Origin of the sequence: Sphaerobacter sp., from assembly GCF_019683595.1 — a bacterium.
Lineage (GTDB): Bacteria > Chloroflexota > Chloroflexia > Thermomicrobiales > Thermomicrobiaceae > Sphaerobacter.
The window spans coordinates 1-46,781 of the sequence record NZ_JADGHZ010000007.1 but is presented as its reverse complement, the minus strand read 5'-3'; the positions used below and the strand labels follow the sequence as shown (position 1 = coordinate 46,781).

The following is a 46,781-nucleotide window of genomic DNA, read 5'->3' as shown; positions in this document are numbered from 1 at the left end:
CCCCTGCCCCGGGGCACTCCCCCTGCCCCCAGCGCATGGTGAAGGTCCCGGCCCGCACGGCGCCTCGCGCCGGACCGCGTCGGGCTGGGCTATCTTAACGGTCCACCGACCCCAACACGATGTCGATTGTGCCGATCAGCGCCACCACGTCGGCCAGCATGGCCCCTTCGGCCAGGTACGGCAGCGACTGGAGATTCACGAAATCCGGCGTCCGGATCCGCAGCCGGTACGGAACCGGCGACCCATCACTCACGATGTAATAGCCGAGCTCTCCCTTGGAGTGCTCGATCGACATGTAGACCTCGCCCTTCGGCGGCGAGAAGCCCTTGATCACCCAGATGAAGTGCCGCTGCATGTCCTCGGCGGTCGTCAGCACGTTCTCATGCGGCGGGATGACGTAGTTCGACTCCGCCAGCTTCAGCGGACCATCCGTCGGCACTTGATCCAGGCACTGCTCGATGATCTTCAGCGACTGCCGCATCTCCTCCATGCGCACCAGGTAGCGATCGTAGACGTCGCCCTGGGTGCCGAGCGGCACTTCGAAGTCGATCCGGTCGTAGAGGAGATACGGCTGCGCCTTGCGCACGTCGTAGTTCACGCCTGAGCCGCGCAGGCAGGCCCCGGTCAGTCCGTAGTTGATCGCCACATCCGGCTCGATGACGCCGACTCCCCGGGTGCGCGCCAGCCAGATCGGGTTGGCCGAGAGGAGGTCTTCATACTCTCGCTGTCGCGACGGGAAGACTTTCAGGAAGTCGCGGATCATCTCCGGCAGGCCGGCCGGGATGGGGCGGGAGAACCCGCCGATCTCCATCATGTTGGTCGTCAGCCGGGCGCCGCAGAACTTCTCGAAGATGTCGAGGATCAGCTCCCGCTCCCGGAAGCAGTAGAGCGACATCGACAGCGCCCCGATGTCGAGCGCGTGGGTGCCCAGCCAGACCAGGTGCGAGGCGATGCGCGCCAGCTCGCCCATGATCATGCGCCAGTACTGCGCGCGCTCCGGCGCCTCGATTCCCAGGAGCTTCTCGACCGCCAGCACGTAGCCCAGGTTGTTGGAGGGCGCCGCGACGTAGTCGGTGCGGTCGGTCCAGGGGGTGAACTGCGCGTAGCGCTTGGATTCCCCGATCTTCTCGACGCCGCGGTGTAGGTAGCCGATGACCGGGTCGCAGGCGGTGATCGTCTCGCCCTCGAGCGTCAGGCGCACCCGGAGCACGCCGTGGGTGCTCGGGTGCTGCGGTCCCATGTTCAGGACCATCTCCCGCCGCGTGTCGCTGATCTGGCGCTCTTCGCTGATGATGACCGGTGTCGGCTCGGTGATTTCCAGCGACATGGTGCTACGGCCTCCGAAGTCTCGAGCGGACACGCGGAGCGGGTGCCTCGAACCCGGGCTGCACATACTCACGGTAGCCGCGCAGCGGGTAGTCCTTCCGCAGCGGGTGCCCCTCGTCCCAGTCCTCGGGGAGCAGGATGCGGCGCAGGTCCGGATGCCCCTCGAAGACGATGCCGAACATGTCGTAGACCTCGCGTTCCAGCCAGCCCGCCGCAGCGAAGACCGGCACCAGCGAGGGGACGACCTCCCCGTCGTTGACCCCGCACTTGACCCGCAGCCGCCAGCGACGGCGAATCGAGTAGAGCTGCGCCAGCACGTCGAAGCGCGGGTCGGGTCGCAGCCGCAGCATGTCCACGGCCGTCTCGTCGGACAGCATCGTGTACTGCAAGTCGGGGTGATCGCGCAGGAACTGGATCACATCCCGGAAGCGCGAGCGCTCGACGCGGATCGTCATCTCGTCGCGGAACGCATAGGCGGAGATGTAAGCGTCGGGGAACTGTTCGCGTACGGCGCGGACCGCTGGGTGTTCATCGGGGTTGGTCGGACCCCAGTACCCTGTGTCGCTCCAGGGTGCTGACCGGGGTACCGCGGCAATCTGCCGTTCTTCAGACACGTCGTCACCTCTCCCGCCGCGCGTCGCGGAGCCTAGCGCCGAACTCCCAGCGCGGCCTGGGCTTCTTCGCGCGCGCGGATGCGGTCCGCCTCGGCCGCCTCGACGCCCTGCTTCTTGGCGATCGTGTCGTACTTGATCACACGGTTCTGCAGCTCGAGCACGCCGTAGTACAGCGCCTCAGGCAGGGGCGGGCAGCCCGGCACATAGACGTCGACCGGGATCACCTGATCCACCCCCTGAACCACGGCGTAGGTGTCAAACGGGCCTCCGACGTTCGCGCAGCTCCCCATGCTGATGACCCACTTCGGATCGGCCATCTGGTCGTAGAGCTGCCGGACGACGGGCGCCATCTTCTTCGTCACCGTGCCCGCGACGATCATCAGGTCGGCCTGACGCGGCGAGGCACGGTAGAGCATGCCGAACCGCTCGGCCATATCAAAGCGCGGCATCGCCGCGCTGATCATCTCGATGGCGCAGCAGGCCAGCCCGAACTGAAGCCACCAGAGGCTGGAGCGCCGCGCCCAGTTGAAGACGGTATCGACGGTAGTCGTCAGGATGTTTCGCTCGAACCGGTCCTCAATTACACCCATTCGAGCGCCCCCTTCTTCCATTCGTAGAGCAGGCCGGCAAGCAGGATGGTGAGGAAGACGACCGCCGTGACGTAGCCGTAGACGCCCAGCGGTACGAACGAGACCGCCCACGGGTAGAGGAAGATCGCCTCGATGTCGAAGATGACGAAGAGCATGGCGACGATGTAGAAGCGGGGAGTGTAGCGGGTCTTGGGCGGGTCCACGTCGGGGATGCCGCTCTCGTATGGCTGGAGCTTTGTCGGGGTGGGCCGGTACGGTCGGACCAACCGGCCGAGCAATAGGAGGACCGAGCCCATCAGGATTGCTGTGATGAGCATCAGCCCGATGACCGCGTACCCTTGCAGCATCCTCGCTCCCTCTCAGGGCGTTCGGGGCTCGTCCCCGCGCTTGTGTACTATATCACACGCCCCCGGCCATAACACGGGCAGCGAGCGTGTCTTTGTTTAGTCGCCGCCCGCCTCCCCGGAGTCGGGCGGCTGCTCGGAGTCGGGCTGCTGCTGGTCGGGCTCGGGGTTGTCCGTCGGCTCCGTCGGATTCGGCGCGGGCGTCGGCTCGGTAACCGGCGTCTCGATCGGCTCCGGCGTCGGGCTCGGGGTCGGCGACGGCACGTCCACACCAACCGCGGCCGCATAGGCGTGGAGGGTCTGGATCCCCCGGCTGGTGAACCGGCTGTTGCGCGCGGCGTCCTGCAGTGCCGCCGTCAATTCGCGGCGCTCGGCGTCGGTGATCTGGTTGCAGCGCAGTGTCGGGCCCTCGCCCTGGACCAGCACCTCCGTCACCGTCCGGAAACCGGGGATGGGCAGCTTCCCGGTCGCCGCGCAAATCGGCCCCTCGTAGATGCCGGGCGGCCGCGGGAACTCCTCCGGGATCGGCTGGCCGTCCGGCCCGAGGAGAGTCTGGGCGAACTGCGGATCGGTGTGCGCCACCACCATGAAGTCGTGCCAGATGGGGGCAGCCCCCTGGATACCATCCAACTGCCGGGTGGGGTGGCTATCCGTGTTCCCCGTCCAGACGCCGACGACCAGATCCGTGGTGTACCCCATCGTCCAGCCGTCTTTCCAGTCGTTGGTCGTGCCGGTCTTGGCCGCCACCGGCCGGTTGCCCAACTCCGGCAGCGTGAGCGGCGTCGACGTGCCGAAGATCATCGCCCGCGCGTTGTTGTCCGAAAGGATGTCGGTGATCTGATAGACGTGCTCGGCTTTGACGACCTGCTCGGCCTGGGCCAGCGTCTGCGATCGGTCGAGTGAGAAGAGCGTCTTCCCGGTGATGTCACGCACCTCAAGGATCGGGGTGTAGGGCACGTAGCGCCCGTTGTTCGCCAAGGTGGCGAAGGCGTTGGTGTGCTCCAGCAGCGTCACCTCGCCACCGCCGAGTGCGATCGACAACCCGTAGTGCCCTGGGCCGCGTCTGAGCCCGGTCCGGATGCCCATGCGGTGAGCCAGGTCGATCATGTTGTCGATGCCGGCGAAGTCGAGCGCTTTCACCGCCGGGATGTTGAGCGAGTTGCCGAGCGCCTCGCGGACGCTCACCGCCCCGTAGTACAGCCCGGTGTAGTTCTGCGGGCGGTAGAACGGCTCCGGTGCGCCGGGCGTAGGCCAGCGGGTGTCGTAGTCAAGAATGATCGTGCCCGGGTTCCAACCCTTCTCGAAGGCCGCCAGGTAGGCGATCGGCTTGATCGAGGAGCCGGGTTGGCGCTCGCGCACCGCCACGTTGACCTGGCCGTCGATGGCGTCGTTGTAGTAGTCGGCGCTGCCGACCATGGCCACGATCTCCCCGCTCCAGGGGAGCATGGCCACCAGCGCCCCGTTGTTGACGTCCCAGGGCGCCAGGCGCTCGATGTGCTCGGCCACGATCTGCTGGGCGCGCTCTTGCAGGCCGAAGTCGAGGGTCGTCCGCACGGTCAACCCGCCCTGGTAGAGCATGGCGGCACCGAACCGCTGCTCCAGGTAGTACTTGACGAAGTTGACGAAGTGCGGCGCCAGGTTGTAGCGGCCCTCACGCGTCTCGGGATGGAGCGGCTGGGCGTACGCCTCCTCCGCCTCCTCCTCGGTGATCATCCCCTCTTTGACCATTTGGTCCAGCACGTAGCGCTGGCGGGCCTTGGCCAGCTCGTAGTTCTGCACCGGGTCGTAGAGGCTGGGTGCCTGCGGCAGCCCGGCGAGCATGGCCGCCTCGGCCAGCGTCAGATCCCAGGGATGCTTGTTGAAATAGGCCTGCGCTGCGGCGTCGATGCCGTAGGCACGATTGCCGTAGTAGACGTTGTTGAGATACATCTCCAGGATCTGCTCTTTGGTGTAGTGCTTGGTGAACCGGTAGGCGGTGATCGCCTCGCGGATCTTGCGCATGTAGCTGCGTTCCATACCGATCGTCTCCGGGTAGAGGAGGCGAACGGTCTGCTGCGTGATGGTTGAGGCGCCGGAGGAACCAATCCCACTGATGTTGATCAGGAACCCGCGCGCGATCGCGATCGGGTCCACGCCCTGGTTGCTCCAGAAGGTGGCGTCCTCGGCGGCCACGGTAGCGTCGAAGATCCAGGCCCGGTGCGGCTTGTCCGGGTCGCTCTGCTGCTGGGTGATGTGGTCCAGGATCTCCTGGTAGCCGACTGGGGTGCGCCAGCCGGTCTCCGGGTCGGAGACTTCATGGAGGAGCTTCCAGTTGCGGTCGTAGATCTTGGTTGTGGCGAACTGCCGGGCCTCGACGTGCTCGATATCGGGAAGCCCCTGGTTCACATAGCTCCAGAAGGCGATGCCGCCCGCCGCAGCCGCCCCAGCCGCGCCGAGGACCAGGACGAGCACGACGAGCATCGTCGCGGCCGCGAAGCGCCCCACGCCCCACGGCGACACCTGTCGCCGCCGGCGCCGGCGCAGCATCAGCGGCGGCATACGGTGCGGGCGCGGTCCCCCTGGCCCGTACTGGCGCAAGCGGCGGCGCCCGCGCGGGCGATTCATGCTCGAACGAGAAAAGCTAGCTCGACTCACAACCCAATCCCAGCCCCGCCGCACCGGCAACAACTCTTGGCTGCGCGCGGAACCACGCTGGGATAATACCACGCCGGGGCGGGTAGCCCGCCGCGATCATCATGCTACACTGTTCGCGCACCATGCGTGGAGCGTGACGTCTGGCGCGGCATGGCGCCGCGCGGTGTGGGAGGGGCAGCATGGATCTCGGACTCACCGGCCGGGTGGCCCTCGTCGCCGCGGCCAGCAAGGGATTGGGCAAGGCCGTCGCGCGCGAGTTCGCCCGGGAGGGCGCTCGCGTCGCCATCTTCTCCCGCGACCAGCAGCGAATCGAACAGGCCGCGCGCGAGATCCGCGAGGAGACGGGCGCCGAGGTGCTGGCACTGACCGCCGACGCGCGCCGAGCCGAGGACATCACCCGCGTCTTCGACGAGACGGTCCGGCACTTCGGCCAGCTCGACGCGGTCGTGACCAACGCAGGCGGCCCGCCGGCCGGCACGTTCGAGACCCTGAGCGAGCAGGACTTCATCGACGCGATCGAGTTGAACCTGCTCAGCACCCTGCGGATGTGCCGCGCCGCGGTCCCGCACCTGAAAGACCGCGGCGGCAGCATCGTCACCATCACCTCGATCTCGGTCAAACAGCCGCTCGACGGTCTCATCCTCTCGAACACGGCCCGCTCGGGAGTGGTCGGACTGGTCAAGTCGATGGCCAACGAGCTGGGCCGCTACAACATCCGCGTCAACAACGTCGGCCCCGGCCCGACGCGCACCGATCGCATCCTCGACCTGGCGCGCTCCCGGGCCGAGCGCGAGGGGATCGCCCTCGAGGACGCCCTGCGTGACAACGCCCAGGGCATCCCGCTGGGGCGCCTGGGCGAGCCGGACGAATTCGCCCGGGTCGTCGTCTTCCTGTCGTCGCCCGCCGCGAGCTACGTCACCGGCCAGACGATCCTGGTCGACGGCGGGCTCTACCGTGGCACGCTCTAGACCGGCCCGGCGTCACACCTCCCGCTGGTTCGGCACCCGATTGGCTCCGCCGATGCAGGCGACCGGCCGGGCGGCGACCACCGGCCCGGCCATGCCACATTCCAGGCGCTGAGGCATCCGCACCTCGTGGTGGACGCCTCAGCGCTTGCGGATCGGGACGTCCCGGATCAGCAACCACGTTGCCGCCCCCGCGACCAGAATGCAGGCAACCGACACGACCGTCGCGAACGGCAGCGATCCAGCCTCCGCACCCGTCAGATCCCGATAGAAGCGAGTGATGGGGCCCAGCGATTCGCCGAGGGCAGAGCCGGTGATCCCGACCATCACCAGCGCAGGGGGCAGCGCGAGCCACCCACCACGGCTGGACCGGTAGAACGCTGCCCCGGCGAAGGCCCCGGCCGCCGACCAGACCAGGAACGCCAGCCCGTACTCAGCGACGATCAGCGGCAGGTTCCCGTAAGAGGTGAAGAGGTGCCCATCGGGCACGCCGCGCGTCCACCCCATCACCCGGTACCACCCCGCTTCGATCACAAAGCCGAGGGTTATCAGCACCGTGGCGAGGGCGGCATGCACCACCAGGGCGATGAGTCCCTCGATGGCGAAGCCACGCCGCGTCTGGCCATGACTGACGTACAGCGGCAGGAAGCTGTACACCACGAACGCGGAGATAACCGCCATATACACCCGCGCCGGAGGGGTGATGAGCTCCCACGCCGAGGCTGGGATGAGGCCGAAGAACGTGGCAGACACCAGGCTCCCGGCGAAGGTCACCACGAGCACGCCGGCCCACGCCGCAGTGAGGAAGCCCCCGTAATCGGTCACCAGCGGGGTGGGGAAGCGCCAACTCCGCTGCATCCGCTGCGCGATCGCTGCCTGGCTCACGACTGGTCTCCTCTCGGTTCGGTCAGGTGGACGAATAGGTCCTGGAGCGCCAAGGGCTCGAGGTCGAGCCCAGCCGCACGGGCCTCGGCGCGCTTCTCGGGATCGAGCTGCCCGTAGACCATCGCCGACTTCGTCCGGCCAAGTTGCCGGGTGCCGATCACGGTGAACCCGTACCCGTTGACGAACTGATCTACGACGTCGGCCGGCCCCGTAACCGCGTTGCCGCGACTCAGCAACGTCTCGACGTCGTCCTGCACGACCAGCCGGCCGCGATCGATGATGACGACGTTCTCGAAGAGCCGGCTCACCTCTTCGATCAGGTGGGTCGAGATAATGAACGTGCGCGGGTGCTCCATGAAGTCGTTCAGGAGCTCGTCGTAGAAGGCGTACCGCGACGGCGCGTCCATTCCGAGGTACGTCTCGTCGAAGATCGTCAGCGGCGCGCGTGCGGCCAAGCCCAGTACGATGCCGAGCGCGGACCGCTTGCCCCGGGAGAGGCTGCCGATCCTGGCCTTCGTTGACACCTCAAAGCGTTCCAGGAGCCGGGCGGCGTACTCGGCGTCCCAGTTCGGCCGCAGGTACGCGGCGTACCGCATCGCCGACTCGACCTTCTCAGTGTCCTCCACCGTGTCGCCGCTCTCACGGATGAAGGCGATCTGACTGGTGATGGCCTGATTCTCGAACACCGGCTGTCCATTGATTCGGACATCCCCCGATGTCGGCTTGCGGAAGGAGGCGAGGACCGACAGCAGGCTCGTCTTGCCGGAGCCATTGCGCCCCAGCAGGCCGTAGATCTTGCCGCCCACCATCGACAGACTCAGCTCGTCGAGGGCGGTCACATCCCCGTACCGCAGCGTCAGGTGGTCGATATCGATGCGTTCGATCATCGCTCCTCCTCGCCTTCCCGTTGCTCCAGCCACTGGATGACCTCGCGCAGGGGGATGCCGATCGCCCGGGCCTCGGCCACCATCGGCTCGACCACGTCCGCGAAGAAGCGCTCGCGGCGCTGGGAACGCAGCCGTTCGCGTGCGCCGGGGCTGACGAACATCCCGATGCCGCGCCGCTTGTAGAGGAGCCCTTCGTCCACCAGCTCCTGGAAGGCCTTGGCCGCCGTCGCCGGGTTGATCCGGTAAAAGGCGGCGTACTGGTTGGTCGACATGACCTGTTCCTCCTCCTGGAGGTCTCCGGTCAGGATCGCTTGCTTGATCTGTTCCGCGATCTGTCGGTAGATCGGGCTTCGGTCGTCAAACACGGTCCTGCCACCTGCCTCTACGGTTCATTACTCTACTAATGAACCCTATCACCCAAGAACCGGATTGTCAAGAGGCGGTCGTCGCATGCCGCAGGAGCACGCTCAGGCATCCCCGCGCCCCAGTGGCACATCCTTTGCTTCCGCAGGGGCACCGGGACGCACGGCGATTTGCGAGGGCCGCCGGGCCACGGAGGGAGGCTGCGCGATGGATGCGAAGCGACTCAAAGGGATGCCGGTGGTGTCGATCGAGGGCGGCGAGCAGTTGGGGACGGTGCACGACCTGCTCTTCTCGATCGACGACCGCGCGATCCAGGCGTTTTCCGTCCGCAGCGGCGGCCTCATCGGCGGCACCACGAATGTGGTGGAGCGAGGCGACGTGCGCTCGATCGGACCGGACGCCGTCATGGTGCAGAGTCGTGCGGTGCTCCAGGGAGAAGACACCGAGCACCGCTACCGGCAGTACCCGTCACTGGGCGAGATTAGCTCGCTAAAGGTCGTGAGCGAGGAAGGCAGCCGCATCGGCTCGGTGGCAAGCGTGCTCATCGACGAGCAGACCGGGGCCATCACCGGCCTGGAGATCGTCCGTGCCGGGTTGACCGGGCCGTTCCGGTCGAACATCTCCGTGCCGATCGACGCGGTAATCAGCATCGGGCGCGACGCCGTCGTTATCCCGGAGCGAGTCGCCAATCCCCCGGCCGAGGGCGCGCAGCCGGAGACCGCTCCCGGGCAGGAGGAGTCGCAGGGCTAGCCGGTCAGGCGAGCCGGGCCACCAGCCAGCCGAGCAGCAGCGCGGGTGCGAGATCCCGAACGACGCGTCCCGCGAGGCGGGTGGTTGAGACTGGGTAGAGTGCGGGCTGTAGCGCGGCCCAGACGGCGCTGAGCAACACCCAGAATCCGGCTGCAACAAGACCGGCGGGCCAGTTCATCGGCGCGTCTCCTCTCCCGTGGGGCATGGACAGCCCAGCGCGACACCGCTATACTGCCGCGCGCTGCCGCGGCGGCAATCCAGCCCGGCTGGTCGCCGGCGCTGGATGGATAGCATCGTCGCTCGCCCGTCCGCCGGCCGATGATGCGCCCGATGGCGTGTACAATGGCGGTAGCGACAACGCCTCACGTCCGCAGCAGGCGGCCGCGCGAAAGGGTTCCATGAAGATCCTCCTCGTGTCGCCATTCGATTTTGGGTACCCCGGCGGGGTTAACGAGCACATCATGCACCTCGACCGGGAGTTCCGCGCGCTGGGACACCAGACACGCATCCTCGCGCCGCGCTCCGACGAGGAGGGCGAGGAGGACGACGGCCATATCTACCGGCTCGGCCTGGCGGTCCCGGTCCCGTCGAACGGGTCGACCGCGCGCATCACGCTCTCGCCCCTCATCTCGGGCAAGGTCAAGGAGTTCCTGCACGACGAGGACTTCGACATCATCCACCTACACGAACCGCTCGCGCCGACGCTCCCGCTCATGGTGCTGCTTCATTCGAAGACGGTCAACATCGGCACCTTCCACGCGGCGCGCTCGTCGAACCTGGCCTACCTCTACGGCAAGCCGCTGCTCTCCTTCTTCCACGGCAAGCTGCACGCGCGCATCGCCGTCTCTCCCTCGGCCGAGGAGTTCGTGAGCCAGTACTTCCCGGCGGTCTACGAAATCATCCCGAACGGCATCGACATCGAGCAGTTCGGACCACACGTGCCGAAGATCCACCATCCGCATATCTCGGGGCCGACCGTGCTGTTCGTCGGGCGCTACAATGAGTCGCGTAAGGGGCTGAAGTATCTCCTGCGAGCGATCGCGCTGGTCCGGCAGGAGTTCCCGGGTGTCCACCTGTTGGTCGTCGGGCCGGGGCAGGCGTGGCGCTACGACCGGCTGTTGGAGCGCTACGAGCTCGACAACGTGACGTTTGTCGGCGCGGTGTCGAAGCAGGATCTCCCTTCGTACTACGCCTCGGCGGACGTGTTCTGCGCGCCCTCGACCGGCCGGGAGAGCTTCGGTATCGTCCTGCTTGAGGCGATGGCATCCGGGCGGCCCGTGGTGGCCACCAACATCGACGGCTACACGGCGGTGGTACGGCACGGAGTGGAAGGGCTCCTCGTCGAGCCGAAGAACCCGGAGGCGCTTGCCCTGGCGCTGGTCCACGTGCTGGCCGATCGGGAGCTGGCTGCGCGACTGGGTGAGGCAGGCCGTCGCCGGGCCGAGGAGCACTCGTGGTCCGTGATCGCGCGCCGGGTATTGGATGTCTACGAGCGGGCGTTGGACCGCTATGGCCGCTACATGCGGCCCACGAAAGCGCGCGCTCTCCGCGACGCGCGAGTCGCCGGGTAGGGGACGACGATGATTAGTACGCTCGTCGGCGATTGGGTGCGGCTGCGATTGCAGCGGGTTGGGCTGCTGGTGGCCCGCACGCGCCTCTCCCCGAACGGCTTCACGCTGCTGGGCCTGTTGCTGAACCTGGTCGTGGCCGCCGTGATCGCCAGTGGCAACCTGGTGGCCGGTGGCATCCTGGCGCTGGCCGCGGGAGCGTTCGACATGCTCGACGGCGCCGTGGCGCGCGTCACCAACCGGGTCACGCGCTTCGGCGGCTTCTTCGACTCCACCCTCGATCGCTACTCGGAGGCACTCGTCTACGGCGGCGTACTCGTCTACCTGCTGCGCTCCGGAACCGAGACGATCCCCATCCTGCTGGTCTACGCCACCGTGGTCGGCTCGATCATGGTCAGCTACACCCGCGCCCGCGCCGAGGCGGTCGGGGTCAAGGCCGAGGTGGGGCTCTTCGCGCGCCCCGAGCGCGTCATCCTGCTTGCCGTCTTCCTCATCCTCAACCGACCCGTCTGGGCGCTCTGGATCCTGGCCATCCTGACCAACGTGACGACGCTGCAGCGCATCCTCCACGTTTGGCAGGCGACACGCGGCGACGAGCCGCGCCCGAACCATCCGGCATCATGAACCGCCGTTCGTCTCGCCGCCTGCGCAGGGTTGTCTTCGCGCTGGCGCTCATCCTGCTCCTCGTCATCGTCGCACTCGCGCTCCCGTCGCTCATCGGCGACGAGCGCGGCACGGTGGAGCCCGGCGAGCTGACCCGCATCGCCTTCTTCGACGTCGGTCAGGGCCTCAGCGTAGGGATCATTACCGCCGACGGCCGCAGCCTCCTCTTCGACATGGGGGACCGAGAGAACGCCGTCGACACCGTGATCCTCCCCTTCTTCCGCCGGTACGGGGTTCAGCAGTTGGATTATGTCGTGGCCAGTCATCCCGATCAGGACCACATCGGTGAGCTGGCGACCGTGCTGACGCGCTTCCCGGCCGGCACTTACATCGACCCGGCCATCGAGAACACCAACCGGGCCTACCTGCGTGGGCTGCGGGTCGTCGAAGAGAAGGGCATCCCGGCGCGGCGGGCACGCCGGGGCGACACGTTCGAGCTCGGCGAACGCACGCGCGTTGAGGTCCTCTGGCCGCGCCAGCCGTTCATTACCAACTCCGACGGCGAGGTGGATGACAATAACAACAGCGTCGTGCTGCGGGTCATCGACGGCGACGTGCGCATCCTGCTGACGGGCGACATCGAGAAGGAAGCGGAAGAGGAGCTGCTCGCGCTCGACCCGTCGGCCCTGCGCGCCGACCTCCTTCAGGTCGCCCACCACGGCAGCCGTTCGTCGTCCACCACGCCCTTCCTCGACGCGGTCGGCGCCCGAGACGCCGTCATCTCCGTCGGCGCGGACAACTCCTACGGCCACCCGCACCGCGAGACGATGCAGCGCCTGCGCGAGGCAGGGATAACCGTCTACCGCACCGACATCGACGGCACCGTGGTCTTTGTCTCGGACGGAACGCAGATTCAACCGGAACGCCAGGAGGGGACGCCGTGAGCCCCGACCGCCAGGACGATCTGATCGCGACCGTGGACGAGATCGAAGAGGGAGAGTCAGGCGAGCGGCTCGCGGTGCTCGTCTTCGACGATGGGCAGCAACTCGTGGTACCGCTCGAACGTCTACCTGATGGGACCCGGGACGGCTCGGTCCTGCGGGTCCGCTTCCGGCTGGATCGAGACACCGAGCGGGAACGGCGCGACGAGGTGCGGGATCTGCAACGCCGCCTGTTCGGTCCGGAGGAGTGAACGACACCGATGCGACGCGCACCGACACCGCCCGCGTTAGGAGCCGCCCGCCGCTTGCGTGCTCTCGTGCCGCTGGTTGCCATCGCCGCGGCGCTGCTGACCGGATGCCTCCCGCGCGGCACCGACACGACGGAGACGCCCACGGTGACCCCATCGCCCACGCCGATCCCGATGTTGCGGATCGTGACGCCGACCCCCGGCCCGCCGCCCGTCACGCCGACCCCGGCGGCCTCGGGCGAGGAGGGTGCGCCGAATGAGCAAGCGGCGAGCAGCACCTACGTGGTCCAACCGGGCGACACGCTCTACGGCATCGCCGTGCAACTCAACGTCGACCCGCAGGCCCTGGCGGAAGCCAACGGGATCACCGATCCGAGCTGGCTGGAAGCCGGTCAGGTGCTGATCGTGCCGGGGCGGAACCAGCCGTAGTGCTTCCCAACGCAGCAACGATCTCCCTCGGCCATTTGACACCCATCCCCCGGCGTGTTAGAGTTCGTGCACGTATTCGCAAAGTTCCAGACCGAGCAGGGTAAAGGAGGTGATGCCACGATATGAGTAGTAACGGTATTTCGGGCATCACCGCGGAGGTTGCCGGCTAGCAGGCACCACCCCGGTGAATGCCCAACGAAACCCAAACAGCCGGCGCTTTCGCGCCGGCTGTTTTGTTGTTCCGAAGCTCTCCAATGGGGTTTGAGGAATTAACCCCGTATACCCGCCAGCAGCCCGCTCCCCGTGTGTCATCTTTCGCTCCGCTGCTCGCCGACCCGCGCCGGCCGGCTCCCACCAACACGAGAAGTGACCTCCGCGCCTCCGCCCCGGACAGTCGCACGCGCGCATCGCGCGCACCAAACGGGAACCGGGCCGGGGATCACTCCCCGGCCCGGTTGCGCTCACGCCGGCGCCGCCGCGTCCCGCCCGCCAGCCGCCGCCCCGGGTGGGGACAGCAGCGGGAGGGTCATCAACACCAGCGGGTGGTCGTCCGCCGCGACGCGGTTCCATCGCTCGATACCGCAGCCGAGGCAGCGGTGCACCAGCACCTGTTCTCCCGACCGCCGCACGAAGACCCCGATTGGGGCCATGAGCGCCCGGCAGCGGCTCGCCCGGTCGCCGGGTCGCGCCTCGTCGACATGCCGGGAGTGCAGGCAGAACGGGCAGTGGTTCCGGTGGCGCCCGCCGCCCAGCGTCGGGCCGACCATCGCTTTGCAGTGCCGGCAGCGGAAGCTCTCGGTCTGTGGCCGCCGCGCAGCGCGGCGCTCGCTCCGAGTCGCTCGACCCGCGCCGTCCGCGGTGTCACGGCCGGTGCGCGGCCGCGAGCGGCGCCGGATTGGTTCCCAGTCAACACCGTAGTCGTCCAGTTCGTCGAAGTCGTGCGCACAACGACGTCCCAAGGGGATACGCTCCTATCGTCAGCAGCCAATGGGACGGCTTCGTCAGGTTGTGCGCAGAGACGGTCATCGATGCCTCCTCGTCGCTCGACCGGCCCGCGGCGCACTGCACGCGCAGGCCCCCCCGGCCCCGTGGGGCCGGACTCCATGAGATCGATGGGATGCTCAGCGGAGAGCCGCGGACGGCACGACGATCCGATCCGCGGCGAACGGTCGGGCGACGACTCGGTTGATCAACCGGGGTACTGGGTACGGAGGCGCGAGCGCGCCCCGGGGATCAGTCCCTCGGCGTCGAGCGGAGAGGCCAGACTGTACGCCGGCTAGCGGACCGGTGCCGCGTGATCCGCGACTCGGGCGGCGGTTCCTACTCTGGCCATCAGTCCTTCCTTTTCCAAGCTCGACGCGTCCGCTGCCACCCGGCAGGGGATGCCGGGCGACCTCCGCATTGTAGGGGAGCCGGGTCGCGCTGTCTAGAGGGGTGCCGGCATCAGGAGTGACCGGTCTTTGCCCGGCGCCGACGCTCCTGGTCCATGCCGCACCAAGGCCGGGGCACGGAACGCCCCCGCTCTCTCCAGAGCGGGGGCGCCCATCGGCTCAGGAGACGGTACTGGGCCGTACGTGGCTACTCGAAAAGCCCGACCACCTGCGACATGCCCGGGACCACGCCGAAGTTGGCGATGTAGGTCGTGCCTTCGTCGTCGATCGCCAGGCCGGTCGACATGACCAGGCCGTCACGCGCCAGCAGCGTCTTGGTGCCGTCGGCCTCTACGCGGTAGAGCGCGCCGGGCGAGGTCTCCGACAGGAGGCTGTCCGCGGCGATCTCCAGCACGTACAGGCGGCCGTCCGGCCCGAAGGCGGTGTCAACGATGTTGGTGAAGCCCTCGGCGAAGACCTCCGGATCCTCACCCGGCACGACCCGCCAGACACGGGCGGCGCCCACCTGGAACGGGAAGCCCGTCAGCTCGCCCACGTAGAAGGCACCGTCCGGGCCGACGGTGAGGCCGGTCGGGACCGCCTCCATCGGGATCTGCGTGCCCGGCGGCAGGCCGAGGAACGGCGGCGCATCGACCATCCGCGGACCGAAGACGGCCAGCGTGGTGATCGTGCCGTTGCCGTCGATGTGGAGCAGGTCGTTCCCACCGGCATCGGCGACGATGAAGTGGTCGTCAACCGCGACGAGCGAGTACGGGTTGCTATCGACCGCGGCCGGTTCGGGGTTCTCCGCGGTCTCATAGGCGGCGATGTCGACCAGGACCGTGTAGGTCCCATCGTCGTTGATCCGGACGAGCGTGCCGAAGTCGGCCCCGACGTCACCCAACTGCTCGCGGGCCGCCGGGTCCGCGCCCAGGCCGATGACGGCGTAGATGCCGTCCTCGGTCACGATCACGTCCTGGACGCCGGTCGCGCTGGCACCGCCGGGAGCGGCCAGCGACGGCAACCCGGTCGCGATGCGCTCCACCTGGCCGTCGGCGATCCGGGCGATCGAGCCGGTCGGGCCGTAGCAGACCTCACCGTCGCCCTCGGGGTTCGGCAGGCACGGGCCGTCGCCGCCCAGGCCCGCCTCCGCCACATAGAGCGCGCCGTCAGGACCGATGGTCATCCCGCGCGGGTTGTTGAGCTCGGCAGCGATGGGGACGAACTGCGGCCCCGGCTGCTCGCCGCTGATGGCCCGCACACCGAGCAGGCCGAGCAGGACGTCGTAGCGCTCCGGCCAGACGCCTGGATGCCACTCGAACCGCGCCCGCTCGAAGTACTGGACGGTCACGCCGTCCTCGACGAACTCCTCGCTGATCGGGTACCCGAAGATAGCCAGGCCGCCGAACTTCTCCCAGTACGACTGGAAGCCGGCGCAGAGGTTGTGGCCGGTCGCTCCGAAGAAGGTGCAGCCCTGGACGGGCGCGGCCGGCGCGAACGGCCCGGTGCCGAGGCGGTCCGCCGCGAGCTGGGTGCCCAGCAGCCCCTGCAAGACGTCGTAGCGCTCCGGCCAGACGCCCGGGTGCCACTCAAAGCGAGCGCGCTCGAAGTACTGGACGGTCACGCCATTCTCGACAAACTCCCCGGTGATGGGGTAGCCGAAGATGGCCAGGCCGCCGAACTTCTCCCAGTACGCCTTGAACCCGAAGCAGACACTGTGCTGCGTTGCCTCGAAGTAGATGCAGTCCGCTTCCGTCTGCTGGCCCGCCAGGGTACTGTCTGAGGGTGCAGCAGCCGCCGTGGCCACGGTCGCCAGCGCCATCGCCAGGGCCAGCAGCACAGCAAGGCTGTGTCGCTTGAGCATCAATGTTTCTCCTCACACGACAAGTAAGAACGAGCTCAGAACCCGCAATCCCCCTCCCTCCGGTTGTCGCTGTTCGTCCACTCGGAGATGTCGCGCATCTTAGCACATCGAGCGACAACCATCGCGACCTGCGTGCCACCAAATCGAAGATGCATAATGGGCTGGAAGCGGAGATACCGCGAACGGTGAAGGAGGACGTGGATGGACATCGATCTGCTGCCCGCGGTCAGCCTCGATCGTGAGGTCGACGCGCTCGTGATCCCGGTGGCGCCCGGCCCAAGCTTGGACCCGACCGGTAGCGAGGTGGACGCCCGGCTCGAGGGTGCGCTCAGCGCCGCGCTGCGCGACGCGGATTTCTCGGGCAAGGTCGGCAAGACGATGGTGATCCCGACGCTGGGGCGGCTCCCGGTCCGCCGCGTGGTCGTCACGGGCATCGGGGACGGCGCGCCCACGGCCGACGATCTGCGCCGGGCATGGGCCGTCGCCGCTCGGGCCGCGCGCGACGCCGGTGCCCGCAGCGTGGTGAGCGCGGCGCCGCCCACGGGCGACCTCGGCGAGGAACGCGCCTACCGCGCCGCGGTCGAGGGAGTTCGGCTCGGGCTCTACGAGTTCCTGGAGTACCGGACGCTCGATCGCCCCGAGAAGCGGGTCGAGCGGTTCGACATCGCGGGGGAGAGCGACGCCGCCCGGCGTGGCCTGGCTGCCGGCGAGGCTGTCGCGGCCGCGGTCAGCCTGGCGCGCGACCTGGTGAACCAGCCGGCCGATGCCCTCTACCCCGAGCGCCTGGCCGCGATCGCTCAGGAGACGGCGTCCGCCGCCGGGCTGGAGTGCGTCGTCCATGACCCGGCCGCTCTCCAGGACCTCGGCGCCGGGGCGATCCTCGCGGTCGGCAAGGGGAGCGTCCGCGAGCCGCGGCTGATCCACCTCACCTACCGGCCGCGCGGGACCTCACGCGGCACGATCGGCCTGGTCGGCAAGGCGATCACCTTCGATACCGGCGGCGTGAACCTCAAGCCGACCGGCTCCGGCCTGGAGCACATGAAGAGCGACATGGCGGGCGGGGCGGCGGTCCTGGCGACCATGACCGCGCTGGCGGCGCTCGATGTCCCCTTCACCGTCTGCGGCGTCATCGCCGCCGCCGAGAACATGTTGAGCGGAACCGCCTTCCGTCCCGGCGACGTCCTGCGCGCCATGAACGGCAAGACGATCGAGGTGATCAGCACCGACGCCGAGGGCCGGCTGGTGCTGGCCGACGCCCTCACCTACACCGCGCGCCAGGGCGCGGAGGCGCTGATCGACCTGGCGACGCTCACCGGCGCCGCGATCATCGCCCTGGGCCAACAGGGCACGGCGCTCTACGGCACCGACCAGGCGCTGGTGGACGACCTGGTGGCCGCGACCGCCTGGAGCGGCGAGAAGCTCTGGCCCATGCCGCTCTGGGACGAGTACCGGGAACTGATCCGCGGCGACGTGGCCGATCTGAAGAACAGCGGCGGCCGCGCAGGCGGCTCGATCACCGCCGCGCTCTTCCTGCGCGAATTCACCGAGGGCAAGCCCTGGGCCCACCTCGACATCGCCGGCCCTGCCTGGGCCGACAAGGTCTCGGACTACGCCGGCAAGGGCGGCACCGGCCACGGCGTCAGCACCCTGCTCGCATTCCTCGAGCGGCGGGCAGCGCAGGGCTAGCCGCGTCCGGTTTCAGGCAGGACAAGACCGACCCCTCTCCCGACGTCGGGAGAGGGGTATCTTGCTGGCAGCCTGTGGTGCGGGCGGCGTTACCCCACACCCCCGGCCCCTCTCCCACAAGGGGAGAGGGGAGGAGGCACGAGAACTTTCAGTTGCTTTCGGATCAGGTTCGAGCGTACTCGGGTGTTACTAGACCGGAGCGGATGTCCGCTTCGATTAGGGACGGGTCGCGCTGGTCGGGTGGGCCGTAGCCGCCGCCACCGGGGATGTGGAGCACCAGGCGCTCGTCCGGGCCGGACAGGGTGATCTGTCCGCCACCGATCTCCTCGGGCGTCAGGCGCCGGCCGTTGACCAGCACCTCGGTCAGCGGGCCGTCCTCGCCGCCGCTCAGGCCGCGCGGCGGAAAGTGGAGCCGATCCGGGTCGATGAAGAAGGAGACGGGCGCTGGGTAACCGGGGAGCACACCCATCTCAAGCCGGTGACCGAAGGCGCCCCGCCACTGCCCCCGGCCGGCCGAGTCCTCCCGCAACTCACGGGTGTGGATCAGCACCGGCGTCCGCGCCTCGAAGACCTCGACCGGGACGTTGCGGGCGCTGCTCGGGAAGCAGTTGCGCCCGATGCCATCCCGCCCGCGGCTGGCGCCGCGCCCCCCGGCGATGAAGAAGTGCGCGTTGTAGAAGCGGCCGTTCGGCTCCTGACCGTAGACGTGGACCGAGTTCATCAGCCCGTTGCCGGCCTGCACCCGGTCGGGCAACGCACGCTCCAGCGCCCCGAAGAGGAGCGAGTGGAGGTGCCAGCCGGTGCGCACGCGCGAGCCGACCGAGGCGGGAACCCGGCAGTTGAGGATCGAGCCCTCAGGCGCGCTGATGGTGAACGGCCGGAAGGTGCCCTCGTTGGCCGGAACGGTCGGCGAGAGCAGGCACTTCAGGGGATAGACCGTGTGCGCCTTGGTGTAGGTCAGCGTGCAGTTGATCCCGCCGCGCGGGCGCTCGGGGTCGCTCCCGGTGTAGTCAACCGTGATCTCGTCGCCCCGCACCGTGACCCGACAGCGCAGGCGCACCGGCTCGTCCAGCCCGTCGGCCCACACTTCATGCTCGTAATCCCCGTCGGGCAGCGCCCGGATCGCGTCCCGCATGGCCCGCTCCGAGTGCTCCTGGATCGCCCGAGCGATGTCGACCAGGTCAGGCAGGCCGTACTCCTCCAGGAAGGCGACGATGCGGCGGGCACCGAGATCGTTCGCGGTAAGGGTCGCCTCGATGTCGGTGAGCACCATGTCGGCGGTGCGGACGTTCTCGCGGATGAACGCCCAGGCCGTCTCGTTGAGCTCGCCCGCATCGTAGAGCTTCAGCAGAGGGATGCGCAGGCCCTCCTCGTAGATGTCGCGCACGGTGCGCCGGGCCAGCGCGCCGCCGATGCTGGAGGTATGGGCCACGGTCACGGCGAAAGCCACGACGCGCCCCCCGTGGAAGATCGGGGTGATGGTGGCGATGTCGTCCAGGTGCCCGGCGCAGAGCCATGGATCGTTGGTGACGAACACGTCCCCCGGTCGCATGGTGTCAACCGGGAAGCGTTCGATCACCGCGCGCGTCACCGTCGGCATGACGATGTTGAACACCGGCATGCTGCGGTTGGAGTGCGCCACCGAGTGGCCCTCGGCGTCGAGGATCTCGCAGCCGAAGTCCTGCGCGGCGCCGATGATGGTGGAGACGGCGGTCCGCAGGACCGTGGTCCACATGTCGTCCGCGATGCCGATCAGCCGGCTCCACATGATCTCCAGGCTGACCGGATCGAACGTCTCTGCCCGGGTCATCGCGTCCCCTCGCCTTCCCTGCGCTCCAGGATCACATTCCGATAGCCGTCGACGGTGACGCGCCACTCCGGCGGCACCACGATGGTCGCCTCGCGCTCCTCGATGATGCACGGACCGGGGAAGGCCGCGCCGGGCTCCAGCCGGTAGCGGTCGTAGACGGGGCAGGGGCGGTAGCCGGCTTCCGGCCGCGGGAAGTAGACCGGACGCTCGCCCTTCAGCGCCGTGCGCGGGTCGCGCTCGTGGCACGGCTCGGCCGCCAGCGTGAAAGCAGGGCGCGGCAATTCGGCGATCAGGTGCCAGTTGAGCACCTCAATACCCAGCCCGCTCGGCGCCCGCCCGTAGGTGGCGGCGTACCCCTCCCGGAAGGCCGCTTCGATGGTGCGAGCGCCCGCCGGGCTGAGCGCGTCCTCGGGCAGGTCCACCCGCAGCTCGTGGTACTGCCCGGCGAAGCGCATGTCCGCCGCCAGGCGATAGCGCGCGGCCTCGGCGTTGCCCGTCGCGGCGAACGCGCGCTGCGCCTCCTCCCGCATCTCGTCGTAGAGCGCGTGCACCAGCGCCCAGTCGCATTCGTCGAGCAGGGTCATGTGCGAGCGGACGAAGGGGAGCGCCATCGGGGCGGTCAGCGCACCGATCGCCGAGCCGACCCCGGCGCCCATCGGCACGATCACCTGCCGGATGCCCAGGATACGGGCCACCTCGGCCGCGTGGGCCGGTCCCGCGCCGCCGAAGGCCACCACGGCCACGCTCCGCGGGTCGCGGTTGCGCTCGATCAGGTGCGTCCGCGCCGCCTGGGCCATGTTCTCGTTGACGATGGCGTGGATACCCCACGCCGCGGCGATCGGATCGAGCCCCAGCGGCTTCGCCAGCCGGTCGACCACGGCGGTGCGCGCCCGCTCGGGCTGGAGCGCCATCCGGCCGCCCAGGAAGTAGCCCGGGTCGAGGTAGCCGAGCAGCACGTTCGCGTCGGTCACCGTCGGCTCCTCACCGCCCAGCCCGTAGCAGGCCGGGCCCGGGTTCGACTCGGCGCTCTGCGGCCCGACCTGCATGAGCCCCAGGTTGTTGACATGGGCGATGCTGCCGCCACCGGCGCCGATCTCGATCAGGTCGACCGTCGGCGCCATGATCGGCAACCCGCTGCCGGGCTTGAAGCGGTGCACGCGGTCCGCCTCCAGCATCCCGGCCACGGTCGGCGCGCCGTCCTCGATCAGGCACGCCTTCGCGGTGGTCCCGCCCATGTCGAGCGAGAGGACGTGCTCGTGCCCGGCCAGCCGGCCGTAGAACCCGGCCGCGAAGGCGCCCGCGGCCGGTCCCGACTCCAGCAGCCGGATCGGGAATTCCACCGCCGCCTCGACCGTCGTGATCCCGCCGGAGGAGAGCATCATCGAGAGATCCCGCTGGTACCCCAACGCCCGGAGCTGGTCCATCAGGTCAGTCAGGTAGCGCCGGAGCAGCGGCTTCACGTAGGCGTCGGCCACCACGGTGGAGGTCCGCTCATACTCCCCGATCAGCGGGGCGACGCGAGACGAGAGCGAGACGGTGATCTCCGGGTGGGACTCGGCGATGATCTCCGCCAGCCGCCGCTCGTGCACCGGGTTGCGGTAGGCGTGGATTAGCGCCACCGCGATCGACTCCACCCCCGCGGCCGCCAGTTCGTCCACCAGCGCGCGGGCCGCATCCTCGTCGAGTGGGCGCAGCACCTCGCCGTCGCGCGTGATCCGCTCATCCACCTCGCGGCGCAACTCGCGCGGCACGAGCGGCTGCGGGTAGGGCGCGAAGAGGTCGTAAATGTCGTAGAGCTGCTCGATACCGATCTCCAGCACGTCGCGGAAGCCACGGGTGGTAATGAGCGCGGTGCGGGCGCCGCGGCGCTCGACGATGGCGTTGGTGACGATGGTCGTGCTGTGGACGGCGTGGTCGACGTCGGCCGAGGTCGCCCCGACCATCTCCAAGATCTCCCGCCAGCCGGTCACGACCGCGCGCGCCGGGCGCTCGGCGTCCGTGAGCACCTTATGGAACGCCGCGGGCGCGCCCGCCTCCTGATCGAACAGCACGAAGTCCGTGAACGTCCCCCCAACGTCCACGCTGATGGCGTATCGTCCTGACACTGTACTGTGCTCCTTCAGGCAGAGCGGCAGGCCGCACGAGGAGAACGACCTGCCGCTTCGCATGTTCCCGAGCGACGGCGGCGCTAGGCCACCATTTCGGCTGCCAAGTGAGCCGCCAGGGTCCGCGCCAGGATCACCGGCCCCCTGAATTCCTCCCGGGCAACGGCCCGCATGGTCAGATCGTACCCGAAGCAGTCCAGGAACAGAATCGTGGCGCCGGCTGCTCGCACCTCCGCCGCGGCTGCCCGCACCGACCGAAGCGGGTCCGCGCCGTACGGATCCGCCGCTGCCAGGCGAACGTCGGCGACCCCCATCGCGCGCCACTTGGCGCGCGCCTGCTCGATCTGCTCCGGCAGGGGCGTCAGGGCGCCGATCGTGCCCGTGCCGGCCATGCCGATCACCGCGCCGTAGAGCGCCGCCTGCGGCTGGAGCAGCGGCTTCTGGTGGGTGAACGATGGGAAGGCGCCCGTGCAAAGTAGCAGCGTTGCGGCGACGCCCTCTCGCTGCTCCAACTCCGTGATCTGCTCCTGGAGCCGGGAGAGGATCGCGGCCTTGGCCAACTGGACCGGCGTGCCGTCGCGCAGCACCGTTACGAGATGATAGTCACCGGGTCGCGGACGCATCTGATCGATCTCGTCCTTGGACAGGCCATCCAGTGCGCCACGCTCGACGACACACATCCGGCCGGCGAGCGCGGTCTCGATGTCGGCCGCCAGTCCGTCGGGCCGTGGAGACTGCCCGATCGTCAGCAGGCCCAAGAGCGGGGCCATTCCTACCGCCCTCCCCAGTACAGCGATTCGAGTCCGACCAGCCGTTCCGTTATCAGGACCACGACGACCGTCATGAGGATGCTGATCGTCGACACGGCCGCCGCCGTGGGGTCGAAGGAGAAGCGGAGGTAATCGAAGAGCTGGAGCGGCAGCGGGGTGCTGCCGACGCTCGCCAGGAGAAGCGAAATCGGAAACTGATCGAAGCTGACGATGAAGGCGAACACACTGCCCGAGATGATGCCGCCCTTGATGAGCGGAAGCGTCACTCTGCGGAAGGTCGTCCACGGGCCCGCGCCGAGGTTTCGCGCCGCTTCCTCCAGACTGCGGTCGAAGCCGACCAGCACGGTACTGACGGTGAGGAAGACGTAGGGCAAGCTGACCAGCGTGTGCCCGATGACCAATCCGACCATCCCGCGGGTTCCAAGCCCGATGGCATAGAAGAAGATCAAGAGGGCGATACCGGTCAGGATCGCCGGGACGGGCAGTGGGGAAATCATGAGAAGCTGCAGACCGGCGCGGAAGCGGCGCGAGTGACGCACGATGTAGAGCGCCGCCGCGGTCCCGATGACGGTGGCCAGCACGGTCACGAAGATCGCCAGCCGGACGCTGAAGAGGAACGCGTCCACGAACGGCTCGCTCTCGAGGAACTTCTGGAACCAGCGGAGCGAGAACCCTTCAGGCGGAAACCGGAGGTACTGCCCCGAGTTGAACGCGGCGATCACGACGATGATGATGGGCGCCAGCAAGAAGAGGTACAGGAGCGCGACCACGGTGTTCAGGATGACGCGGCTCGATCGGCTCAGCGGCATCTAGGACAATCCCTTCATCGCGCGGCCCATCAACTTGATATAGATCGCCAGGACGGCGACGGTGATGACGAAGAACAGAATGGCGAACGCGCTCCCCAGCGGCCAGTTGAACAGCTCCGAGACGGTCTGAACCACGAGCAGCGGGACGGTGATCACGTTGTAGCCGCCGAGCAGCGACGGAATGATGTAGGCACTGACCGTCAGGACGAAGACGAGCACGGTCCCGGACGTCACCCCCGGCAGGCTCAGCGGCCAGGTGACGCGCCAGAAGGTGCGCCACGGGCTCGCGCCGAGCGAGCGGGCAGCGCGCTCCACGTCCGGATTAATGCCCTGGAGCGATCCCGCCAGCGACAACACCATGAAGGGCATATAGATGTGGACCAGACCGATCATGACGCCCGTCTCGTTGTACATCAGTTGGAACGGGCCGATGCCGATCGCGGTCAGCGCCTGGTTGATCAGCCCTGTATCGGCCAGCAGGATCATCCAGCCGTAGCTGCGAATCACGATGCCGACGAGGAGCGGCGCAAGGAGCATGGTCATGAGCAAGCCCTTGGCACGACTCGACGCGCGCGCCATGTGGTAGGCCAGGGGGTAGGAGAGCACCAGGGTCACGAGGGATGTGACGACGCCGTAGCGCAACGTGCGAGCGATGATCCGCCAGTTGAAGGGATCCCGGATCGTTTGCAGGTAGTTGTCCAGCGTGAAGTCCCGGAGGTACGGCGCGCCGAACGTCTGCGTCATGAAGCTCATGTAGAGCAGGTAGAGGTACGGCCCGATGAAGAACACGCCGAGGAGAAGGATCGCCGGGAGAATCAGGAGCAGCCTGGAGTACTGGGCGGTGAACCGCCGACGCTCGCCCTCACGCCAGCGCAGCTTCTGCGCGATGGTCGCCACGCGACACGCTCCCCTCGTCGCTAACCACCCAGGCCTGGTCGTCCGAGAAGGACAGCACTACCCGATCACCCACGTCGTACGCCGGCACCGGTGCGGTCTGGACGCGCAGCCGCACGCGCTCCCCGACTTCAATGCGGTAATCGACCAGGTTGCCCAGGTACGCACGCTCGCGCACCACACCCACGAGCCGATTGCGCTCTGCTCCGTCAAGCGTGTCGCCGGGATGCGCGGTGTCCGTGCCGCTGGTGATGCGGAGACTCTCCGGGCGGATGCTGAGCAGGACCTGATCGCCGGTGCGCAGGCCGTCGCTCCCGGTCCCCGACAGGACGCCGAGGTCCGTATCAACCAGGACTCGGCTCCCCTCGCGGTCCGTGATGACGCCGGGCACGAGGTTCGTGAGACCGATGAAGTCCGCGACCCAGGCATTCCCCGGCCGCTGATAGATGTCCGTCGGTGTCCCGACCTGCTGGAGCACACCGTCTTTCATCACGGCGATCCGGTCGGCCAGCACCAGGGCCTCGCTCTGGTCATGCGTCACGTAGACCGTCGTGATGCCGAACTCCTGCTGGAGCGAGCGGATGTAGAACCGCATCTCCTCGCGCAGCTTCGCGTCGAGGTTTGCCAGCGGCTCATCGAGCAAGAGCACGGACGGGTTGATGACCAGCGCGCGGGCGAGCGCCGTCCGCTGCTGTTGCCCACCCGAGAGCTGGCGGGGATAGCGGTCGGCCAGCTCACGGAGCTGGACCTTGTCGAGGATGGCGTCGACGCGCCGCGCGATCTCCGCCTTGGGCACCTTGCGCATCTCCAGACCGAACGCGACGTTCTGTGCGACGGTCAGGTGGGGGAAGAGCGCGTAGTTCTGGAAGACCATGCCCGTGTTGCGTCGTTCGGGCGGGAGCGACGTCACATCGCGGCCCCCGAAGCTGATCGTCCCCGAGTCCGCCTCTTCAAAGCCGGCGATCATGCGCAGCGTCGTCGTCTTCCCGCAGCCCGACGGGCCGAGGAGGGCAACCAACTCGCCCTCCTCCAAGTCGAGGTTCAGATTGTTGACTGCGACCGTCGTGCCGAACCGCTTGGTCAACGACCGCAGACTGATCGATGCCACGCTCCGACGCCCCTCGCTGCTAACCCGACATCTCGCGATTCCACCGGTTGATCATCTGGTCCCGCGGCCCCTCGTTCAGCCAGACGTAGTCCCACTTCTCGATCTTCTCGAGCGTGTCGCCGGTGACCGGGATGTACCGCGCGAGATCACCGGAGATCTCGACCTTGGTATTCGCCGGGGTGTACCAGTAGTTCTCGGCCCACTTCTTCTGCACCGGCACACTCAGCAGGTAGTTGACCCAGGCGAACGCCAGATCCTTGACCTTGCTCCCAGCAGTCACGTTGGTGTTCTGCTCGAACATCAGGAGGCCCTCCTCCGGGGCCACCCACTCCATCGCGACGCCCTGATTCGAAAGGCGGGCCCACGCGGGGGCGTCGAGGATGCCGACGTCCACCTCGCCGGTGGTCAGGAGCTTTTCCATGTCGCCGGAGAAGTCGGTCTGCTTGTTCGGCTTCAGGTTATCCCTGATCCACTCGAAACCGGGCTCCCAGTTCTTGTAGTCGCCGCCGTTGACGATCTTGGCCATCATCATGATGTGCTGGGCGCAGGCCGAGTTGGCGGCGTTGTAGATGCCGAGCTTCCCGGTGAACTTCGCCAGATCCATCCAGCTCTTGGGCGGTTCGCTGACCTTCTCCGTCATGTAGGCGATTCCCACAGGCCCAATCAGGAAGAAGACACCGACGTTGTCCGGCATCTTCATCTTCTCGTGGACATCCGCCAGGTTGGGGATCTTGTCCTCCGGCAGCGAGATGAAGTGCCCCTCAACCCGCGCGGTCGCGATGTAGGTTTCGTTGGCGATGACGACGTCGTAGGGAGGGTTGTCCTTGCCTGCCGCGCGCAGCTTCGTCATCCAGTCCTTCGACAGCCCGACAGCCAGCTCGATCTTGGCGCCGGTCTGGGCCTCGAAGTCCGGGATGATCTCCTGACGCATGAACTCTTCCCAGGTGCCGCCGTAACTGGTGACAACCAGTGTCTGGCCCTCGAAATCCTGGCCCTCGATGCCGGTGCCGGACGTCGCAGGCGTTCCGCTCCCGCCCGATGATGCGGCGCTCGTCGGCGCTGACGTCGCCTGCGCACCCGAGCCGCCGGCGTCGGACTCGTCCGAACCGCACGCCGCCAGGATCGCGTTGATCGTCGGGGCGGCGAGACCCAGGAGCGCCAGGCGGCGGATGAGATCACGGCGGGATAGCTGTCCACTCATGCGAGCTTCCATCAACGCTCGGACGTGTTCATCGCGCGTCATCCCGTCCTCCTCGCCGACGGCCGCCTTCACCACCAGAGCAAGCTCGGCTCCCGGCCACGCGCCGAGCCCACGATTACCCCTGCACGCTACCGAGCGACGTGCTCCCGGCACATGGCACCCCGGCGGGAGAGCCAGCCACAATCAGCCTCCCACCAATAGTCCCCCGATAGGGGATATCCCACGCGCCGCCGAGCATTAACTGCGGAGCGGCGTTGATGGGTGATCGCCGAGGTCGCTTGGGGCCTGGCCGAAACCCACCACCACGCCGCGCCTAATTAGTCGTCTGCGCTGAAATCTAGCTTACGGGATGCCGTCTCGGGCGTCAAGCATGCGGCACACGCGCTGCCCACGAGTTCATGCGCGGGAGACTGGTCCTGCACCGCGTGGCGCGCTTGACCGCGCACCCGCCCGCCCCCATCATCTCGTCAGACTCCACGACACGATTTGGCACACGCGCTCAGAGCGGACTCGGCACTGGGGCGGCGCCAGCATGGCGGAAGGATTGAGACATGGGAGCCGCGAGACGGGGATTCGGCCTCGCCGGGGAATACCCCATCGAGTCGATCCGCGCAGCCGCGAGCGCCGCGGAGGCGCACGGGTACGACTCGTTCTGGTTGAGCCAGCCGCTGAGGGATCCCTCCCTCCCCAAGCTGTCCGACGTCGCGAGACGCACACAGCGGCTCGCGCTCGGCGTCGGTGCTGTGCCGCTGACCGACGACACCCCGCGGCAATTGGCGACGGAGATCCAGCGTCTCGGGCTCCCGCTGGACCGCTTTATCCTGGGCATCGGCAGCGGAACGGCACGTGGTGCGCTCGACCGCACCCGCGCCGGCGTCGACGAGCTTCGACGGTTGGTGGATGTCACGATCGTAGTGGCGCCGCTGGGACCCAAGATGTGCTACCTGGCGGGACAGGTTGCCGATGGCGTCTTGCTCAACTGGTTGACGCCCGAGTACGCCCGCACCTCGGCTGCCTGGATTCGGGAGGGCGCCGAGTCGGTGGGCCGCCCCACGCCGATGATCCTCGCCTACGTCCGGTGCGCGCTCGGCAGAGACTCGCTCCCGCGGCTGGAGCAGGAATGCGCCCGCTATGGATCGTTCCCGCACTATGCCGCTCATTTCCGGCGACAAGGCGTCGAACCAATCCAGACCACCATCCTCGCCGAAGGGGAAGCGGACCTGCAGGAACGCCTGAGCGCGTATGAGGCGGTGCTGGATACGGTCATCGTCCGCGCCATCACCCCGTCCGATACGCCCGAGCAGGCCCTCGCGGTCCTCGCGGCCGCGAGGCCGACGCCGCCCGCGTCGGCTGGTCACCCGGTGGGACGATAAGGGGATTAGGGCAACCCGCCACGCCCAGCGGCGCCTTGCGAGCGGGCGCGGGGTCGCGTACCCTCTCGCGCGGAATGGTGCCGGGGACGCGTGAGAGGAGGCCTGCCATGCCCGCGGACATCCACCGCTTTACGGTCGGATCGATTACCTGCACCCTGATCAGCGACGGCGGCGCGGCCTTCCCGGCGGCCTGGGTCTTCGCCGGGGCGCCGGAGGAGGAGCGGGAGCGCGAGCTGGCGGAGCGCGGCATCCCCGCGGACGTCCCGTCGAACCTGAACTGCCTGCTGATCGAGTGCGGCGGGCAGCGCATCCTGGTGGACACCGGCATGGGCCCCTTCGCGCCGACGACCGGGAAGTTGCAGGAGAGCCTGCGTGCCGCGGGGTACGAGCCGCCCGACATCGACACGGTGATCATCACCCACGCCCACCCCGACCACATCGGCGGCAACGTCGACGCCGAGGGCCGGCCCGCCTTCCCGGAGGCACGCTATGTCATGTGGGAGGGCGAGTGGCGCTTCTGGACCGATGAGACGGTCCTCAACCGCCTCGCGGCCGGGTCGATCTACGGCCTCGGGCAGCTCGAAGCGATGATGGCCGACTTCGCGCGGCGGAACCTCCAGCCGATCGCCGGCCAACTCGACCTCATCAACCGGCCAGGAGAGATCGCCCCCGGCATCGAGGCAATTCCGGCACCGGGCCACACCCTCTACCACATGGCCCTGGCCATCTCCTCCGGCAACGAGCGCGTGTTGCTCCCGATGGATGTCGCCCTCAACCCGCTCCACCTGGAGCGGCCCTCCTGGAGCGCCGCCTTCGATCAGGACCGCGCGCAGGCGGAAGCGACGCGGCGACGCTTCTACGCCGAGGCGGCCGCGGACGATGCGCTGCTGTTCGTCTACCACTTCCCCTTCCCCGGCCTCGGGCGCGTCACGCCGTACGGCGAGGGCTGGCGCTGGGAGCCGGAAACGGCCTAGTCGCCTGATACCGCGGAGCCGGGTTGCCCTGACACCCGCCACGCCCACGCGACCTGTGCAACACTTGGCCGGGCACCGCGCGGTGGCGGAGGGGTGCGGTGCGTGGAGGAGAGGAGCACATTGGTGGCGGCCCGGCTCGGCCAGATCCTCGGTGCGGTGGGGTACATCGCCGCGTTCGTCTTCGGCTACTTCGTGCTCGGCTTCCCGGACAGCTTCACCATCAGCCGGTTCGACCTGCAAGTTCAACTCTTCGCCCTCGGGTTCGCGCTGGCCCTGCTGGTCCGCTCCTTCTGGTCGGTCGTGCTGCTCCCCGCCACCGTGATCTTCGCTGTGGTCCTGGCCGGGATCACCGACGGCCTGATCGGGAACATGCAGCAGTTCGTCGCCTCCACATTCAACGCTGAGATCTTCCTGTTCGGCGCCACCGCGCTCGGCACCTTGCTCGGCACAGCGCTCCCACGGATCGCCCGCCGCATCTGGCGCGCGCTGTCCGAACCGGAGCTCTCCGAGCTCCAGCCCAAGGAGCCCCCGCCCGACGGCCATGAGCCGTCGGACACGCCCTGATCCGCCCTCGGGCGCCGCGGCCTTCGCCGCGCGTTCATGGAGCCGCCGCTGCGGCGGCAGGGACGCTCTTTCCGAAGCGGGGTCCGTCGTCGTCCATACCCCGCGCTGTGACCGCCTGAGGATGTCGCGCCCGATCCTCAGCGCGCCGATGGCGGAGACCGCCACGACAACGCGGGTCGCGATGAAGCGACGCATGCGTGAACGCTCGGCCCAGATCCTGCGATAGTTAGCACCAGGCAGAAGGATAGGCTACCGTGGCACTCGCCTTGCTGGAGCAGGGTTGTCTATCCCAAGGAAGCGTCCCCGGGAAGCGATGCCAGGGGAGCGCAAACGTATAGGAGCACCGCATGACCACCGGTACGGTCAAATGGTACGACCCGGAGAAGGGGTACGGGTTCATCGCGCGCGACGACGGGGATAGCGACCTCTTCGTTCACCGCAGCGCCATCACGGGTAGCGAACTGAACGAGGGTGACCGCGTCGAGTTCGATGTCAGCAGCAGCCCCAAAGGGCCGCGGGCCGAGCACGTTCGCGTGACCGAGCCGAATATGAACCCGCCGCGGCGCAGGCGCTACGCGTAGCGCGGTCATCTCGGGCTTCTCCGAATCAACGCCCTCACCCCCTGGCAGGCGACATACGACCGCGTACCTCTCGCGGCCGGCCGGACAGGCCAGGGGTCAGGGGCTGCCCGTCACACACCGGCGCGACCGCCCCTGGTCGCGCCGGTTTTCCGCGTACGACGATATCCCCGGGGGCACGACACGCCCCGTCCGGTCCCGGATCAGGCTGCTTGGTGGATGCGATGTGGCCGCGACCGGCCGTGGTTCCTAGGGTACGGCCTGGGCGATGAGGATGATGATCGCCAACAGCGCCACCACCGTGCCGATGGCGAAGAACAGAATCACATAGGGCATCAGGCCCATCAAATTCCGCAGCATCATTGGTCTCCTCCCGGTTCGGCGCGCGCCGACCCCCACACGCGCTACCTCCATTGTCGCATGTTCCTCACGCGAACGGCCAATGCCGACCGCGGCGGGACGTTTCGCCGCCGTCGCGGTGTTATGCTCCCTGAGAGGGGAACGCACCTGGATGGGTGACACCACTTGGGGGTGATCCCACGTCTCCGTGCCATCCTGGTTTCGGCCCCATTCTGAGCGGAGCGACGGATCTCCGGCCAGAGCGGCTGACCCAGCACGAGATCCTTCGCTGCGCTCAGGCTGACATGGACCGCTCAGGATGAGATGAGCTCAATCGTCTACCCATATTGGGCATGACCAGCGCGAAGTGAGGTGAGCGATGCGTATCGGGGTAATCCTGCCGCAGACCGAGATCGGCACCGACCCGGCCGTAATCCGGGAGTACGTGCAGACGGCGGAGGGCCTGGGCTATACCCATCTCGCCTGCTACGAGCACGTCGTCGGTGTCGACACCAGCACGCGCCCCGGCTGGACCGGGCCGTACACGGTCGACAGCCTGTTCCACGAGCCGATGGTCCTCTACGGCTGGCTCGCCGGGTTCACCAAGCTGGAGCTGGTGACCACGGTGGTGGTGCTCCCGCAGCGGCAGACGGTCCTGCTGGCCAAGCAGGCCGCCGAGGTCGATCTCCTCACCGGCGGGCGTTTCCGCCTCGGCGTCGGCGTGGGCTGGAACGAGGCCGAGTACATCGCGCTGAACGAAAACTTCCACAATCGCGGCCGGCGCATCGAAGAGCAGATCGAGGTGCTGCGCCTGCTCTGGACTCAACGCGTGGTCACCTACGAGGGACGCTGGCACACCCTGCCCGGCGTCGGCATCAACCCGCTGCCGATTCAGCGGCCGATCCCGATCTGGATGGGTGGGCGCTCGGAACCGGCCTACCGGCGCATTGCCCGGTTGGCCGATGGCTGGCAGCCACAGTTCCCGCCCACCGACGAAGGGCTGGAGATCGTCGAGCGGGTGCGCCAGTACGCCCGAGAGGCCGGCCGTGACCCCGCGACGCTCGGCCTGGAACCACGCATCACCATCGGCCAATCCACGCCCGATGAGTGGCACTGGCAGCTCGAGCGCTGGCAAAAGGCCGGTGCCACGCACCTGCTCATCAACACACTCGGCATGGGACTCGCCTCACCCCGCGACCACATCGCCGCTATCGAGCGGATCGCACGGGAGTTGGGTGTCGGTCGCGCCTGACCGAGCCTCCGTACCGTGGATCCACGCCACCGCTCGCTGCATGAGCGGTGGCGTGGATCCGTCGTTCACGCTCAGGTGAGTTTCTGAGCCGCGTTCGGGATCGGGGTCGGCAGGGTCCACTCCTCACCGCGTTCGGTGCGGATGTACTCGGGCCAGCGCAGATCGATCGGCGGGATGAAGTCCCGCGGCAGCAGCGGGGGTACCCACTTGGAGCCGCCGACGCCGCCGCCGGTGCGCTCGATGAACTCTGCCTTGGCGCGTTGGAGCTCGTCGGGCCGGGTCAGCAGATCCAGCAGCGTCGCCGCGATGGTCTTGCCCGCGACGAACATGCCCGGATCCACAACCTCCGACCGCCCACCCAGCGCCAGATAGGTCCAGTTCGGGTACTGGTACTGCGCATGCGGCGGCCGCAGGCGAGGGCGACCGGTCAGCAGCCGCACTGTGGGTGCGTGCCACATGTATTCCACGTAGTCGTCCGCGCCGATGTGGTGCTGCCACGCCGGGAGGCCGTGTCGCACGCGCTCCTCGTACTCCTGCGGCGGGAGCAGTTGCTCGACCTCGTCAGGGAATGGGTTGGCCATGGGCTCGAGTCCGAGATTCTCTTGGATGGCGCGGCCGAACTCCCGGGCGGCTTCGCTCAGCTTGGGTGGACCCACGAGCTCCAGATTCCGGTAGGTCAGGTCGGCCATCGCGTGGTTCGGCAGGCCCACCCGGGTCTTGGAGACCCACTGCACCGACACTTCGCACCCGGTCGCAGCAGCGGCATGGCGGGCATTGTTTTCCAGAATGCGGTAGATCTGTTCCTGCAGGCCAAGCGAGGGGGACCGCCACGCGTATTGAATCTGGCTGAACCGCGGCGGAAGGTTGTCGGCCGTCGCGTCGCCGGCAGCCAGGATGAACTCATTGATGGTCCAGCTACCGGTGTGCGGGAACATCGCCTCCTTGGTGTACTTGGTGGTGGTGTACATCAAGCAGAGCGCGTCGATCGCGCCCGGGCAGCGCGGCACCGCCCGAGGGCCAGCCTCTGCCGGGAGGAGCGACCGATCCGCCCACGCTTCCGGCTCAACACACTCGAAGGTGAACACGCAACTCCAGTAGGCGCCGAAGTGGGTATCCCACTCGACCGTGTTCTGCGGCCAGGGGTGGTAGGCGATGAAGGCGTCGAATCCGTCGTAGTAGCCCTTCGCGGCGTGGATGGGCTTTGAGCCGCACACCTTTTCGGCGGGCTCGCCGAAGAAGACGAGCGTGCCTTTGATCCCGTACTTCTCCATCGCCGCCTTGGCGGCCAGCATCCCGGTCAACCCCGCCACGCCGAGCATCGAGTGCGGATCGGTGTGGCCCGCGGCCCACGGGTGCAACCCTTCGCGCGGCGCCCGGTATGGCACCGGCTGCTGCGAGTTACCGGGGACTGCGTCGTACTCCGCATACGCGCCGAGCACCGGGCCACCGTCGCCGAACCGGGCGACGAAGGCGGTCGGCATGTCGCCGGAGCCCTCCTCCACTTCGAAGCCCTCGCTGCGCAGCAACTCGCAATACGCCCGCGCGGACTTGTACTCTCGCCAGGCTGGTTCCGCGTAGTTCCAGATCTCGAGGTGGAATTCGGACAATCTCTCCGCGTTGGCATCGACCCACTCTATCGCATGGGCCTTTTCGCGGTAACGCTCAGCCATGCATACCCCCTCGCTGCACTCGCCCGCCCATTGACAGGGACTTACGGCTCTGCTAGTGTTGTGTCGACTTTATACATCCTACAGCATACGTGACGAAGGGGCCAAGAGGCCAAGATGGTCTTTACTCCGCACAAGCGGACATCACTGCGTGAGCGCGTACTCCGCGATCTGCGCTCCGCGATCCTCCGGGGAGCGTTGCCAGCAGGAGAACGCATTTACGAGGGGAAGATTGCGGAGCAGATGGAGGTCTCGCGCGCCCCCGTCCGCGAGGCGCTCATGGCCTTGCAACAGGAGGGGTTGGTCACCCGGATCCCCAACAAGGGCGTGTTCGTCGCCCGGCTCACGAGGGCAGAGCTGTCGGAGTTCTACACCCTGCGTTCGGTCCTCGAAGAGTTCGCCATGGAACTGGCCATCGACCAGGCAACCGAGGCGGATATCGAACGGTTGCGTGAACGGCTCCAGGAGATGGCCGAGGCTGCGGAGGAGCGAAACAAGGCGGCGGTCTTCGAGGCTGATGCCGGCTTCCACCGCGCCCTGGTGCAGGCCTCGCATCACGCGCTGCTCCTGCACTTCTGGCGCCAAGTGCAGAACTTACTTCAGGTCCAGTACGTCACGCTCTTCCCGGTGATCTACCCCCTGAGTGAGGACATCGTCGCGCGGCATCAACTGCTGCTCGACGCGCTCCTCAGCGGGGATCCTGCCGAGGCGCGCGCCGCCATCCGGGAGCACATCGTGTCAGCCGGCGAACGACTGATTCAGGAGGGGAGACGTCAGGGACTGTTCACGTGATCCGTCCAGCGCGGCAGCGAGGGTGGAGATGAGTGATCGCGAAGGAGAGGGTTTCATGACCGCGGACCATCGGCAGCAGCCTCTGAAGGAGTCTGACCGGACGTGGGTGATCCCAGTCACCCGCCGTGACCTGTTGCGCTATGGCGGCAAGCTCGGCCTGATGGCGACGATGCTGTCCGCCGCCGGGGTGACCTTCGCCTGCGGTGGAGGCGACGAAGGATCCGACGCTCCGCAGGGTACGGCGACCAGCGCCGCATCCGGGGGTGGCGAAACCCCGGCAGCCGGCACCCCAGGCGCCGCTGCCGTCACCGCCGAGCCAGGCGGTGAAGCAACGCCAGGCGGAACGCTCACGATCGTGCGCGCGACGGATCCGCTCAACCTGCATCCGGGCATGAACAGTGGGCTGGCGGACATCGCGACCAACTTCCTCATCTACGACGCGCTGGTCATCCATGGTTTCGACGGCAAGATCTATCCCGCGCTCGCGGAGTCGTGGGAATCGTCCGATGACGGGACCGTCTGGACGTTCCACCTGCGGCAAGACGTGCGTTTCCACTCCGGGGAGCCTTTCACCAGCGCACACGTCGTCGATCACTTCCAGCGCTGGAAGGAGATGCCTACCAGCGCCAAGATCGCCCTCCTGGATTCGGTCGAGGCCCCGGACGACTACACCGTGGTGTTCACGTTGAAGTCGCCCACGCTGGTGTTCTTGAACAACATCAGCCAGACCGAGTGGGCCTATGGCTCGATCCCGAACATGAAGAAGGTCGAGGAGTTGGGCGACGACTACGGTGTCGTCGGTGTGGACGGTACCGGCCCCTTCAAGCTTGAAGAGTGGGTCAAGGACGACCACATCACCCTGGTGCGGAATGAGGACTACACCTGGGGGTCCCCGATCTACTCGAACACGGGACCCGCATACCCTGAGCGCATCATCTTCAAGGTAGTGCCGGAGGAAGCCTCCCGCTCGGCGTTGATCGAGACGGGCGAGGCCAACATGAACATCGAGGTCGCGGCCCGGGATGTCCAGCGCCTGTCGGATATTCCGGGAGTGACCGTGGCGTCCTTCCCGCGCCTCTCCTCCAACCACATCGGCTTCAACATGCAGCGCGAGCTCTTCCAGGACATCAACGTCCGGAAGGCGATCATGCACGGGATCAACCGCGAGGAGATCACCCAATTCGTGATGCACGGGCAGGCCGACCCGGCAGAGGGCTATCTCCACCCAGAGGTCGTCGGCGCCGCGCCGCGCGAGCAGACCCGGCCCCTCGTTGAATACAACCCCGACAAGGCGGTCCAACTGCTCGAGGAGTCGGGCTGGACCCTCGGCCCCGACGGCATCCGGGTGAAGGATGGGAAGCCGCTCTCATTCACGCTGTACCTGACGACGGAGCTGAACGAGCAGATCAACCAGGCGGTGCAGGCGCAGCTCCGCGAGATCGGTATCGACATGCAGGTTCGGCGACTGGAGGCGGCGGGCTACGACGACGCGACCAAGGCCGGCGAGCACGACGCGCGGTTCATCCCGATGATCTACTCCAGCGCGGACCACATGTATTTCTTCATCACCGATTCGATCCCATCCCCGAACACGACCTTTTGGAGCGATCCGAAGTTCGACGAGTTGTTCGAGAAGAGTCAGACGACGACCGACGAAGATGAGCGCATCAAGACCTTCCAGGAGATGGAGCTCTATCTCCTGGAGCAGGCCGTCGTCATCCCGATCCAGCATCTCAAGTGGATCTTCGCCTGGGACGACAAGACCAAGGGCACAACCTTCCACAATATCCACGGCATCTATAAGCTGATGGATACGTGGGTCGAGCAGTAGCTATGAATCAGCGGCTCGCGCGGCGGACTCCGCCCGCGGGCCGCGATAGAGCGCGAGGGGATGGGGAATGGCGGATCGCATTCGGATCGACGGGGGATTGATCGTCGCGTATCAGGACGGCGAGCACCGTATCCTCAGAGACGGCTGCATCGTCATCGAAGGGAATGAGATCCTCTACGTCGGCCGCCGGTTCGACGGGACGGTGAATCAGGTGGTCGACGCGCGCGGTCAACTCGTGACGCCCGGGTTCATCAACACCCACACGCACCTGTCCGAATCTCCCCTGGACAAGTCCTTCATCGAGGACCGCGGGCGCCGGCAGTTCGCCATGTCGGGGTTGGTCGAGATGCTCCCGGTCCGCGGGGCGGCCATCGACCCGGAGGGGCGCGAGGCCTCGGTCGACTACTCGATGGTCGAGCTGATCCGGACCGGCACGACGACGGTCATGGAGATCGGTGGGATCGGCGACTACGTCGCCGACGCGGCAGAGCGGGCGGGACTCCGCGCCTACATCGCCAACGCCTATCGCTCCGGACGCTGGTTGACTCGGGACGGCAAACGCGTCGAGTACGAGTGGAACGAAGAGGCCGGCCTGGAGGGCTTCCGGCGCGCGGTCGAGTTCATCGAGCGCATCGACGGTCGAGCGAACGGTCGCATCAAAGGTTTCCTCTCCCCGGCCCAGGTCGACACCTGCACCGAAGAGCTGCTGCGTCTGAGTCGCGAGGCGTCGGACAGCATGGGCGTTCCGCTGGCGCTGCACGTGAGCCAGTCGGTGTTTGAGTTCGATGAGATGGTGCAGCGCCATGGGCTGACGCCGGTCGAGTGGCTGGAGCAGATCGGTTTCCTGAGCGAACGCTGCATCCTCGGCCACGTCATCCTCATCGCGGGGAGCAGTTGGGTGCAGTTTGCCGGGGATGACCTCTCGATCCTGGCCCGGCACGGCGCCTCGGTAGCGCACTGCGTGTGGGTCTTCGCCCGCCGCGGCATCGCCATGGAATCGTTCCCCCGCTACCTCGAGGCCGGGGTCAACATGTGCCTCGGCACGGACACCGCGCCGCAGTCGATGATCGAGGCGCTGCGTTGGACCGCAGTGATCGGCAAGATCATGGCGCGGGACACCCAGAAAGCCACCGCCGCCGACGTGTTCAATGCCGCCACCCTGAACGCCGCCAAGATGCTCCAGCGGGATGACCTGGGGCGGATCGCCCCGGGGGCAAAGGCCGACCTGCTCTTCTGGAGCCTCGACACGCTGTTCATGGTTCCGGTGCGGGATCCGATCAAGAACCTGGTCTACAGCGCGACGCCCGAGGACCTGCGCCACGTGATGATCGACGGCCAGTGGGTGCAGCGCGACGGCAAGGTCCTCACGTGTGACGAGCGGAAAGCCTGCCAGGCGCTGCAATTCGCCGGTGAGCGCATGTGGGCCGAGATGGGCCCGGGCGACTGGGCCGGCCGCTCAGCCGACGAGCTCTCGCCCCAGACGTTCCGGCCCTTCGAGGGCTAGCGGAATCGGCCACTGTCCAGGCGCGGCGAACCCGGTCTGCTGGGTTTGCCGCGCCCATGTCGGAGCGGGTGCGGTGGACGGTGTGCCCCCGCACCACTCCGGCCGAACGAGGTTCGATGACTGCCTACATTATTCGCCGCCTGCTGACGCTCATCCCCACGCTGCTCGGCGTCTCCCTGCTGGTGTTCTCGATCACCCGGCTGACGCCCGGCGATCCGGTCCGGCAGATCGTCGGCCCCGATGCGCCTCAGCAGCGGGTTGATGAGGTACGCCAGCAGTTGGGCCTGGATCAGCCGATTCTCGTTCAGTACTGGAAGTTCCTCACCGGCGCCGTTCGGGGGGATCTCGGACGCTCCCTGCTCACGCGCCAGCCGGTTGTCAGGGAGATTCGAGATCGGCTGCCAGTCACGCTGAAGATCGCCACGATCTCGGTCATCATCGCGGTCGCGATCGGCATTCCGCTCGGGGTTATCTCTGCGGCACGGAAGTACTCCGCCGTGGATACACTCGCCACGTTGTTCGCGATCGGTGGCGTATCCATGCCACTCTTCTGGTTCGCCATCATGGCGATCCTGCTCTTCTCCATCAGGCTGCAGTGGCTACCCGTCGGCGGACTCCACGGCCCCATCTGGACGTTGGAGGGCATGAAGGCGTACGTGCTGCCCTGCATCACGCTGGCGCTCACGCCGATCGCCCTGATCGCGCGCCTCACGCGATCCTCCATGCTCGAAGTGCTTGACCGGGAGTACGTCACGGTCGCTCGCGCCAAGGGGCTCGAGGAGCGCCGGGTGATCATCCGCCATGCGCTGCGAAACGCGCTCTTGCCCGTTGTGACCTTCGTGGGTCTGCAGTACGGCTTCCTCCTCGGCGGCGCGGTGGTGACGGAGACGATCTTTGCCCTGCCGGGCGTGGGGCGCCTCGCCATCACGGCCATCAACCAGCGCGACTACCCCGTGATCCAGGGGGTTGTGCTCATGGTGGCCATGATCTTTACGATGATCAACTTGATCGTCGACGTGCTCTATGCATGGCTGGATCCGAGGATTTCCTATGCGTGATCAAGCGCTCCCTCGCAGCGGCTTTGACGCTCCGGGCGTTTCACCCCTTGCCGGGGCCCGAATCGCACGCTTTGTGCGCCGATTCAGCCGGAACCGACTGGCCATGGTCGGCCTGGTCATCATCGCCATCTTCCTCATCATGGCGATATTCGCTCCGTGGCTCGCGCCGTACGACCCGATCGCGCAAGACCTCCCGGCACAGCTCCAGCCACCTTCGGCAGCCCACTGGCTCGGGACAGACGACTTCGGGAGGGACATCCTGTCTCGCATCATCGTGGGCAGCAGGGTGTCACTCCTCGTGGGAGTCCTTGCCACGAGCATCGGCGCCACCTGTGGTACGTGCATCGGCCTGGCAGCGGGCTTCTACCGACGGCTTGACAACCTGCTCATGCGGATCATGGATATCCTGCTCGCATTTCCCAGCGTCGTTCTGGCCATCGCCGTCATCGCCGTCCTTGGTCCGAGTCTGTTCAACGTCATGATCGCGGTCGGGATCAACTCGATCCCGACCTACGCTCGGCTGGTGCGGTCGACGACGCTCTCGATCAAAGAGAAGGAGTTTGTTGAGGCAACGCGCGCGCTGGGGAGTGGAGACTCCCGCATCCTGTTCCGGCACATTCTTCCGAACTGCTTGAACCCCATCGTCGTCTACTCGACGCTGCAGCTCGGAACATCGATCCTCTCTGCCTCGATTCTCTCGTTCCTTGGGCTCGGGATTCAGCCGCCGAATCCGGAGTGGGGGCAGATGGTCAACGCGGGTCGCGGTTGGCTTCGCGATGCCCCTCATATCGCGACGTTCCCCGGACTGGCCATCTTCCTCGTCGTCATGGGATTCAACCTGCTCGGGGATGGATTGCGCGATGTGTTGGATCCCCGAACGAGCCGCGCCTAGGAAAGCACGCGCTGCCCACAGGCTGGAGTGGACGTCAGCCGGCGGCCGAGCCGGGTTCGGCTCGGCCGCGTCGCATCGGACGATTGGAGTGGCTATCCGTCGGCGTGGACGGCTACGGCCTCGCTTCCTGGAAGACGGTGCGGATCTTCTCCGGGGTGTAGGGCATGTCGAGGTGGGTGATGCCGAGCGGCTCCAGGGCGTCGATCACGGCGTTGGCCACTGCCGGCGTCGAGCCGATCGTCGCCGCCTCGCCGATCCCCTTGGCGCCCATGGGGTTCAGGTGCGTGGGCGTCTCGGTGTGGGCCGTCTCGAACACCGGGAGGTGCGTCGCCTTGGGGACGGCGTAGTCCAGCAGGGTGCCGGTCAGGAGCTGACCGTTCTCGTCGTAGCGCACCTCCTCCAGCAGCGCCTGGGCGATCCCCTGCGCCAGCCCGCCGTGGACCTGGCCCTCAACCAGCATCGGGTTCATGATGACGCCGCAGTCGTCGACTGAGACGTAGCGAAGGAGCTTCACCTCGCCGGTGTCCGGCATGAGCTCGACCACGGCGACATGGGTGCCGAAGGGGAAGGTCTCATCCTCCGGCCGGAAGAAGTCGGTCGTCTCCAGGCCCGGGGCGAGATCGGCCGGGAGGCTGCCGCCGTAGGCCTCGGCCGCGATCTGCGCCAGGGTGACCGACCGGTCCGGCGCACCCTTGACCCTCCACCGGCCGTCCGCCAGCTCGATGTCGTCGACCGACGCCTCCAGCATGGTGGCCGCGATCTGCTTGAGCTTCTCGCGGATCTTCTCGATGCTGAGCATGAGCGCCCCACCGCCGACGGCCAGCCCGCGGCTCCCCATCGTGCCGTTACCCTGGGGGGCCGTCGCCGTGTCGCCGAACTGGACGGTGATCTGGTCGAAGTCGGCGCCCAGGTAGTCGGCGACCATCTGCGCGAAGACGGTCTCCTGGCCCTGCCCCTGGGGGCAGATGCCGCTGTAGACCGTCACGGCGCCGCTGGGCTCGACCCGCAGGGTGGCGCTCTCCCAGGGGCCGAAACCGCAGATCTCGACGTAGGACGACAGGCCGATCCCGAGGTAGCGGCCCTGCTGGCGCGCCGCCGCCTGCTCCTGGCGGAGCTGCTGGTACCCCGACAGTTCCAGGGCCTTGTCCAGCGCCTTCTTGTAGTCCCCGCTGTCGTAGACCTCGCCCACGATCGTTGTGTACGGGAACTTCTCGGGCGGGATGAAGTTGACCCGCCGCACCTCGGCCGGGTCCAGCCCCGTCCGGTCGGCTATCAGGTCGATGACCCGCTCGATGTAGTAGGCCGCCTCCGGTCGCCCGGCGCCGCGGTAGGCGCCGACGTCCATGGTGTTGGTGCAGACACCACGGATGTGGAGGTCGATCGCCGGGATGTCGTAGCAGCCGACCACCACCAGCGACGTCAGGACGCCGAGGGAGGTGTCCTTGGGGAAGGCGCCCTGATCCTGGATCAGGTTCATGCGGTAGGCGAGGATCTTGCCCCGTCCGTCGGCCGCGACCTCGATGTCGGCGATCTGGGCACGACCCTGGTGAGTCGCCATCAGGTTCTCGCTGCGCGTCTCGATCCACTTCACCGGCCGCTGGAGGTGGTAGGCGATACCGGAGAGAATGAAGTCCTCAGCGTAGGCGCCGATCTTGACGCCGAAGCCGCCGCCCACCTGCGGCGCGATGACCCGCACCTGGTTCTGCCCGAGCCCCAGGTCCTTGGCGATGTCGTTGCGGTTCCAGTGCGGCGCCTGGGTCGAGGACCAGACGGTGACGCCGCCGGTCGCGGGGTCCGGCGCCGCCACGACGCCCCGCGGTTCCATCGGAATCCCGGCCAGCCGCTGGTTGATCATCCGCTGCTTGATGACCACGTCCGCGCTCTGGAAGGCGGCATCCACGTCGCCCCGCGTGCGGTCGTAGCGCATGGCGATGTTGTTGGGCAGTTCGTCCCAGAGCTGCGGCGCGCCGTCCTGCATGGCCGCTTCGGGATCGATCACGGCCGGGAGCGGCTCGTAGTCCACCTGCACGGCGTCGACCGCATCCCGCGCCTGGTAGTCGCTCTCGGCCACCACCGCCACCACGGCCTCGCCGACATGGCGCACGCGGTCGACCGCCATGGGGAAGGCCTGGGGCGACCTGGCGCCCTCCTGCACCGTTCCTGCGTCCTCGCCCTCACCGCCGATCTCATCGGTCGGCTTGAGGATGCCGCGGAGGTCCTGCCCGGTGATGACGGCAACGACGCCGGGCATCGCGCGCGCCTGATCCACGTTGATGCTCCGGATGCGCGCATGTGGGTGGGGACTGCGCACGAACGCGAGGTGGAGCATCCCCGGAATGCGCACGTCGTCAACGTAGGTAGCACGCCCCGTGATGAGGCGTGGGTCTTCCTTCCGGCGCACGCGCGCGCCGACAAGCCTGCTGAGCACCATGCGCGGCCCCCTTTTCGGTGTCGTCCGCCTCTTTCTGGGTCGATTGGGATGCGTTGAGACAGGGTGGTCAGCAGGAGGCATGCCAGCGATGCTGCGGGCCGGAAAGGTGCGACGGGGAGGGCAATGCCCTCCCCGTCGATGCCCCTTCCCGAGTGTGAGGATTACTTGCCGCTCTGGCGGATGGCCGTCCAGACCTTCTCGGCGCTGAAGGGGATGTCGAGGTGGGTGATGCCGAAGGGCTCGAGCGCGTCGATGACCGCGTTGGCCACCGCCGGGGTCGAGCCGATCGTCGCCGCCTCACCGATCCCCTTGGCACCGAGCGGGTTGATCGGCGTCGGGGTCACGGTCGCGTCGGTGTTGAAGGTCGGGAAGTAACTGGCCTTCGGGACGGCGTAGTCCATCAGGGTGCCGGTCAGGATCTGGCCGTTCTCGTCGTAGCGGATTTCTTCCCAGAGCGCCTGGCCGATGCCCTGCGCCAACCCGCCGTGAACCTGACCCTCGACCAGCATCGGGCTGATGCGCACGCCGCAGTCGTCCACCGAGTAGTAGTCCAGCAGCTTGACCTCGCCGGTGTCGGGGAAGACCTCGACGACGGCGACATGCGTGCCGAAGGGGAAGGTCTCGTCCGCGGGCTTGAAGAAGTTGGTCGCCTCCAGGCCCGGCTCCATGTCCTCCGGAATCTTGCCGCCGTAGGCCGCCCCGGCGATCTCGGCCAGGGTCACGCCGCGGTCCGACCCCTTGACCCGATACTTGCCGTCCGCCAGCTCGATGTCGTCGACCGAGGCCTCCAGCAGGTGCGCCGCGATCTTGAACGCCTTCTCGCGGATCTGCTCGACGGAGAGCATGAGCGCGCCGCCGCCGACGGCCAGCCCGCGGCTACCCATCGTGCCGTTGCCCTCGGGCGTGTTGCTGGTGTCACCGTGGTGGACGACCACCTGATCGAAGTCCGCGCCGAGGTTGTCGGCGATGATCTGGGCAAAGGTCGTCTCCTGCCCCTGACCGTGGGGCGAGATGCCGGTGTAGACCGAGACCGAGCCGGTCGGCTCGACGCGGACGTGCGAGCTTTCGAAGGGGCCGAAGCCGCAGATCTCGACGTACGAGGCGAGGCCGATCCCGATGTACCGCCCCTGCTTGCGGGCTTCCGCCTGCTTCTGCCGGAGCTGCTGGTAGCCCGATACGTCGAGCGCCTTGTTCAGCGCCTTGGCGTAATCGCCGGAGTCGTAGCGCTCGCCCGTGACGGTCGTGACCGGGAACTTGTCGGGCGGGATGAAGTTGACCCGCCGGACCTCGGCCGGATCCAGCCCGGTGGCGTCGGCCACCAGGTCGATGGCCCGCTCGATGTAGTAGGCCGCCTCCGGGCGCCCGGCACCGCGGTAGGCGCTGACCGGCATGGTGTTGGTCAGGATGCCCATCGCACGCGTCTCGATGGCCGGGATGTCGTAGCAGCCGACGGCCATCGAGGTGGTGGTGGGCGCCAGGTAGGCGCCGCGCGCGTCGGCCCCCTGGTCCTGCATGACCGTCATGCGGTAGGCGAGGATCTTCCCGTTCTTCTCGGCCGCGACCTCAATGTCCGCGATCTGCGCCCGGCCGTGGTTGGTTACCTGGAAGTTCTCGCTGCGGGTCTCGATCCACTTGACGGGCCGGTTGATGATCCGGGTCAGGACGGCGAGGATGAAGTCTTCCGGGTACGGCCCGATCTTAACGCCGAAGCCGCCGCCGACCTCGGGCGCGATGATCCGTACCTGGCTCAGGCCCAGCCCGAGCACCCCGGCGATCGCCTTCCGGTTCCAGTGCGGCGCCTGGGTCGAGGACCAGACGGTCACACCGCCCGTGGACGGATCGGGCGCCGCCGCCACAGCGCGCGGCTCCATGGGCACGCCCGAAAGCCGCTGGCTGACGATGCGCTGCTTGACCACCACGGGCGCGCGCTCGAACGCGCCGGCGACATCGCCCTGCGTGTGGGTTACGTCCACCGCGATGTTGCCAGGCTTGTCGTCGTAGAGCTGCGGCGCGCCCTCGGCCATCGCCGCCTCAATGCTCGCCGCCACCGGAAGCGGCTCGTAGTCCACCACGACCGCATCCCGCGCGTCGCGCGCCGCGTACGCCGACTCGGCGACGACGACGGCGATCGGCTCGCCGAGATAGCGAACCCGATCCGTGGCCAGGGAGGTGAAGGCCCCCTCGACGGCCCCCTTCTGGAGATCGGCCGCCGTGTAGACGCCGAACACGCCCGGCATCGCCGCGGCCTGCGAGGTGTCGATCCCGGTGATCCGGGCATGGGCGTACACGCTGCGGACGATCGCGACGTGCAGCATGCCCGGGAGCCGGAGGTCGTCGACGTAGGTGGCTCGTCCCGTAATGAGCCGCGGATCCTCTTTGCGCCGGACCCGCGCGCCGACATATTCGCTGATGACCAAGCTCGCCATACCCGCTCCTTCCCTACCCAACGACAGCGCTCGCCCGCGCCTTCGCCTGCGCCCTCCGCTGCCGATTCGGGTGCGGGGCTATTGTAACGGTGCTTCCCATTATCGTCGATAGGTGAGCGTGTCGGCGCACCGAGCGTAGAATTACATTTCGTCACACAGGTCAGCCACCACGGCACGCGTGAGCCGCACGATGTCGTGCGGGCGGATACGGAGCATGGTGCGATCGCTGCCGCCCCCGCCGAACACGACCGCTTCGTCGAGCACGGCGCGGTCGACCACCACCGGCACCGGTGTGAGGTGTCCCACCGGCGGGGTGCCGCCCGGCTCGTAGCCGGTGAGGTCGCGCACGACTTGCGGCGGCGCCAGCTTCGGCTGGCGCAGTCCGGTCACGGCGGCCAGCCGAGCGCGGCTGACGCGCGCCGTCCCACGCACGATCGCCAGCACGCAGTCCCCGTCCTTGCCCTGGAAGAGGAGCGACTTGACGATCTGATCCGGGGGTACGCCCAGCGCCTCCGCCGCTAGTGGGACGGTGGGTGTCGGTTGGTCGGGGAACAGGATTTCCGCGTCGACGCCGTGCTCGGCGAGGTAGCGCGCCAGGCGGTCCGGGCCGGTCTGCGGCCCCTCGCCGGGGTTGGGCGGCTGGGCCGCCCCGTCAGCCTTCCACGGTGATGATCCGCGCATGGAGCACTGCCGCAGGCGTCTGGATCTCGACTTCCTCGCCCTCACGGTGCCCGAGGAGGGCACGACCGAACGGGGACTCGTTGGAGATACGGCCGGCTGACGGCTTCGCCTCGACGGCGCCGACGATGGTGTACGTTTCCTGCGCGCCGTCGATCTCAATCGTCACGGTCGAACCGAGCCGCACGACGCGTGCATCGCCGTTGGGTGCCTCGTCGATCACCTCGGCGCGGCGCAGGATATCCTCGATCTCGCGGATCCGCCCCTCGATGAAGGCCTGGTCGTGCTTGGCCGCGTCGTATCCGGCGTTCTCGCGGAGGTCCCCCTCCTCGCGCGCCGCCTGGAGCGCCTGCGCGATCTCCACACGCCGCCGGTTTACGAGATCGTCCAGCTCCTCCCGGAGCGCCTGAAGACCTGCCTTGGTGATGGGAATTCGCTCCCGCTGCATAAGCCCGTTCGCTCGCTTCCCGCGCTATCTGCGTGCTTACTCGCCTTGACGTCTACAAAATGAGAGGCAGCGATACCAATCGCCGGCGTCGCAACCCCCGGCGGTTGGACCGCTTGCCCTGGCGCGTAGGCAAAACTTTACACCTCCAGCGTCTCGGCTGCAACCGGTGTGCCAGCGGCCCGGCGCTCCCGCCGCGCACCGGGATCCGGCCTCCCACACGCGACTGCTTGCAGGGCCGGGTCTGGCGAGCAGTCTCTCCTGCGTGCGACACTGGCGGGGGTGGAAGGAGGTGACACGTGGCACAGTGGGGAACGGTCGCCATCATCGGCGCCGGAACGATGGGCCGGCAGATCGCGCTGACGCTGGCCGGGAGAGGCGTCCCGGTCCGCCTCTACGATCCCGCACCTGACGCGCTCACCGCCGCGCGCGATCGCATCGCCGCCGACGCCCCGCAGTTGGTCGAGGAGGGCTTCTTCTCCGGCCCCGCCGACGCCATCAGCGAGCGCGTCACACCGGTCGCGACGCTGGCCGAGGCGGTGCAGGGCGCCTGGCTCGTCATCGAATGCGCTCCCGAGCGGCTGGAGCTCAAACGGGCGCTGTACGGTGAGCTGTCGGCGCTCACCCCGCGGGACGTGATCCTCGCCACCAACAGCTCATCCTTCCGAAGTCGCCTGCTTGCGGACGCCACCCAACACCCGTCGCGGCTCCTCAACACCCACTTCTACAACCTCCCCTGGCAGCGCAGCGGCGTGGAGCTGATGACCTGCGGGCAGACCGACCCGGCCGTCATCGACCGCGTTGAAGCCTTTTTGCGGGATGTCGGCTTCGTGCCGGTCATCGTGCGCGGCGAGAGCACCGGCTTCATCTACAACCGGATCTGGCGCGCCATCAAGCGGGAGAGCCTGCGTGTGGTTGCCGAGGGTCTGGCGACCCCGGAGGAGGTGGACCGCCTCTTCTGCCTGGCGATGGGCACGCAGCTCGGCCCCTTCGGGCTGATGGACCGCGTCGGCCTCGACGTGGTCGCCGACATCGAGCGGCACTACGCGGCGGAGTCCGGCCGGCCCGAGGACGGGCCGCCGGCCTTCCTGGAGGAGATGGTGCGCGCCGGCCGGCTTGGCATCAAGACCGGCCACGGCTTCTACGACTACCCCGACCCACCCTTCACCCGCCCCGCCTGGCCCCCCCCCGAGGCGGCGGGGATAAGACCCCC

At 67.8% G+C, this 46,781-nt stretch carries 42 protein-coding genes; 19 read left to right on the top strand and 23 right to left on the bottom strand.

Annotated features, from left to right (window positions below; genetic code table 11):
• Positions 1-94: 94 nt before the first annotated feature.
• The 5 genes from nuoD to IRZ30_RS01680 form a co-directional block, all read right to left on the bottom strand.
• Positions 95-1,252 (bottom strand): NADH dehydrogenase (quinone) subunit D, encoded by a 1,158-nt coding sequence (gene nuoD / locus IRZ30_RS01700; RefSeq protein WP_366945307.1) that lies wholly within the window; start codon positions 1,250-1,252, stop codon positions 95-97.
• Between the two features lie 79 nt (positions 1,253-1,331).
• Positions 1,332-1,940, bottom strand: coding sequence for an NADH-quinone oxidoreductase subunit C (locus IRZ30_RS01695; protein ID WP_294082236.1), 609 nt, complete (start codon positions 1,938-1,940; stop codon positions 1,332-1,334).
• 32 nt (positions 1,941-1,972) lie between these two features.
• Positions 1,973-2,530 (bottom strand): NADH-quinone oxidoreductase subunit B family protein, encoded by a 558-nt coding sequence (locus tag IRZ30_RS01690; protein ID WP_294082235.1) that lies wholly within the window; start codon positions 2,528-2,530, stop codon positions 1,973-1,975.
• Positions 2,521-2,877 (bottom strand): NADH-quinone oxidoreductase subunit A, encoded by a 357-nt coding sequence (locus tag IRZ30_RS01685; protein ID WP_294082233.1) that lies wholly within the window; start codon positions 2,875-2,877, stop codon positions 2,521-2,523. Before IRZ30_RS01685 ends, IRZ30_RS01690 begins: the two co-directional genes overlap by 10 nt.
• 96 nt (positions 2,878-2,973) lie before the next feature.
• Positions 2,974-5,412: a transglycosylase domain-containing protein gene (locus IRZ30_RS01680; protein ID WP_294082231.1), complete on the bottom strand. Its 2,439-nt coding sequence runs from the start codon at positions 5,410-5,412 to the stop codon at positions 2,974-2,976.
• Positions 5,413-5,687: 275 nt separating this feature from the next.
• Here IRZ30_RS01680 and IRZ30_RS01675 point away from each other — a divergent pair, with 275 nt between their 5' ends.
• On the top strand, positions 5,688-6,476 hold the full coding sequence (locus IRZ30_RS01675; RefSeq protein WP_294082229.1) for an SDR family oxidoreductase: 789 nt from the start codon (positions 5,688-5,690) through the stop codon (positions 6,474-6,476).
• A gap of 138 nt (positions 6,477-6,614) precedes the next feature.
• Here IRZ30_RS01675 and IRZ30_RS01670 read toward each other — a convergent pair whose 3' ends face one another.
• The 3 genes from IRZ30_RS01670 to IRZ30_RS01660 are packed head-to-tail and all read right to left on the bottom strand — an operon-like array spanning position 6,615 to position 8,610.
• A complete protein-coding gene (locus tag IRZ30_RS01670; RefSeq protein WP_294082227.1) occupies positions 6,615-7,358 on the bottom strand; it encodes a hypothetical protein in 744 nt (247 codons plus the stop codon).
• Entirely contained in the window at positions 7,355-8,245 is an 891-nt protein-coding gene (locus IRZ30_RS01665; RefSeq protein ID WP_294082225.1) for an ABC transporter ATP-binding protein, read from the bottom strand. Before IRZ30_RS01665 ends, IRZ30_RS01670 begins: the two co-directional genes overlap by 4 nt.
• Positions 8,242-8,610 carry a GntR family transcriptional regulator gene (locus tag IRZ30_RS01660; protein WP_294082224.1) on the bottom strand — a complete coding sequence of 123 codons (369 nt, stop codon included), beginning with the start codon at positions 8,608-8,610 and terminating at the stop codon, positions 8,242-8,244. The genes IRZ30_RS01665 and IRZ30_RS01660 overlap by 4 nt, the downstream gene beginning before the upstream one ends.
• A 205-nt stretch (positions 8,611-8,815) precedes the next feature.
• Between IRZ30_RS01660 and IRZ30_RS01655 the strand changes: the two genes are divergently transcribed.
• Positions 8,816-9,358, top strand: coding sequence for a PRC-barrel domain-containing protein (locus IRZ30_RS01655; RefSeq protein WP_294082222.1), 543 nt, complete (start codon positions 8,816-8,818; stop codon positions 9,356-9,358).
• A 4-nt stretch (positions 9,359-9,362) separates the two neighbouring features.
• Here IRZ30_RS01655 and IRZ30_RS01650 read toward each other — a convergent pair whose 3' ends face one another.
• Positions 9,363-9,536: a hypothetical protein gene (locus tag IRZ30_RS01650; protein WP_294082220.1), complete on the bottom strand. Its 174-nt coding sequence runs from the start codon at positions 9,534-9,536 to the stop codon at positions 9,363-9,365.
• A gap of 220 nt (positions 9,537-9,756) precedes the next feature.
• On the opposite strand from IRZ30_RS01650, the gene IRZ30_RS01645 reads away from it, so the two are divergent.
• Genes IRZ30_RS01645 through IRZ30_RS01625 form a run of 5 tightly spaced genes read left to right on the top strand, consistent with a single transcriptional unit; the run spans position 9,757 to position 13,147 of the window.
• The gene (locus IRZ30_RS01645) at positions 9,757-10,929 is read left to right on the top strand and encodes a glycosyltransferase family 4 protein (RefSeq protein WP_294082217.1); all 1,173 of its coding nucleotides are present in this window, start codon (positions 9,757-9,759) and stop codon (positions 10,927-10,929) included.
• 9 nt (positions 10,930-10,938) lie between these two features.
• Positions 10,939-11,550, top strand: a complete 612-nt coding sequence (locus IRZ30_RS01640) for a CDP-alcohol phosphatidyltransferase family protein (protein WP_294082215.1) — start codon at positions 10,939-10,941, stop codon at positions 11,548-11,550.
• Positions 11,547-12,473, top strand: coding sequence for a ComEC/Rec2 family competence protein (locus IRZ30_RS01635; RefSeq protein WP_294082213.1), 927 nt, complete (start codon positions 11,547-11,549; stop codon positions 12,471-12,473). Before IRZ30_RS01640 ends, IRZ30_RS01635 begins: the two co-directional genes overlap by 4 nt.
• The gene (locus tag IRZ30_RS01630; protein WP_294082211.1) at positions 12,470-12,721 is read left to right on the top strand and encodes a DUF3006 domain-containing protein; all 252 of its coding nucleotides are present in this window, start codon (positions 12,470-12,472) and stop codon (positions 12,719-12,721) included. The genes IRZ30_RS01635 and IRZ30_RS01630 overlap by 4 nt, the downstream gene beginning before the upstream one ends.
• 9 nt (positions 12,722-12,730) lie before the next feature.
• A complete protein-coding gene (locus tag IRZ30_RS01625) occupies positions 12,731-13,147 on the top strand; it encodes a LysM domain-containing protein (protein WP_294082209.1) in 417 nt (138 codons plus the stop codon).
• 461 nt (positions 13,148-13,608) lie between these two features.
• Here the strand turns inward: IRZ30_RS01625 and IRZ30_RS01620 are convergent, their stop codons facing one another.
• Together IRZ30_RS01620 and IRZ30_RS01615 are read right to left on the bottom strand one after the other, a co-directional pair.
• The gene (locus tag IRZ30_RS01620) at positions 13,609-14,106 is read right to left on the bottom strand and encodes an RNHCP domain-containing protein (protein WP_294082207.1); all 498 of its coding nucleotides are present in this window, start codon (positions 14,104-14,106) and stop codon (positions 13,609-13,611) included.
• Between the two features lie 619 nt (positions 14,107-14,725).
• Complete coding sequence (locus IRZ30_RS01615) at positions 14,726-16,381, bottom strand: ScyD/ScyE family protein (protein WP_294082205.1); 1,656 nt, start codon at positions 16,379-16,381, stop codon at positions 14,726-14,728.
• Positions 16,382-16,582: 201 nt separating this feature from the next.
• Here IRZ30_RS01615 and IRZ30_RS01610 point away from each other — a divergent pair, with 201 nt between their 5' ends.
• Positions 16,583-18,067 carry a leucyl aminopeptidase gene (locus tag IRZ30_RS01610; protein ID WP_294082203.1) on the top strand — a complete coding sequence of 495 codons (1,485 nt, stop codon included), beginning with the start codon at positions 16,583-16,585 and terminating at the stop codon, positions 18,065-18,067.
• A 163-nt stretch (positions 18,068-18,230) separates the two neighbouring features.
• Here the strand turns inward: IRZ30_RS01610 and IRZ30_RS01605 are convergent, their stop codons facing one another.
• The 7 genes from IRZ30_RS01605 to IRZ30_RS01575 form a co-directional block, all read right to left on the bottom strand.
• Positions 18,231-19,877: a hydantoinase B/oxoprolinase family protein gene (locus IRZ30_RS01605; RefSeq protein WP_294082202.1), complete on the bottom strand. Its 1,647-nt coding sequence runs from the start codon at positions 19,875-19,877 to the stop codon at positions 18,231-18,233.
• Positions 19,874-21,982 (bottom strand): hydantoinase/oxoprolinase family protein, encoded by a 2,109-nt coding sequence (locus IRZ30_RS01600; RefSeq protein WP_294082200.1) that lies wholly within the window; start codon positions 21,980-21,982, stop codon positions 19,874-19,876. Before IRZ30_RS01600 ends, IRZ30_RS01605 begins: the two co-directional genes overlap by 4 nt.
• 83 nt (positions 21,983-22,065) lie before the next feature.
• Positions 22,066-22,752 carry an AroM family protein gene (locus IRZ30_RS01595; protein WP_294082198.1) on the bottom strand — a complete coding sequence of 229 codons (687 nt, stop codon included), beginning with the start codon at positions 22,750-22,752 and terminating at the stop codon, positions 22,066-22,068.
• Positions 22,753-22,754: 2 nt separating this feature from the next.
• A complete protein-coding gene (locus IRZ30_RS01590) occupies positions 22,755-23,561 on the bottom strand; it encodes an ABC transporter permease (protein WP_294082196.1) in 807 nt (268 codons plus the stop codon).
• A complete protein-coding gene (locus tag IRZ30_RS01585; RefSeq protein ID WP_294082194.1) occupies positions 23,562-24,458 on the bottom strand; it encodes an ABC transporter permease in 897 nt (298 codons plus the stop codon).
• The gene (locus tag IRZ30_RS01580; RefSeq protein WP_294082192.1) at positions 24,424-25,563 is read right to left on the bottom strand and encodes an ABC transporter ATP-binding protein; all 1,140 of its coding nucleotides are present in this window, start codon (positions 25,561-25,563) and stop codon (positions 24,424-24,426) included. The genes IRZ30_RS01585 and IRZ30_RS01580 overlap by 35 nt, the downstream gene beginning before the upstream one ends.
• A gap of 19 nt (positions 25,564-25,582) precedes the next feature.
• Positions 25,583-26,806, bottom strand: a complete 1,224-nt coding sequence (locus IRZ30_RS01575) for an ABC transporter substrate-binding protein (protein WP_294082190.1) — start codon at positions 26,804-26,806, stop codon at positions 25,583-25,585.
• 509 nt (positions 26,807-27,315) lie between these two features.
• Here IRZ30_RS01575 and IRZ30_RS01570 point away from each other — a divergent pair.
• From IRZ30_RS01570 to IRZ30_RS01550, 5 genes are all read left to right on the top strand, one after another.
• Positions 27,316-28,137, top strand: coding sequence for an LLM class flavin-dependent oxidoreductase (locus IRZ30_RS01570; RefSeq protein WP_294082189.1), 822 nt, complete (start codon positions 27,316-27,318; stop codon positions 28,135-28,137).
• 107 nt (positions 28,138-28,244) lie between these two features.
• On the top strand, positions 28,245-29,111 hold the full coding sequence (locus IRZ30_RS01565) for an MBL fold metallo-hydrolase (protein WP_294082187.1): 867 nt from the start codon (positions 28,245-28,247) through the stop codon (positions 29,109-29,111).
• A 123-nt stretch (positions 29,112-29,234) separates the two neighbouring features.
• Positions 29,235-29,675 (top strand): hypothetical protein, encoded by a 441-nt coding sequence (locus IRZ30_RS01560; RefSeq protein ID WP_294082185.1) that lies wholly within the window; start codon positions 29,235-29,237, stop codon positions 29,673-29,675.
• 347 nt (positions 29,676-30,022) lie between these two features.
• Positions 30,023-30,256 carry a cold-shock protein gene (locus IRZ30_RS01555; RefSeq protein ID WP_294082183.1) on the top strand — a complete coding sequence of 78 codons (234 nt, stop codon included), beginning with the start codon at positions 30,023-30,025 and terminating at the stop codon, positions 30,254-30,256.
• Positions 30,257-30,971: 715 nt separating this feature from the next.
• On the top strand, positions 30,972-31,844 hold the full coding sequence (locus tag IRZ30_RS01550) for an LLM class F420-dependent oxidoreductase (protein ID WP_294082182.1): 873 nt from the start codon (positions 30,972-30,974) through the stop codon (positions 31,842-31,844).
• A gap of 71 nt (positions 31,845-31,915) precedes the next feature.
• On the opposite strand, the gene IRZ30_RS01545 is transcribed toward IRZ30_RS01550, so the two are convergent.
• Positions 31,916-33,514, bottom strand: coding sequence for a M20/M25/M40 family metallo-hydrolase (locus IRZ30_RS01545; protein ID WP_294082180.1), 1,599 nt, complete (start codon positions 33,512-33,514; stop codon positions 31,916-31,918).
• Positions 33,515-33,628: 114 nt separating this feature from the next.
• Between IRZ30_RS01545 and IRZ30_RS01540 the strand changes: the two genes are divergently transcribed.
• From IRZ30_RS01540 to nikC, 5 genes are all read left to right on the top strand, one after another.
• Complete coding sequence (locus IRZ30_RS01540) at positions 33,629-34,303, top strand: GntR family transcriptional regulator (RefSeq protein ID WP_294082178.1); 675 nt, start codon at positions 33,629-33,631, stop codon at positions 34,301-34,303.
• A 55-nt stretch (positions 34,304-34,358) separates the two neighbouring features.
• On the top strand, positions 34,359-36,134 hold the full coding sequence (locus IRZ30_RS01535) for an ABC transporter substrate-binding protein (protein WP_294082176.1): 1,776 nt from the start codon (positions 34,359-34,361) through the stop codon (positions 36,132-36,134).
• Positions 36,135-36,201: 67 nt separating this feature from the next.
• Positions 36,202-37,638, top strand: coding sequence for a chlorohydrolase family protein (locus IRZ30_RS01530; RefSeq protein ID WP_294082174.1), 1,437 nt, complete (start codon positions 36,202-36,204; stop codon positions 37,636-37,638).
• Positions 37,639-37,754: 116 nt separating this feature from the next.
• A complete protein-coding gene (locus tag IRZ30_RS01525; RefSeq protein ID WP_294082171.1) occupies positions 37,755-38,696 on the top strand; it encodes an ABC transporter permease in 942 nt (313 codons plus the stop codon).
• Entirely contained in the window at positions 38,662-39,588 is a 927-nt protein-coding gene (gene nikC, locus IRZ30_RS01520; RefSeq protein WP_366945306.1) for a nickel transporter permease, read from the top strand. The genes IRZ30_RS01525 and nikC overlap by 35 nt, the downstream gene beginning before the upstream one ends.
• A 112-nt stretch (positions 39,589-39,700) precedes the next feature.
• Here nikC and IRZ30_RS01515 read toward each other — a convergent pair whose 3' ends face one another.
• The 4 genes from IRZ30_RS01515 to greA form a co-directional block, all read right to left on the bottom strand.
• On the bottom strand, positions 39,701-42,019 hold the full coding sequence (locus IRZ30_RS01515; RefSeq protein WP_294082166.1) for a molybdopterin cofactor-binding domain-containing protein: 2,319 nt from the start codon (positions 42,017-42,019) through the stop codon (positions 39,701-39,703).
• A 161-nt stretch (positions 42,020-42,180) separates the two neighbouring features.
• Positions 42,181-44,445 (bottom strand): xanthine dehydrogenase family protein molybdopterin-binding subunit, encoded by a 2,265-nt coding sequence (locus IRZ30_RS01510; protein ID WP_294082164.1) that lies wholly within the window; start codon positions 44,443-44,445, stop codon positions 42,181-42,183.
• A 141-nt stretch (positions 44,446-44,586) separates the two neighbouring features.
• Positions 44,587-45,126 (bottom strand): aminoacyl-tRNA deacylase, encoded by a 540-nt coding sequence (locus tag IRZ30_RS01505; RefSeq protein WP_294082162.1) that lies wholly within the window; start codon positions 45,124-45,126, stop codon positions 44,587-44,589.
• On the bottom strand, positions 45,098-45,571 hold the full coding sequence (gene greA, locus IRZ30_RS01500; RefSeq protein WP_294082160.1) for a transcription elongation factor GreA: 474 nt from the start codon (positions 45,569-45,571) through the stop codon (positions 45,098-45,100). Before greA ends, IRZ30_RS01505 begins: the two co-directional genes overlap by 29 nt.
• A 296-nt stretch (positions 45,572-45,867) precedes the next feature.
• Between greA and IRZ30_RS01495 the strand changes: the two genes are divergently transcribed.
• The coding region (locus IRZ30_RS01495) for a 3-hydroxyacyl-CoA dehydrogenase family protein (protein WP_294082158.1) at positions 45,868-46,781 on the top strand (914 nt) is incomplete at its 3' end.

Bases quoted from the DNA above. Each gene is read 5' to 3' on its own strand.
- nuoD (WP_366945307.1), bottom strand. From the start codon at position 1,252: ATGGTCCTGAACATGGGACCGCAGCACCCGAGCACCCACGGCGTGCTC.
- IRZ30_RS01690 (WP_294082235.1), bottom strand. From the start codon at position 2,530: ATGGGTGTAATTGAGGACCGGTTCGAGCGAAACATCCTGACGACTACC.
- IRZ30_RS01685 (WP_294082233.1), bottom strand. From the start codon at position 2,877: ATGCTGCAAGGGTACGCGGTCATCGGGCTGATGCTCATCACAGCAATC.
- IRZ30_RS01680 (WP_294082231.1), bottom strand. From the start codon at position 5,412: ATGCCGCCGCTGATGCTGCGCCGGCGCCGGCGGCGACAGGTGTCGCCG.
- IRZ30_RS01675 (WP_294082229.1), top strand. From the start codon at position 5,688: ATGGATCTCGGACTCACCGGCCGGGTGGCCCTCGTCGCCGCGGCCAGC.
- IRZ30_RS01665 (WP_294082225.1), bottom strand. From the start codon at position 8,245: ATGATCGAACGCATCGATATCGACCACCTGACGCTGCGGTACGGGGAT.
- IRZ30_RS01655 (WP_294082222.1), top strand. From the start codon at position 8,816: ATGGATGCGAAGCGACTCAAAGGGATGCCGGTGGTGTCGATCGAGGGC.
- IRZ30_RS01650 (WP_294082220.1), bottom strand. From the start codon at position 9,536: ATGAACTGGCCCGCCGGTCTTGTTGCAGCCGGATTCTGGGTGTTGCTC.
- IRZ30_RS01645 (WP_294082217.1), top strand. From the start codon at position 9,757: ATGAAGATCCTCCTCGTGTCGCCATTCGATTTTGGGTACCCCGGCGGG.
- IRZ30_RS01640 (WP_294082215.1), top strand. From the start codon at position 10,939: ATGATTAGTACGCTCGTCGGCGATTGGGTGCGGCTGCGATTGCAGCGG.
- IRZ30_RS01635 (WP_294082213.1), top strand. From the start codon at position 11,547: ATGAACCGCCGTTCGTCTCGCCGCCTGCGCAGGGTTGTCTTCGCGCTG.
- IRZ30_RS01625 (WP_294082209.1), top strand. From the start codon at position 12,731: ATGCGACGCGCACCGACACCGCCCGCGTTAGGAGCCGCCCGCCGCTTG.
- IRZ30_RS01615 (WP_294082205.1), bottom strand. From the start codon at position 16,381: ATGCTCAAGCGACACAGCCTTGCTGTGCTGCTGGCCCTGGCGATGGCG.
- IRZ30_RS01610 (WP_294082203.1), top strand. From the start codon at position 16,583: ATGGACATCGATCTGCTGCCCGCGGTCAGCCTCGATCGTGAGGTCGAC.
- IRZ30_RS01605 (WP_294082202.1), bottom strand. From the start codon at position 19,877: ATGACCCGGGCAGAGACGTTCGATCCGGTCAGCCTGGAGATCATGTGG.
- IRZ30_RS01595 (WP_294082198.1), bottom strand. From the start codon at position 22,752: ATGGCCCCGCTCTTGGGCCTGCTGACGATCGGGCAGTCTCCACGGCCC.
- IRZ30_RS01590 (WP_294082196.1), bottom strand. From the start codon at position 23,561: ATGCCGCTGAGCCGATCGAGCCGCGTCATCCTGAACACCGTGGTCGCG.
- IRZ30_RS01575 (WP_294082190.1), bottom strand. From the start codon at position 26,806: ATGACGCGCGATGAACACGTCCGAGCGTTGATGGAAGCTCGCATGAGT.
- IRZ30_RS01570 (WP_294082189.1), top strand. From the start codon at position 27,316: ATGGGAGCCGCGAGACGGGGATTCGGCCTCGCCGGGGAATACCCCATC.
- IRZ30_RS01565 (WP_294082187.1), top strand. From the start codon at position 28,245: ATGCCCGCGGACATCCACCGCTTTACGGTCGGATCGATTACCTGCACC.
- IRZ30_RS01555 (WP_294082183.1), top strand. From the start codon at position 30,023: ATGACCACCGGTACGGTCAAATGGTACGACCCGGAGAAGGGGTACGGG.
- IRZ30_RS01550 (WP_294082182.1), top strand. From the start codon at position 30,972: ATGCGTATCGGGGTAATCCTGCCGCAGACCGAGATCGGCACCGACCCG.
- IRZ30_RS01545 (WP_294082180.1), bottom strand. From the start codon at position 33,514: ATGGCTGAGCGTTACCGCGAAAAGGCCCATGCGATAGAGTGGGTCGAT.
- IRZ30_RS01540 (WP_294082178.1), top strand. From the start codon at position 33,629: ATGGTCTTTACTCCGCACAAGCGGACATCACTGCGTGAGCGCGTACTC.
- IRZ30_RS01535 (WP_294082176.1), top strand. From the start codon at position 34,359: ATGACCGCGGACCATCGGCAGCAGCCTCTGAAGGAGTCTGACCGGACG.
- IRZ30_RS01530 (WP_294082174.1), top strand. From the start codon at position 36,202: ATGGCGGATCGCATTCGGATCGACGGGGGATTGATCGTCGCGTATCAG.
- IRZ30_RS01525 (WP_294082171.1), top strand. From the start codon at position 37,755: ATGACTGCCTACATTATTCGCCGCCTGCTGACGCTCATCCCCACGCTG.
- nikC (WP_366945306.1), top strand. From the start codon at position 38,662: ATGCATGGCTGGATCCGAGGATTTCCTATGCGTGATCAAGCGCTCCCT.
- IRZ30_RS01515 (WP_294082166.1), bottom strand. From the start codon at position 42,019: ATGGTGCTCAGCAGGCTTGTCGGCGCGCGCGTGCGCCGGAAGGAAGAC.
- IRZ30_RS01510 (WP_294082164.1), bottom strand. From the start codon at position 44,445: ATGGCGAGCTTGGTCATCAGCGAATATGTCGGCGCGCGGGTCCGGCGC.
- IRZ30_RS01505 (WP_294082162.1), bottom strand. From the start codon at position 45,126: ATGCGCGGATCATCACCGTGGAAGGCTGACGGGGCGGCCCAGCCGCCC.
- greA (WP_294082160.1), bottom strand. From the start codon at position 45,571: ATGCAGCGGGAGCGAATTCCCATCACCAAGGCAGGTCTTCAGGCGCTC.